This is a genomic window from Roseococcus sp. SDR, assembly GCF_019083995.1.
In the GTDB taxonomy this organism is placed as follows: Bacteria; Pseudomonadota; Alphaproteobacteria; order Acetobacterales; family Acetobacteraceae; genus Roseococcus.
This window is the reverse complement of the sequence record NZ_JAHRCU010000029.1, coordinates 1-43,804: the sequence shown is the minus strand read 5'-3', so window position 1 is coordinate 43,804 and position 43,804 is coordinate 1. Positions and strand designations below refer to the sequence as shown.

At 70.5% G+C, this 43,804-nt stretch carries 40 protein-coding genes and 1 tRNA gene; 18 read left to right on the top strand and 23 right to left on the bottom strand.

Annotated features, from left to right (window positions below; genetic code table 11):
- Nucleotides 1-200: 200 nt before the first annotated feature.
- Genes KTR66_RS22525 through KTR66_RS22515 form a run of 3 tightly spaced genes read left to right on the top strand, consistent with a single transcriptional unit; the run spans nucleotide 201 to nucleotide 4,315 of the window.
- Nucleotides 201-1,328, top strand: a complete 1,128-nt coding sequence (locus KTR66_RS22525; protein WP_213616707.1) for a PQQ-dependent sugar dehydrogenase — start codon at nucleotides 201-203, stop codon at nucleotides 1,326-1,328.
- A 39-nt stretch (nucleotides 1,329-1,367) separates the two neighbouring features.
- Nucleotides 1,368-2,816: an amidase family protein gene (locus KTR66_RS22520; RefSeq protein ID WP_213616705.1), complete on the top strand. Its 1,449-nt coding sequence runs from the start codon at nucleotides 1,368-1,370 to the stop codon at nucleotides 2,814-2,816.
- A 2-nt stretch (nucleotides 2,817-2,818) separates the two neighbouring features.
- Nucleotides 2,819-4,315 carry a M81 family metallopeptidase gene (locus tag KTR66_RS22515; RefSeq protein WP_213616703.1) on the top strand — a complete coding sequence of 499 codons (1,497 nt, stop codon included), beginning with the start codon at nucleotides 2,819-2,821 and terminating at the stop codon, nucleotides 4,313-4,315.
- Here the strand turns inward: KTR66_RS22515 and KTR66_RS22510 are convergent.
- Nucleotides 4,288-5,877, bottom strand: a complete 1,590-nt coding sequence (locus KTR66_RS22510; protein WP_249732362.1) for an ABC transporter substrate-binding protein — start codon at nucleotides 5,875-5,877, stop codon at nucleotides 4,288-4,290. The genes KTR66_RS22515 and KTR66_RS22510 overlap by 28 nt on opposite strands.
- Nucleotides 5,878-5,999: 122 nt before the next feature.
- On the opposite strand from KTR66_RS22510, the gene KTR66_RS22505 reads away from it, so the two are divergent.
- Complete coding sequence (locus KTR66_RS22505) at nucleotides 6,000-7,241, top strand: FAD-binding oxidoreductase (protein WP_213616701.1); 1,242 nt, start codon at nucleotides 6,000-6,002, stop codon at nucleotides 7,239-7,241.
- On the opposite strand, the gene KTR66_RS22500 is transcribed toward KTR66_RS22505, so the two are convergent.
- Nucleotides 7,242-9,296, bottom strand: coding sequence for a glycosyltransferase family 2 protein (locus KTR66_RS22500; protein WP_213616699.1), 2,055 nt, complete (start codon nucleotides 9,294-9,296; stop codon nucleotides 7,242-7,244).
- A gap of 3 nt (nucleotides 9,297-9,299) precedes the next feature.
- The gene (locus tag KTR66_RS22495; protein WP_213616697.1) at nucleotides 9,300-10,283 is read right to left on the bottom strand and encodes a glycosyltransferase; all 984 of its coding nucleotides are present in this window, start codon (nucleotides 10,281-10,283) and stop codon (nucleotides 9,300-9,302) included.
- A gap of 252 nt (nucleotides 10,284-10,535) precedes the next feature.
- On the opposite strand from KTR66_RS22495, the gene KTR66_RS22490 reads away from it, so the two are divergent.
- Complete coding sequence (locus tag KTR66_RS22490) at nucleotides 10,536-12,497, top strand: glycosyltransferase family 2 protein (RefSeq protein ID WP_213616695.1); 1,962 nt, start codon at nucleotides 10,536-10,538, stop codon at nucleotides 12,495-12,497.
- Between the two features lie 2 nt (nucleotides 12,498-12,499).
- Nucleotides 12,500-13,567, top strand: coding sequence for a glycosyltransferase family 4 protein (locus KTR66_RS22485; protein WP_213616693.1), 1,068 nt, complete (start codon nucleotides 12,500-12,502; stop codon nucleotides 13,565-13,567).
- An 82-nt stretch (nucleotides 13,568-13,649) separates the two neighbouring features.
- Here the strand turns inward: KTR66_RS22485 and KTR66_RS22480 are convergent, their stop codons facing one another.
- The 5 genes from KTR66_RS22480 to KTR66_RS22460 all read right to left on the bottom strand — a co-directional run bounded on the left by KTR66_RS22480 (nucleotide 13,650) and on the right by KTR66_RS22460 (nucleotide 17,837).
- The gene (locus KTR66_RS22480) at nucleotides 13,650-14,168 is read right to left on the bottom strand and encodes a GNAT family N-acetyltransferase (RefSeq protein ID WP_213616691.1); all 519 of its coding nucleotides are present in this window, start codon (nucleotides 14,166-14,168) and stop codon (nucleotides 13,650-13,652) included.
- A complete protein-coding gene (locus KTR66_RS22475; RefSeq protein ID WP_213616689.1) occupies nucleotides 14,165-15,367 on the bottom strand; it encodes an amidase in 1,203 nt (400 codons plus the stop codon). The genes KTR66_RS22480 and KTR66_RS22475 overlap by 4 nt, the downstream gene beginning before the upstream one ends.
- A 66-nt stretch (nucleotides 15,368-15,433) precedes the next feature.
- Nucleotides 15,434-16,813, bottom strand: a complete 1,380-nt coding sequence (locus tag KTR66_RS22470; protein ID WP_213616687.1) for an esterase-like activity of phytase family protein — start codon at nucleotides 16,811-16,813, stop codon at nucleotides 15,434-15,436.
- A 91-nt stretch (nucleotides 16,814-16,904) separates the two neighbouring features.
- On the bottom strand, nucleotides 16,905-17,063 hold the full coding sequence (locus KTR66_RS22465) for a hypothetical protein (RefSeq protein ID WP_213616685.1): 159 nt from the start codon (nucleotides 17,061-17,063) through the stop codon (nucleotides 16,905-16,907).
- A gap of 63 nt (nucleotides 17,064-17,126) precedes the next feature.
- Nucleotides 17,127-17,837, bottom strand: coding sequence for a GNAT family N-acetyltransferase (locus KTR66_RS22460; protein ID WP_213616683.1), 711 nt, complete (start codon nucleotides 17,835-17,837; stop codon nucleotides 17,127-17,129).
- 54 nt (nucleotides 17,838-17,891) lie between these two features.
- Between KTR66_RS22460 and KTR66_RS22455 the strand changes: the two genes are divergently transcribed.
- From KTR66_RS22455 to KTR66_RS22445, 3 genes are all read left to right on the top strand, one after another.
- Complete coding sequence (locus tag KTR66_RS22455) at nucleotides 17,892-18,698, top strand: ferredoxin--NADP reductase (protein WP_213616681.1); 807 nt, start codon at nucleotides 17,892-17,894, stop codon at nucleotides 18,696-18,698.
- A gap of 338 nt (nucleotides 18,699-19,036) precedes the next feature.
- Nucleotides 19,037-19,360: an NIPSNAP family protein gene (locus tag KTR66_RS22450; RefSeq protein WP_213616679.1), complete on the top strand. Its 324-nt coding sequence runs from the start codon at nucleotides 19,037-19,039 to the stop codon at nucleotides 19,358-19,360.
- Between the two features lie 17 nt (nucleotides 19,361-19,377).
- A complete protein-coding gene (locus KTR66_RS22445; protein ID WP_213616677.1) occupies nucleotides 19,378-19,917 on the top strand; it encodes a dihydrofolate reductase family protein in 540 nt (179 codons plus the stop codon).
- 142 nt (nucleotides 19,918-20,059) lie between these two features.
- On the opposite strand, the gene KTR66_RS22440 is transcribed toward KTR66_RS22445, so the two are convergent.
- The 5 genes from KTR66_RS22440 to KTR66_RS22420 form a co-directional block, all read right to left on the bottom strand.
- On the bottom strand, nucleotides 20,060-21,361 hold the full coding sequence (locus KTR66_RS22440; RefSeq protein WP_213616675.1) for a TRAP transporter large permease: 1,302 nt from the start codon (nucleotides 21,359-21,361) through the stop codon (nucleotides 20,060-20,062).
- Nucleotides 21,362-21,363: 2 nt separating this feature from the next.
- Nucleotides 21,364-21,906 (bottom strand): TRAP transporter small permease, encoded by a 543-nt coding sequence (locus tag KTR66_RS22435; protein WP_213616673.1) that lies wholly within the window; start codon nucleotides 21,904-21,906, stop codon nucleotides 21,364-21,366.
- A gap of 162 nt (nucleotides 21,907-22,068) precedes the next feature.
- Nucleotides 22,069-23,046 carry a TRAP transporter substrate-binding protein gene (locus tag KTR66_RS22430; RefSeq protein WP_213616671.1) on the bottom strand — a complete coding sequence of 326 codons (978 nt, stop codon included), beginning with the start codon at nucleotides 23,044-23,046 and terminating at the stop codon, nucleotides 22,069-22,071.
- Nucleotides 23,047-23,135: 89 nt separating this feature from the next.
- Nucleotides 23,136-23,735, bottom strand: coding sequence for a 2-hydroxychromene-2-carboxylate isomerase (locus KTR66_RS22425; protein ID WP_213616669.1), 600 nt, complete (start codon nucleotides 23,733-23,735; stop codon nucleotides 23,136-23,138).
- Nucleotides 23,732-25,294, bottom strand: a complete 1,563-nt coding sequence (locus tag KTR66_RS22420) for an AMP-binding protein (protein WP_213616667.1) — start codon at nucleotides 25,292-25,294, stop codon at nucleotides 23,732-23,734. The genes KTR66_RS22425 and KTR66_RS22420 overlap by 4 nt, the downstream gene beginning before the upstream one ends.
- A gap of 164 nt (nucleotides 25,295-25,458) precedes the next feature.
- Here KTR66_RS22420 and KTR66_RS22415 point away from each other — a divergent pair, with 164 nt between their 5' ends.
- From KTR66_RS22415 to KTR66_RS22400, 4 genes are read left to right on the top strand one after another with little or no spacing between them, the layout of a single operon-like run.
- Nucleotides 25,459-26,454, top strand: coding sequence for an ABC transporter substrate-binding protein (locus tag KTR66_RS22415; protein ID WP_213616665.1), 996 nt, complete (start codon nucleotides 25,459-25,461; stop codon nucleotides 26,452-26,454).
- A complete protein-coding gene (locus KTR66_RS22410; RefSeq protein ID WP_213616663.1) occupies nucleotides 26,451-27,221 on the top strand; it encodes an ABC transporter permease in 771 nt (256 codons plus the stop codon). Before KTR66_RS22415 ends, KTR66_RS22410 begins: the two co-directional genes overlap by 4 nt.
- Complete coding sequence (locus KTR66_RS22405; RefSeq protein WP_213616661.1) at nucleotides 27,218-27,991, top strand: ABC transporter ATP-binding protein; 774 nt, start codon at nucleotides 27,218-27,220, stop codon at nucleotides 27,989-27,991. The genes KTR66_RS22410 and KTR66_RS22405 overlap by 4 nt, the downstream gene beginning before the upstream one ends.
- Nucleotides 27,992-28,029: 38 nt before the next feature.
- Nucleotides 28,030-29,292: a leucine-rich repeat-containing protein kinase family protein gene (locus KTR66_RS22400; protein WP_213616660.1), complete on the top strand. Its 1,263-nt coding sequence runs from the start codon at nucleotides 28,030-28,032 to the stop codon at nucleotides 29,290-29,292.
- Between the two features lie 4 nt (nucleotides 29,293-29,296).
- On the opposite strand, the gene KTR66_RS22395 is transcribed toward KTR66_RS22400, so the two are convergent.
- Nucleotides 29,297-30,265 (bottom strand): tripartite tricarboxylate transporter substrate binding protein, encoded by a 969-nt coding sequence (locus KTR66_RS22395; protein ID WP_213616658.1) that lies wholly within the window; start codon nucleotides 30,263-30,265, stop codon nucleotides 29,297-29,299.
- A 163-nt stretch (nucleotides 30,266-30,428) separates the two neighbouring features.
- On the opposite strand from KTR66_RS22395, the gene KTR66_RS22390 reads away from it, so the two are divergent.
- Entirely contained in the window at nucleotides 30,429-31,358 is a 930-nt protein-coding gene (locus tag KTR66_RS22390) for an NAD(P)-dependent oxidoreductase (protein ID WP_249732361.1), read from the top strand.
- Nucleotides 31,359-31,360: 2 nt separating this feature from the next.
- Here KTR66_RS22390 and KTR66_RS22385 read toward each other — a convergent pair.
- From KTR66_RS22385 to KTR66_RS22345, 9 genes are all read right to left on the bottom strand, one after another.
- A tRNA-Glu gene (locus tag KTR66_RS22385) sits at nucleotides 31,361-31,436 on the bottom strand.
- A 64-nt stretch (nucleotides 31,437-31,500) separates the two neighbouring features.
- Nucleotides 31,501-32,265 (bottom strand): short-chain dehydrogenase/reductase, encoded by a 765-nt coding sequence (locus tag KTR66_RS22380; RefSeq protein ID WP_213616654.1) that lies wholly within the window; start codon nucleotides 32,263-32,265, stop codon nucleotides 31,501-31,503.
- Nucleotides 32,266-32,329: 64 nt separating this feature from the next.
- Nucleotides 32,330-32,947: an FMN-binding negative transcriptional regulator gene (locus KTR66_RS22375; RefSeq protein ID WP_213616652.1), complete on the bottom strand. Its 618-nt coding sequence runs from the start codon at nucleotides 32,945-32,947 to the stop codon at nucleotides 32,330-32,332.
- Nucleotides 32,948-33,027: 80 nt separating this feature from the next.
- Nucleotides 33,028-34,263 (bottom strand): argininosuccinate synthase, encoded by a 1,236-nt coding sequence (locus KTR66_RS22370; protein ID WP_213616650.1) that lies wholly within the window; start codon nucleotides 34,261-34,263, stop codon nucleotides 33,028-33,030.
- A gap of 94 nt (nucleotides 34,264-34,357) precedes the next feature.
- The gene (locus KTR66_RS22365; protein ID WP_213616648.1) at nucleotides 34,358-35,233 is read right to left on the bottom strand and encodes a hypothetical protein; all 876 of its coding nucleotides are present in this window, start codon (nucleotides 35,231-35,233) and stop codon (nucleotides 34,358-34,360) included.
- A gap of 58 nt (nucleotides 35,234-35,291) precedes the next feature.
- On the bottom strand, nucleotides 35,292-36,455 hold the full coding sequence (locus tag KTR66_RS22360; RefSeq protein WP_213616646.1) for an MFS transporter: 1,164 nt from the start codon (nucleotides 36,453-36,455) through the stop codon (nucleotides 35,292-35,294).
- Complete coding sequence (rlmN, locus tag KTR66_RS22355; protein ID WP_213616709.1) at nucleotides 36,452-37,657, bottom strand: 23S rRNA (adenine(2503)-C(2))-methyltransferase RlmN; 1,206 nt, start codon at nucleotides 37,655-37,657, stop codon at nucleotides 36,452-36,454. The genes KTR66_RS22360 and rlmN overlap by 4 nt, the downstream gene beginning before the upstream one ends.
- Nucleotides 37,654-38,196, bottom strand: a complete 543-nt coding sequence (locus tag KTR66_RS22350; protein WP_213616644.1) for an invasion associated locus B family protein — start codon at nucleotides 38,194-38,196, stop codon at nucleotides 37,654-37,656. The genes rlmN and KTR66_RS22350 overlap by 4 nt, the downstream gene beginning before the upstream one ends.
- Before the next feature lie 82 nt (nucleotides 38,197-38,278).
- Entirely contained in the window at nucleotides 38,279-38,605 is a 327-nt protein-coding gene (locus tag KTR66_RS22345) for a TIGR02300 family protein (protein ID WP_213616642.1), read from the bottom strand.
- Nucleotides 38,606-38,691: 86 nt separating this feature from the next.
- On the opposite strand from KTR66_RS22345, the gene aroA reads away from it, so the two are divergent.
- The 4 genes from aroA to KTR66_RS22325 all read left to right on the top strand — a co-directional run bounded on the left by aroA (nucleotide 38,692) and on the right by KTR66_RS22325 (nucleotide 43,682).
- Nucleotides 38,692-40,041, top strand: coding sequence for a 3-phosphoshikimate 1-carboxyvinyltransferase (aroA, locus tag KTR66_RS22340; RefSeq protein WP_213616640.1), 1,350 nt, complete (start codon nucleotides 38,692-38,694; stop codon nucleotides 40,039-40,041).
- Nucleotides 40,038-40,673 carry a (d)CMP kinase gene (gene cmk, locus KTR66_RS22335; RefSeq protein WP_213616638.1) on the top strand — a complete coding sequence of 212 codons (636 nt, stop codon included), beginning with the start codon at nucleotides 40,038-40,040 and terminating at the stop codon, nucleotides 40,671-40,673. Before aroA ends, cmk begins: the two co-directional genes overlap by 4 nt.
- A 229-nt stretch (nucleotides 40,674-40,902) precedes the next feature.
- Nucleotides 40,903-42,621 carry a 30S ribosomal protein S1 gene (gene rpsA / locus KTR66_RS22330; protein WP_213616636.1) on the top strand — a complete coding sequence of 573 codons (1,719 nt, stop codon included), beginning with the start codon at nucleotides 40,903-40,905 and terminating at the stop codon, nucleotides 42,619-42,621.
- Between the two features lie 332 nt (nucleotides 42,622-42,953).
- Nucleotides 42,954-43,682 (top strand): response regulator transcription factor, encoded by a 729-nt coding sequence (locus KTR66_RS22325; RefSeq protein WP_213616634.1) that lies wholly within the window; start codon nucleotides 42,954-42,956, stop codon nucleotides 43,680-43,682.
- Nucleotides 43,683-43,804 lie beyond the last annotated feature (122 nt).

Sequence of the window (43,804 nt, the reverse complement as noted above, 5' to 3'; positions counted from 1 at the left end):
GGCTGCGGCTCCCGGCGCGTGGCCACGCGCCGCCGCGCGCCGAAGCGCGTGCGGGCACGCAGGCGGGGTGGTGTCGTGTTCGCGCGCGTCACGCAGCAGTGCCGGACATGCGCCCCCGCTTAAACCATGAGGCCCGTGTCGGGAAACGCTGGCACGTCACAAATCATCCCCATCTGTAACGCAACCCCGTTGGAGCTCCCATGACGCTGCCTCGCCGCCCCCTCTTCGCCGCGCTGCTGGCCGCGCCCGGCATCGCTCACGCCCAGGCCGAGACCGAACGCAGCGAGCGCGGCGCCTTCCGCTGGCGCGTCCTCGCTGCCGGCCTCGAGAACCCCTGGGGCGGCGGCTTCCTGCCCGATGGCCGCCTGCTGCTGAGCGAGCGCGCCGGCCGCGCCCGGATCATGGCGCCCGACGGCACGCTCTCGCCGCCGCTGGCCGGCCTGCCGGATGTGGTGGCCGAGGGCCAGGGCGGCCTGCTCGACATGCAGCCCGCGCCCGATTTCGCGACCACGTCGGACGTCTTCTTCACCTCCGCGACCCTCGTGGAAGGCGGCGTCCTCACCCGCCTCTCCCGCGCGCGACTCACAGCCCAGGGCTTCGAGGCGGTGCGCCCGGTGCTGGACGCGACCCCCGCGCAGGAGCGCGGCCGCCTGCATTACGGCGGCCGCCTCGCCTTCTCGCCCGATGGCGCGCATCTCTTCCTGACGACGGGCGAGCGCAACAACAGCCGCGAGCGCGCGCAGAAGCTGAATGACCTGGCCGGCAAGGTGATCCGCCTCACCCGCCAGGGCGAGATCCCGCGTGACAATCCCTTCGTCGGCCAGGCGGGGCTGCGCGGCGAGATCTTCACCTATGGCCACCGCAACCCGCAGGGCATCGCCTTCAACCCGGCGACGGGCAGCCTCTTCGTCGCCGAATTCGGCCCGCGCGGCGGGGATGAGCTGAACCTCATCCAGCCCGGCCGCAATTTCGGCTGGCCCGATGTCTCCTATGGCCGCGAGTATTCCGGCCGGCAGATCGCCGGTGGCCGCACCTCCGGCCCCGGCCTGACCGAGCCCGTGCGGCATTGGGTGCCCTCCGTCAGCCCCTCCGGCATCAACTTCGCCCCCGCCCATGCCCAGCCGCTCTGGCGCGGCGCGCTCTACATCGCCTGCCTGAACACGCCCGGCCTGCTGCGCCTGCAGATGGAGGGGGATTCGGTGGTGGCGGAGGAGCGCCTGCTCTGGGGCCGCGCCCGCATGCGCCAGGTGCTCTTCGCGCCCGATGGCGGCCTGCTGCTGCTCACCGATGAATCGCGCGGGCGGGTGCTGCGGCTGGACGCCGCCTGAATTGGTGCGAAGCTGGCGGGCCACCACCGAGGCCCGCCCGTGTCAGACCTGCTCTTCCTGCCCGCCCATCGTGCCGCCGCGCTGATCCGAACGAAGCGCCTCTCGCCCGTCGAATATCTCGACGCCGTGCTGGCGGCGGTGGAGCGCCAGCAGCCGCGCCTCAACTGCTTCGTCACCGTGATGGCGGAGGAAGCCCGCGCGGCGGCCAAGGCGGCCGAGGCGGCGGTGATGGCGGGCGCGCCCCTCGGCCCGCTGCATGGCATCCCGATCGGCGTGAAGGACCTGCTGGATGTGCAGGGCGCGCCGACACGCATGGGCAGCCGCATCTTCGACGACGCCACGCCCGCGAAATCCGATGCGGTTCCCGTGGCCCGCCTGCGCGCCGCCGGCGCCATCCTCTTCGGCAAGACCACCACGCCCGAATATGGCGTGAAGGGCCTGACCGACGGCCCGGCCTTCGGCATCACCCGCAACCCGTGGAATCTCGATCGCACCTCCGGCGGCTCCTCCGGCGGGAGTGCCGCCGCCGTCGCGGCGGGGCTCGGCCCCATGGCGCTCGGCACGGATGGCGCGGGCTCCATCCGCGGCCCGGCCGCCTGCTGTGGTCTGGTCGGCCTCAAGCCCACGCTCGGCGCCATTCCGCTGGAGGGCGCGCGGGACGGCTTCTCCAACAACTCCTATTCCGGCCCGATGACGCGCAGCGTGACCGACGCCGCGCTGATGTATCGCGTGCTGCGCGGCCCGCCTGAGGCCGACACCCTCTCGCGCGACCCGTGGTCGGCGGGCGCGGGGCCGGACCTTCCGCTTTCGCCGGGGCTGACCGGCGCTGATCTCGGTGGCCTGCGCATCGGCTATGTGATGCGCTGCGCGAACCCCCGCACCTCGGCGGAGGTGGAGGCCGGCACGCGCGCCGCCCTCGCCGCCTATGCCGATCTCGGCGCGGAGGTGGAGGAGATCACCGACGCCATCGACTGGATCGAGCTGGAAGGCCGCATCCTCTACCAGGCGAATTTCACCGTCCTTCTCGCGGCCCAGCTCCCCCGCTTCCAGAACGTGATGGACCCCGTCACGCTGGAATTCATGCGCCGCGGCGAGGGCTTCACCCTGGCCCAGTTCCGCGAGGCGCAATTCGCCCGCACGCGCCTCTTCCGCCAGATCCAGGCGCTGCTCGAGCGCCATGACGTGCTGATGATGCCCACCATGTCCCGCACCGCCTTGCCGGCGGTGTTCGACGCCGCGAATGAGGAGGTGGAGGTGGATGGCGTGAAGACCGGCATCACCCGCCAGGGTTGGACCTCGCCGCAATACCCCTTCAACCTGACCGGCCATCCGGCGCTGACCGTGCCCTCGGGCTTCGGCGCGGATGGGCTGCCCTTCGGCCTGCAGATCGTGGGCCGCTGGCGGGCGGAGGCGGATGTGCTGCGCCTCGGCGCCATCCTGGAGCAGGCGCGCCCCTGGGCGCAGCATCGCCCGCCGGGGCTCGGCTGAGCATGGCGCGCCGGCGCATCCTGGCTGGGGGCATCTCCCAGGAATCTCACAGCTTCACGCCCGTGCGGACGGGGCGGGACAGCTTCACCATCACCAGCGGCGCCGATGCGCTGGCCAAGGCGCGTGGCACCAATTCGACCCTGGGCGGGATCATCGCGGCGGCGGATGCGGCCGGCGCGGAAGTCCTCGTCCCCACCCTGTTCCGCGCCCAATCCGGCGGCCCGGTGGAAGACGGCGTCTTCGAGGAGGTGCTCGGCCTGATGTGCGATGCGGCCCGGCGCGGCGATTTCGACGCCATCGCCCTGCCGCTGCATGGCGGCATGCTGACGCCATCGCTGCATGACCCGGAAGGCGTCCTCATCACCGCGCTGCGCGGGATCGTCGGCCCCGATATGCCCATCACGGCCGCCTTCGACCTGCATGCGCATGTGACGCCCGAGATCCTGCGCGATTGCGACCTGCTGGCGGGTTACCTGACCAACCCGCATGCCGACCAGGGTGCGACGGGCGAACGCGCCGGCCGCGCCGCGCTGGCCATGCTGGAGGGCCGCCTCCAGCCCGTGCTGGCGCATGCCCATCTGCCCATGCTGACGCTCGGCCGCGACCGCACGGATGAGCCGCCGCTGATCGGCCTGCACGCCCGCGCGGCGGCGGCGGTGGCCTCCGGCGCGGTGGTGGACGCCTCGATCTTCAACGCGCAGCAATTCCTCGATGTGCCGGGCCTGGGTCAGATCGTCATGGCCTATGGCAATGGCGAGGCCGAGGCCGCCCGCGCCTTGGTGCAGGAACTCGCCGAAGCGCTCTGGGCCGCCCGCGCCGAGACCATCATCCAATATCCGAGTCTGGAGGAGACGCTGGCGCGCGCCGCCCCCGGCCGCGCGCTGATCCTGGGCGACCAGGGCGACCGCGTGGCCGCCGGCGCGCCGGGCGACAGCACGGTGATCCTGCATGCCCTGCTGGCCGATGGGCGTGACCTGCCCGCCATCCTGCCGCTGACCGATCCCGAGGCGGTTGCCACCTGCCGCGCGGCCGGCGTCGGCGCGACCATCACGCTGAACGTCGGCGGCCGCATCTCCACCATGATGCCGCCGGTCAATGTGACGGGTGAGGTGGTGGCCGCGGCGGAAGGCGCCTCGCTCATCTATGCCGGCCCCGCCGAGAAGGGCCAGCGCGCGCTGATCGGCCCCTACGCCGTGCTGCGCGTGGGCCAGCTGCATCTGGTGCTGACCGCCTTCCCCTACTCTTACATCGACCCCGAGTATTTCCGCGCCATGGGGCTGGAGCCCGCCGACCATGCCGTGGTGGTGGTGCGCTCCGGCTATCACTTCACGCTGAACTTCGCGTCCATCGGTGAATGCGTGACGGTGGATACGCCCGGCCTCTCCTCCTACCGCGTGGCCGAGATGCCCTTCACCGTCGCGCGCCCCTTCTACCCGGTGGACGACATCGCCTTCACGCCGAAGGCCGTGATTCACCCCCGCCGCACATTCCACGGGTAGCGCACCGAACCGCCCAGCACCCCTGTCAGCTCGGCGCGATAGGCGGTCTTGGGGTAGTAGATGCCGAGCGGCACGGTCGGCACCTCGCGCAGCGCCAGCGCGTGGATTTCGCCCATCAGCCGCGCCTGCTGCGCGGGGTCCGTCGCGTCCAGCCATTGGCTGGTCAGCTGCTCCATCTCCGCGCTCTCGAACCAGCCCGGCCAGCCGGTCGCGCCCTCGCCGCGCACCGTCGTGTTCAGCACGGGGTTGGCGATGGCGATGCTGGGCCAGGTGGTGTGGAAGAGGCTCCAGCCGCCGCGCTCCACCGGCCCACGATTGTTGCGCCGTTGCAGCAGCGTGCCCCAATCCATGTCGAGCAGTTCGACATTGAGCCCCGCGCGCCGCAGCAGCTCCGCCGTGATGGGGCCGAGCGGCGCGAGCGTGGCGTTATCCGCCGGGTTGAGGATGACGACCTTCTCGCCCCTGTAGCCCGTGGCGCGCAGCGCCTCCGCCATGGCCGGCCCACCGGCGGCCAGCCGGCCGAAGGTCTCGCGGCCGATCTCCTGCACGCCCGGGATGGTGCAGGGGAACATCGCCCGGCATTCCTGGAAGGCGCCCGCATCCGTGCCGGCCACGGTGGCGAGGTAATCCGTCTGCCGCGCCACCATGAGCACGAAGCGCCGCAGCGCCGCATTGTCGAAGGGCGGCACCAGATGGTTGAAGCGCATGACGACGACGGAGCCGAGCGGATCGGCATTCTGCGTGCGGATGCGGCGGTTGCGCGCCACCAGCGGCTGCAGGTCATGCGGGACGGATTCCATCCAATCCACCTCGCCCTGGATCAGCGCCGCGACGGCGGTGGATTTGTCGGCGATGACACGCCACTCCACGCGCTCGAAATGCGCGACCTTCCCGCCCGAGGTCCATTCCGGCGCCTCGCTGCGCGGCCGGTAGCCGTCGAAGCGCCCATAGGCGATGAGATGGCCGGAGGACCACTCCTCTCGCAGGAAGCGATAGGGGCCGGAGCCCACCACCTCCGTGATCGGCGAGTCGGCGGCCGTGCGGATGATGCGCTCGGGCATGATGAAGGCCGGCTGCGAATGCGGCTTGGCGATGGCGTCCAGCAGCAGCGGGAAGGGGCGCTTCAGGCGGATCACCAGCGTGCGGTCATCCGGCGTCTCATAGGCCTCCACCGCCGTCGCATAGACGCGGCCGAAGGTGTCGCGCCGCGCCCAGCGCGCGAGGCTCGCCGCGCAATCGCTCGCGCGCACCGGCTCGCCATCATGGAAGCGCAGCCCCTCGCGCAGGCGGATGGTCCAGACGCGGCCATCGGCGCTGACCTGATGGCCTTCCGCCATCTGCGGCTGCGCGCGCATCTGCCCATCCACGCCATAGAGGGTGTCGAAGACGTGATAGCCGTGCTGCACCGCGACCAGCGCCGTCGAGATCACCGGATCGAGCGAGACGAGGTCGGTCGAGGGCACGAGGCGCAGCGTGCGCGCGCGCATGTCCTGCGCGAGCGCGGGCGCGGCCAGCGTCAGGGCGGGTGGCAGAAGCAGCGCGTCGCGGCGGCTGAGGGTCATGGCGTTCTCCAAAGTGTTGGCGTGAGCCTAGTCCGGATCTTGCTGCCAAGTCATCCGGACATCCATGGACGCAGGCCCGCTTCCTCGGCCATCCTGGGGCGCGTGATGCGAATGGGGATGGCATGGCGGCTTCGGTGATCGTGCTCGGCGCGGGGATGGTGGGGGTCTCGGTCGCGCTGCACCTGCAGAAGCGTGGCCGCGCCGTGACCCTGCTCGATCGCGAGGGCCCGGGCGAGGGCGCCTCCTTTGGCAATGGCGGGCTGATCCAGCGCGAGGCGGTACACCCGCATCCCTTCCCGCGCAGCTTCTCGGAGCTGCGCCGCATCGCCGGCAACACAGCGCTGGACGTGCATTACCACCCGATGGCGCTGCCCGGCTTCGCCTCACCCCTGCTGCAGTATTGGTGGAACTCCGAACCCCGCCGCTACGAGCACGCGGCCCGCGCCTTCGCCGCGCTCATCACCACCTGCCTCGACGAGCACCGCGCGCTGGCGGAAGGCACCGAGGCCATGGCGCTGCTGCGCCCGATCGGCTGGATGAAGCTCTACAGCGACCAGGCCACCTTCGACGCCGCGCTGGCCCAGGCGCGAGTGGCGCATGCGCATCACGGCGTGAACTTCAACGTGCTCGACACCGCCGCGCTGGCCGCGGCCGAGCCGCATCTGCTGGTCAGCCGCCTCGGCGCCATCCACTTCACCGATCCCTATTCCGTCAGCGATCCGCATGCGCTGACGCTGAGCTACGCGCGGCAGTTCGAGGAAGCGGGCGGCCGCCTCCTGCGCGGCGATGCGATGAGCCTCACGCGCGCGGGCCAAGGCTGGCGCGTGCAGGCCGCGGAAGGTGCGATCGAGGCCGAGGAGGTGGTGGTGGCACTGGGCGCCGCCGCCGCGAACCTCACCCGGCGCTTCGGCTATGCGCCGCCCACCTTCGGCAAGCGCGGCTATCACATGCATTACCGCATGCGCGGCAACGCCACGTTGAACCGCCCGATGCTCGACACCGAAAGCCGCTTCCTGCTCGCCCCCATGCGGGCCGGCGTGCGGCTGACCACCGGCGCCGAATTCGCCGCCAACGACGCGCCGCCCACGCCCATCCAGCTCGAACGCGCCGAGCCCGTGGCGCGCAGCCTGCTGCCGCTCGCCGATCGCGTGGAGGACACGCCCTGGATGGGCATCCGCCCCTGCACGCCGGACATGCTGCCCATCATCGGCCCCCTGCCCGGGCAGAAAGGCGCCTGGTGCGCCTTCGGCCACGCGCATCAGGGCCTCACGCTGGGCCCCACCACCGGCCGCCTGCTGGCCGAAATGATGTGCGGCGAAAGCCCCTTCCTCGACCCCGCGCCCTACCGCGCCGAACGCTTCTGATCAGCCGCGCTTCCATTTGTGATTGTAGGTCCAGGCGTTGAGCAGCGTCAGGTTCCAGCGCCCCGCCTGCTCATCGGCGCGGCCCTGGGATTGCCGCTCGAGATGCACCAGCGTCGCCGTATCCACCATCACGCGCCGCAGCCCGGCCTCCGCCAGCCGCGCCGAGAGATCCGCATCCTCGAAATCGCCGATCACGTAATCCTCGTCGAAGCCGCCGAAGCGCTCCGCCACCTCCCGCCGCAGCGCGAGGCAGGCGCCGGTCAGCGCCTCCACGTCGCGCAGCCCATGCGCGGCTTCCGGCGGGCGTAGGCCCTTGCCCGGATGCTCGGGGAAGAACCAGCCGCCAGGGCCGCGCTCCAGCACCATCCCGCCATGCTGAAGGCTGCCATCCGGATAGAGCAGCCGTGCCCCGGCCGCGCCGACGGAAGGTTCGGCCACGGCCTCGACCAGCCGGTCCAGCCAGTCCGTACCCTGCGGAAAGGCGTCGGCATTGAGGAACACCACCACCTCGCCCTTCGCGTGCCGCATCCCGAGATTGCTGGCCGGGCCGAAGCCCCTCGCCTCGCCGGGCAGGATCAGCCGCAGCGGCATCCCGAAGCGGTCGAAGGCGGATTGCGCGAGACCCAGCGCCGCCGCGCGCCGGGGCGGGTCGTCCAGGACGAAGATCACCTCGTCCCGTTCCATCCGGCAGGCGGTGAAGAGCGCCATCTGGGCCGCCATCATGTCCAGCCGCCCATGCAGCGGGATGACGAGGCTCGCGCGCGGCGCGGCGGGCGGTGAGCCGAAGGCGTGCTGCTCCACCGCCATCTCGCGCGCCAGCCGCTGGCGGTTCAGCGCCACCAGCGGCTGGCCCAGCACGCTGCCGAAGGCGTGGTCCAGCGCCGCATCGGGAATGGCACCGGCTTCAGCCAGGATGGCGCGCAGCGCGGGCAGCTCGGCGCTTTCCGGCGCGGGCAGCGGCAGCGTGCCGCTCTCGCCACTCGCCAGCGTCACATCCAGCCAGGCCTCGCCCAGCCTCACCGGCACCGGGGCCCGCGCGAGAAAGCCGCGCCCGCCCTCGCCATCCCAGGCCATGGTGTCGAGCCAGGCGCCGGGCCTGAGCGGCCAGGCCTGCTCCCCCGCGCGCAGGCGGATGGTGCGGACCGCGCCCTGCGGATCATGCAGCCAGCCCTGCAGCACCAGCCCCTCGGGCGTGCGCAGCCCGCGCGCCACGCGCAGGCGCACCGGCGCCGAAAGCCAGGAGAGCGTCTCCCGCCCGGTGAAGCCACGCGCCAGCAGCCGCTCCATCTCGCGCTTGGCCGGCCCCTGGGCGGCGGCCAGGCGGTTCACGAATTCCGCCGGCATGGGCCGCGGCGCCTCGGCGAGGCCGCGCGCGGGCGAGAGGTGCAAAGGCGGCCGGCCCGGCGGCAGGAGCTCGGCGCCGGTGATCGCTGTCTCGCCCGGGCTCGGGATCGCGGCCAGCAGGCCGCCGCCCGGCAGGGCGCAGAACGACGCCGCCGCGGCGGTGCCGGGCCCCTTCGCATCGCGCAGCCGCATCGGTGTCGCGGCCTCGACCAGCGCCGCCTCCAGCCCCGCATCCGCCAGACGGATCACCAGCAGCCGGTGGCCGGTGCCGGGCAGGCCCGCCGCCGCCTCGATCACGCCATCCCCGGTGACGGGCGCGTCGGCGGTGCCGCTCTCCGCCGGCAAGGCGGCCGGCCCGACCGTCACGTCGGGCCCATGGCGCGGCAGCAGGGCCTGGGGTGGCGCATCGCCCGGCCGGAAGGCGACCGGCGCCTCGCCGAGGATCTGGACCAGGATGCCGCCGCCGGTGAAGGCGACCTCGACCCGGGGCGAAAGCGCCTCCTCCGGTGTGAGCGGCAGGCGCAGCTCCTCGCCCCATTGCCCGCCCAGGCAGTCATTCACGATGAGGCAGGGCCGCCCCTCATGGCCGCGCACCACCAGATGCAGGCGGATATCCTCTCCCTGGTGGTAATTGGCGCTTTCGGATCGCGCCACGGCGCGCGGACTGAAGCGCAGCGATTGCGCGAAGGGCGGGTGCAGCGTCTCCGGCATGGGTCAGATCCTCGCCGGCGGGGCGATGCGGGCGGGGTCCGCCGCCCAGGCGCGATAGCGCGCGAAGAAGGCGGCGGCTTCCGCATTCCGGTCGGGCGGCGGCAGCGCGGCGGCCATGGCGGCAACGCGCTCCGGCGCCTCGGTGAAGTCCAGCAGCAGATGCGCCAGCGCCGTCGGGTTCATCGCCACCTCCGCGGCCGTCAGCACCGGCCGGCCCATGGCGCGCGCCAGCCGCGCCACGCCCTCCGGATCGGCGCCGGGCAGCAGCGCCAGATGCGCGCCGGGCAGCGCGGCGGCGGCCTCCTCCGGCGAGCGGATGTCAAGGATGGGCGCGCGGGGGCACCCCGCCATCAGCGCCGCCGTCGCGGCCATCAAGGCGTGCCCGGCCGCATCGCCCGGGAAAGCGGCCACCACCAGGAAGCGCCCGGTGGGCGGCAGCGGGCAGGGCGCCGCCTCCGGCGGCAGGCCCGCCTCCAGCACCAGCCGCGAAGGATCGAGCCCGAAGGCGAGGCAGGGGGCCATGAGGCTTTCGCACGGCAGCAGCAGCGTCGCCTCGGCCAGGAAGCGGCGCAGCGGCGCCTGGTGCAGGAAGCCGCGCGGCGGCCCGAGGATGCCGATCCGCCCCGCCAGTTCGGGTGTCAGCGAGAGCAGCAGCCGCGCCCTGGGGCAGGTTCGGCGCAGGAGGCCGAGGAACTCCATCCCGAAGGGCGAGAGGTCGTGCAGGTGCACGATGTCGGGCGGCCAATCAGCCAGCCAGCGCGCGAGCCGGCGCAGCAGGTCGGAATCGTTCTGGCTCAGCTCCGCCGCGTCATGCCCGGGCTCGGCCTCCGCCAGGAACGTGCCATCCGCGAAGGGCTGGAACAGGCGAATGCCGGGTGGGGGTTCATGCCCGGCCGCGCCGCAGAGCAGCCGTGCTTCGAAGCCGGCCGCTTCGGCGGCGGCCCGGAGCCGCGCGGGAATGGAAGCGGGGTCGTGCCTGGCCGCCACCACCAGCAGGCGGAGCGGCGCGAGGCCGGCAGGCGCATCCTGGTCCAGGAGAACCCCCTCTCTTCGGCGATCAGTGATGTTTCCCGTGTATCCCTGCCCCGGATGCGGCTCAAGCGGCGCGGCGGCCCTGCGGACAACCCATGTGCAAGGCGGGGTCCTGCTTCCGTGGCCGCGGGCTCGATGCTATCCCCTCGCCGCGGGGGTACGCTAGCTTTCCCCATCACCGGGCGCGCTGACGTTTCAGGCGCCGACATGCACGCGGAGATGGCACCCAAGCGGATGGATGGCAGCGCCGAGACCCGAGAGGCCAACCCGGACATCATGCCCCCGGCCGGCGGCGAGGTCCGGCCGATGGCTGGCGATGCCGGCCTGATCGGCTGGGCCGAACCCGATCCGCTGTCGCCCGAGGCGCCACCCGAGATCGGCCTGGATGTCGAGGGCGGCTCGACCCGCATCGTCACCGCCGCGCCGCCACGCGATTCGCAAGGCCGCTTCCGCCTGAGCTGGTCCCTGCCGCACAGCCTGCGCGACGGCGTGACCCGCCGGGTCCGCGCCTTCCACATGATCTCCGGGCGGGAGCTCGATGGTTCGCCCGTCACCCTCGCCGCGCCCCCCCTGCCGGCCGCGCTGCCCGTGGAGGCGCCGGAGGAGGCGCCGGCCGTGGGGCTGCGCTGGCCCGACGGCCTGGCGGTCACCCGCGCCGCGACCGGCCTGCTGCCCATCGCCGAGGGCATGCTGGCCGAGGCCATGGCGCCCGCCGCCCATCTCCGCTCCGAGCTTCTGGCCGATCTGGCGGAAGGGCCCGATGCGCTGCGCCGGGGCGTGCGCCTCCTCGCGGATGTGGTGGCACCTGCCATCCGGCTGTATCTCCGCCTCGACGCCGCCGATGGCCCGGTCCCCGCCGGCCATCACATGGAGCGCGAGGTGACCGCCTGGCTGCCCGAAGCCACGGAAGCCCATGTGAAGGCGCGCTTCGACGTCACCCTGGAGCGGCGGGAAGGGCCGGCGTTCCACACGCTGCGGCGGTTGCGGCGGGGCACGCTGTTTCGCCGCCCCACCGATCACCCGGTCAGCTTCGAGCTGACGGCGGAGGAGGCCGCGCTGCTGGCCGAGGGGAATCTCTGGCTCGGCCTCGCCGCGCTTTCCGCCAAGGGTCTTTCCGCCCGGCTGCCCGGCCCCGCCCCCGACCCCCTGGCGCAGCCGGCCCGCTTCGAGGATGCGCGGCTGGACGGCGCCTTCGCCCATGCCGTGGGCTTCGTGCGCGTGCATGGCGAGGCCCGGCGCGAGGCGCACCCGCTGCTGCCCGGCCTGTGGCAGGCGCCGCCGCCCCTTGCCCAGGCAGCGCGGCCGGCGGCCCAGGCGCATCCCTTCACCCAGGTGATCCTGCCCGTCTACAACGGCCATGACGAGGTGCGCGCCTGCCTGCACGCGCTGCGCGCCGCCGCCACCGGCCCCATGCAGGTGGTGATGGTGGATGACGGCAGCCGCGACTTCACGGCCGAGATGCTGCGCGCCGAGGCGGCGGCCGATCCGCGCTTCATCCTGCACCGCCGGGACATCAACCGTGGCTATACCAAATCCATCAACGAGGGCGTGCTGCTGACCGGCGCCGACTGGGTGGTGGTGCTGAACTCCGACACGCTGGTCTCGAAGGGCTGGCTCGACCGGCTGCACGCCGCCGCCCAGGCGCGGCCGGGCACCGGCATGGTGGGCCCGCTCTCCAACGCCGCCACCTGGCAGAGCATCCCGGCCGCCAAGCGGCCGGATGGCGCCTGGTCCACCAACGCCCTGATCGAGCCCCGCCACCTGGAGCGCCTGCAGGCCATCCTCGACGAGGTCTCGGAGCGCGCCTATCCGGAATTCCCGGTGCTGAACGGCTTCTGCACGCTGATCGCGCGCGCGGTCTTCGATCGCGTGGGCCTCTATGACGAGGACGCCTTCCCCACCGGCTATGGCGAGGAGACCGACCTCTGCCTGCGCGCGCGCCAGGCGGGCTTCCGGCTGACCCTGGCGGATGACTGCTTCGTCTTCCACCACAAGAGCGTCACCTTCGGCCAGGTCGAGCGCACACGCCTCTCCCGCCAGGGCGGGCTCGAGATGACGAACAAGCATTCCGGCGTCATCGTGCCGGCGCTGGAGCGCATCATGCAGGATTGCGCGCCGCTGGGGCGCCTGCGTGCCCGGCTGAGCAACCTCGCGGCGGAGCTGAATTGAAGATGGCGGGCGTTTCCTTCGTTCTTCCGGTGGGTGGCGGCGGCGGCGGCGCGCATTCCGTGGTGCAGGAGGTGGATGCCATGCGCGACCTCGGCGTCGAGGCGCGCATCCTGGTCAACCAGGCCAATGCCCCGTATTTCCGCGCCGCCTATGACCGCTTCCCCTGGGTGGAAGACGGCGGCGTGGCAAGCTTCGACGGCGCCCGCGAACTGGCGGCGCTGCTGGCCGAGACCGACGTGGCGGTGGCGACCACCAACACCTCGGCCCATGCCATCGCGGACGCGCACAAGACGACGCGCGGCCTCGGCTTCCGCCACGCCTATTACGTCCAGGACTACGAGCCGCTCTTCTACCGCGCCGGCAGCACCGAGCATGCGCTGGCCATCGCCAGCTATGCGGTGCTGCGCGACTGCACCCATTTCGCCAAGACGCGCTGGCTGGCCGGCATGGTCGAGGCGGCGCACGGCCACGCGGCGGCGCTGGTGGTGCCGAGTGTGGATCACGGCATCTACCGCCCGGTGCGCCGCGCCCCCGCACCCGCCCGGCACGTCGTCGCCATGGTACGCCCCGCCACGCCCCGCCGCGCGCCGCGCCGCACCCTGCGCATGCTGGCGCGCCTCGCCGCCGGCGAATTCGGCCCCGTGGCGCTGACCGCCTTCGGCTGCGAGGCGGAGGAACTGGCGGCGCATGACCTCGCCTTGCCCGATGGCGTGAAACTGGCCGGCCGCCTCAAGCAGACCGAGGTGGCCGAACTGCTGCGCGCCACCGACATCTTCCTCGACCTCTCCGACTACCAGGGCTTCGGCCGCACCGCCGCCGAGGCGATGGCCTGCGGCGCCGTCGTTCTCGCCCCCGCGCTCGGCGGTGCGGTGGACTTCATCGCCGATGGCGAGAGCGGCTTCCTGGCCGACACCACGGATGACGCTGCGGTGGCCAATGCGATCCGCCGCATGCTCTCCCTCTCGGAGGCCGAATACCGCCGGATGCGCCTCGCCGCGCTGGAGGCCGTCTCCGGCTTCACGCCGGTGCGGGCCGCGATCTCGGAATTGCGCGCGCTCGGCCTCGGCTGAGCACGGGCCGCCTCCGCGGATCATGCGTGCCTGGCTTCGAGGATGATTCACCGCTTCGGCGTGCCGCCTCCGCGGATCATGCTCAATCTGGCAACGTCCGTTCGCCCTCGCCGAGCGCGCGCTGCATCGTCACCACATCGACCCATTGGCCGAATTTGAGGCCGACGGCCTTCATCGTGCCGACCTGTCGGAAGCCGAGCGAGGAATGCAGCCCGATGGAGCCGACATTCTCGCTGTCGCCGATCACCGCGATCATCTGGCGGAAGCCGCGCGCGGTGGCGTGCTCGATCAGCGCCTGCACCAGCGCCTTGCCCACACCCATGCCGCGCACGTCGTCGCGCACATAGATGCTGTCCTCCGCCGTGAAGCGATAGGCGCTGCGGTCGCGGATCTGGGCGTAGTAGCCATAGCCCACGATCCAGCCCTCATTCTCCGCCACCAGCCAGGCGCAGCCCGCAGCCTGCACCTTCGCCATGCGCTGGCCGAGCTCGGCCGCATCGGGCGGCGTCTCCTCGAAGGTGCCGGTGCCGGTCCGCACATGATGCGCGTAGATCGCCGTGATGGCGTCGAGATCGGCCGCGGTCGCGTCGCGAATGATCATGCGAGGCCAAGCTCCGCCGAGACCCGCACCGCGAGGTCGAGCAGCGCGCGGTCCCGCCCTGGCGCGGCCACCAGCGAGAGGCCGACCGGCGCGCCATCCACGCGGCCCGCCGGGATGGTCACCTCGCAGAGGCCCGCGAGGCCGGAGAGGGCGGTGACGCCCATGCTGCGCTCGCGCACCGCGTTCTGCTCCGCCTGGGAGGCGGTGAGACGCGGCGCGGGGAAGGGCGAGGTCGGGAAGGCGAAGACCGCGCCGCCCGCGAGCAGAGAGCGGATGCGCACCGAGAAGCGCTTGCGGAAGGCGCGGCCGGCGGCGGCCTTGGCGGGGTCCATGTCGCGCGCCGCCTCGAAGCGTTCCTTCACGCCGGGGCCGAATTGCGGATCGGTCGCGACGATCCAGCTGCCCAGCGTGGCCCAGGCCTCCTGCGCCTGGGCGCAGCGGAAATTCTCATAGGTCATGGCCAGGATGTTGGTCGGCCCCTCGACGCGCACCGCCGTGCCCGTACCGGTCACGCGCTCCACCGCCTCCAGCGCCGGCAGGAGCGCATTCGCCGTGGCGGGGTCCGCGTTCATCCAGACGCTTTGCGGCTTCAGCAGCGGCGCCAGCTGCGCGACATTGGGCAGCGTGTCCTCGGGCAGCAGCGCATCGCCCACCGCCTGCAGCACGCTCGCCTTCCGCGCGAACCAGCCGCAGGTGTCGAAGCTCGGTCCCAGGCCGCAGGCGCCAGCGAGCGACACCGCCCCCCAGCTCGGCCGGATGCCGAAGACGCCGCAATAGCTGGCCGGAATGCGCACGCTGCCGCCCGTATCCGAACCCAGCGCGAAATCCACGAGGCCGGCACCCACGGCGGCGGCCGAGCCGCAGGAGGAACCGCCCGGGAAGCGATCCGGCGCGTTCGGGTTGATCGGCGTGCCATGCCAGACATTCTCGCCCGTCAGGCCATAGGCGAGCTCGACCGTCTTGGTCTTGCCGACGAGCCGCCCGCCCGCCTCGAGCAGCGCCATGACGGCCGGCGCCGTGGCGGCTGCGACGGGATGCGTGCGGCCCCAATCCGGATTGCCATAGGTGGTGACGGACCCCGCCACGTCGAACAGGTCCTTCACGGCGAAGGTGAGGCCATCCAGCACGCCGGAGCCGAGCGGCGCGTGAGTGACGCGCTCGCCCGGAATGAAGGCCTTCACATCATCGGAGATCGTCATGGCGGAACCCCTGGCAGGACCCGGCCATGCTAGATGCGCGGCCGGGGCGCGCCAAGTGAGGGCGCCTCAGCGTGCCCGCAGCAGCTCCGGCACATGCAGCAGGATCAGCTCATTGTCGTCCGCGCGCGTCAGGTGGCGGCCGGCCGAGAAGGGCAGGTTGTTGTCATTGCCGACGATGATGTGGTCGGCATCCACCATCGCCACGTTCTCGATGGTGAAGAAGGGGAAGGTGAAGACCGTGTCGCTGGCGCCGGCCGCCCGGTCGCCCCGCTGGCGCGCGACACGCTCGGGGTCCTGGATCGCCATCAGGTCCACATGGCCGATCTTGCGGACGAAGCCCTCGGCATCCGGCGCGCCGAAATCCACCAGGTAGATCCGCTTGAGGCGGGCCGGCATGGCGAAGCAGGGGGCGGCATGCGTGCTCTCGACGCCCTGGGCGCAGGCGCGGCCCGGATCACCCTCGCCATTGTCGCGCTCGATCACGAGCGCCCGGCGCGCGTCGATGAAGTTGATGTCGCCGATCGCGGTCGCCCCCGGCTCCAGCCGGTAGCGCAGGGTGCGGCCGGTCCAGTCCATGCGCGCCACGTCGAACTCGAGCAGGCGGAGGAACTGGCCTTCCGGCTGATTGCTGTTCGGCGCGAAGAGCGGCTGCTCCATCATCGCCCAGAGGGTGCGGCCATCCGGCGTCAGCGCCATGCCCTCATAGCCGCCCGAGCGGCGCACCCGGTGCGGGACGCCGGCCGTCGGGTTCGCGGGGATCAGATTGGCGTGATGGTCCGGCGTGCGCAGCACCTCGCCCTCCATCCGCGTCTCGATCACGCGCAGCAGGCGGCCCTGGGCGTCGAAATGCAGCAGATAGGGGCCGAATTCGTCGCCGATCATGATGGTGCCGTCGGGGAGCGGCTGGATGCTCTCCACGTCGAAATCGGCGCCGGTGAGGTAGCGCGTCGGCGTCGCCTCGTTCTGGATGACGAAGCTGGTGACGCGGTTGGGGTCGGAGAGGAAGATGGTGTTCTCGACCGCGACGGCCCCGCTCTGCCAGTTCGGCCGCACGCGATGGATCATCAGCAGGGCGTCGGGGCTGTTGCGGCGGTTGCCGAAGCCGTTGTCGCCCGTCACCCAATAGCTGCCATCGCCCACCGGCTTGATGCCGGAAAAGCCCTGCAGCGGCTGGCCGGGGAAGGGCATGGCGAGGCCGGTCGGGCGCGGCCCATAGCCCGGAAGCGTCACGCCCGGGATGCTGCCGGCCAGCTCATTGCGGGCGTTGCCCGCGCCGGTGAAGCGGCCGGAGAGGCGGAAATACTCAGGCGCATCGGCCGGAGGGGCGAGGAAGGTGGCGGCGGGCAGGATGGCCTGGCCGGCGAGGCGCGCCTCGAAGCGCGTATCGGCGGCGGCGGGCAGGGCGAGGCCCAGGACAGCGGTGGTGGCGAGCAGAAGACGGCGCATGCGGGAACCCTCCGGAATGGAGGCCCCCGCCTAGCAACCCTCGATGACGCGTCCGCGACGGATTTGTTGCGGCCGCGTCAACAATGCGGCCTTACACGAAGCCGACCAGCGCGCCCTTGGTGACCATGGCGGCCAGCGCCGCGGCGGCCAGGGCCGGGCCCAGCGACATACGGCGCCCGGTCACCGCCCAGGCGGCCGCCGCCGCGATCAGGGCCCAGGCCAGCACGTCGCCCGAATCAATTCCCGTCATCTGACGTCTCCCGTGTGACGTTGCGATGACGCAATCTAGAACGAATGTTGCCTCTCCGCCAGTTTATTCGGCGGCCATGAGGGAGGCTTTGGGCCGGCCCGCCGCATCCCAGTTGGAATCATCCAGCCAGGCCTGAATGGCCGCCGCCCGCGCCGGCCATTCCTCGGCCAGGATGGAGAACCAGGCGGTGTCCCGCCGGCGGCCCTTCACCGTCAGCACCGCGCGCAGCGTGCCCTCATAGGTGAAGCCGAGGCGCTTGGCCGCCCGGCGCGAGGGCGCGTTCAGCGCATTGCACTTCCAGGTGAGGCGCCGGTAACCCAGATCCTCCATGGCGTGGCGCATCAGCAGGAACATCGCCTCCGTCGCCGCGCGGGTGCGCTGCATGCGGGGGCTGAACCAGATGTTGCCGAGCTCGATATGCGCGTGGGCCGGCTGGATCTCCATCAGCGTCAGCCAGCCATCCACCGTGCCGGTCCGGTGCGGCCGCACCGCCCAGGCGATCGGGTCATGCGTCGTGGCAAAGCCGCCGATGAAGCTGCCCAGCGCCGCCTCCGAAGCGAAGGGGCCATAGCCCATATAGGCCCAGCTGGCCCCCGTCGCGTCGCTCTGCGCGGCCTGCCAGAGGTCCGGCACGTGGCGCATGTGCAGCACCTCGAGGTCCACGCTGCGGCCCTTGTGCGGGATGCGCGCGGGGAGCGGCCGCGGCGTGGTGTCCACGCGGGGACCCACGGGCGGGTCGGTCTCGGGGTCATGCGGGGGGATGAAATCAGCCATGTCCCCATCATTCCCCGCTTGCGCCCGCCTGTCACGGGCCGCAAAACGCCCCGCATGGACCTCGATCACGACCCCATCCTCGCAGCACCCCCGGGCTTCTTCGCCGAAGAGGTCACCTGGGTGCACCACTGGACCGACAGCCTGTTCAGCTTCAAATGCACGCGCGACGCGACGCTGCGCTTCACTTCCGGCCAATTCGCCATGATCGGGCTGATGGTGGGCGGCAAGCCGCTGACCCGCGCCTATTCCATGGTGAGCCCCGCCTGGGAGGATCACCTGGAGTTCCTCTCCATCAAGGTGCAGAACGGCCCCCTCACCTCCCGGCTGCAGCACATCCAGGTGGGTGAGCGCGTGCTGATCGGCCGCAAGCCCGTCGGCACCCTGATCCCGGACAACCTGCTGCCCGGCCGCAACCTCTGGTTCCTCGCCACCGGCACGGGGCTCGCCCCTTTCATGTCCCTGATGCGGGACCCTGAAGTCTATGACCGCTACGAGCGGATCATCGTGGCCCACACGGTGCGCGAGGTGAAGGAACTCGCCTATCGCGACTACATCACGGGCGAGCTGCGCGAGCATGAGCTGCTGGGCGAGATGGTGCAGGAGAAGCTGATCTACCTGCCCGCCGTGACGCGCGAGCCCTTCCCCGTGCAGGGCCGCATCACCACGCGCCTGGAGACCGGCGAGGCGGAGAAGCAGGCCGGCGTCGCGGCGCTCGACCCCGCGCATGACCGCGTGATGATCTGCGGCAGCGAGGCGATGAACGCCGATTGCAAGACGCTGCTGGAAGCCCGCGGCTTCATCGAGGGCACCAACAATGCCCCCGGCACCTACGTCGTCGAGAAGGCCTTCGTGACCAAGTAATCCCCACGAACCCGCCTTCGGCGTCTTCGCGGGGGCCCCACTGAGTTCCCCAAAAAAACGCCGAAGCGGCGTTTTTCCGGGGGCCCCGGTTTGGGGCTGATCCTGTGGGGTGGGCTCATCCTGTCGTGGCGAAGCCACGACAGGGCACCGGGGGGCGGCCAGTGGGCGAGGCTGGACACACCGGGCAGCAAGCGCGACGTTGCGAAGCGGAGTGACGCGCATCGAGTATCCGGCCGCATAGCGGCCGGCGCGCCGCGACCGCCCCACCAACCAGCGCCACATCCCTGCGGCGCGAAGCCAAGGCGGCGGAGCCGCCGCCGGCGTTTGAGGAAACAACAATGTTCGTCGAAGAGCGCATCTACACCATGCACCCGGGCAAGATCGGGGATTACATCAAGGCCTATGCGGCCGAGGGCCTGGCGATCCAGAAGCCCATCCTGGGCCGCCTCGTCGGCTACTACTCCACCGAATTCGGCCCGCTGAACCAGGTGATCCACATGTGGGGCTATGAGAGCCTGGCCGAGCGCGCCGAGCGCCGCACCAAGCTCTTCGCCAACCAGGACTGGCTGAACTACCTGGCCAAGGTGCGCCCCTTCATCGCCAGCCAGGAAAGCAAGCTGCTGATCCCCGCCCCCTTCATGCAGGTGAAGTGGCAGGACTGATCCGCCAGGTGGGCCGCATGCCCGGCCGCGTCGCCTATATCGCGGCGAGCCTGGACGGCTTCATCGCCGCCGAAGATGGCTCCGTCGCCTGGCTCGAAGCCTTCCAGGCGACGGATTACGGCTATGCCGAGTTCTTCGCCGGCATCGGCACGCTGGTCATGGGGCGTTCCACCTATGACCAGCTGCTGCATTTCGGCGCCTGGCCCTATGCCGGCAAGCGCTGCCTCGTGCTGAGCCGCCGCGGCATCGCCCATCCGCCCGAGGGCGTGGAAGCCTGGAAGGGCGACCTCGCCTCGCTCGCCGCGCATCTCTGCGCGGCGAAGGAGCGCGTCTGGGTGGTGGGCGGCGGCAAGCTCATCGCGGGGCTTCTGGCCGAGGGCGCGCTGACCGAGCTGGACCTCTTCATGATGCCGGTGCTGCTGGGCCGCGGCATCCCCCTTTTCGCCGGCGGCCACCCGCCCACGCAGGCGCTGACCCTGCTGGACACCCAGACCTGGCCCAATGGCGTGGTCCGCCTGCGCTACGCGATCGCCGACGCGACACCCGCCAAGGCATAGCGCCTCGCGTGAAGAATCCGGCCGCAACGCGGCCGGCGGCCACTCGATGGGCTCACAGCCAGCGCACCATGTCTGAGGGCCGCAAGCCAAGCCGCCGGAGGCGGCGCCCGGCGTTTGAGGGCAGTAAAAACATCTTCTCCGCCTATTGGCGGAGAAGATAATCCGGCAGCCAGGTGACGATCTCGGGAAACACCGTGATCAGCACCACCGTCAGCACCAGCATCATGAAGAAGGGCAGCGAGGCCCAGGCCACCTCGGTCTGCTCCTTGCCCGTCATCGTCTGCATGACGAAGAGGTTGAATCCCAGTGGTGGCGAGATCTCCGCGATCTCCACCAGCAGGATGATGAAGATGCCGAACCACACCAGGTCGAACCCCGCATGCTGCACCATCGGCACGACGACCGAGGTGGTGAGCACGATCATCGAGACGCCATCCAGCGCCGTGCCGAGGATGAGATAGACCACCGTCAGGATGGCGATGATCGCGTAGGGCCCAAGGTCGGCGGCGGCGACGGCGGCGGCCAGCGCCGCGGGAATGCCGGTCAGCGCCATCGCCTTGGTCAGGAAGGCGGCGCCGGCCAGGATGAACATGATCATGCAGGAGAGGCGCGTCGCCCCCGCCAGGCTCTCGAAGAAGCTGCGCCAGGTGAGGCAGCGCGTGACGGCGGCGAGGAAGAGGCTGCCGAAGACGCCGAAGGCCGCGGCCTCCGTCGCCGTCGCCCAGCCCACGAACATCGTCCCGATCACGCCGATGATGAGCAGCGCGCAGGGAATGAGCTGCGCGGACTGGCGCAGCTTCTCCATCATGCTCAGGCGCGGCCCCGCTTCGGGCTGCTTCTTCGGGTTCAGGATGGCCCAGATGATGATGTAGAGGCTGAACAGCCCCATCACGATGGCGCCCGGGATCATGCCCGCGATGAAGACGCGCACGATCGAGACCTCGGCCGCCACGGCATAGACCACCATGATGATCGAGGGCGGGATCAGGATGCCGAGCGTGCCCGCGGTGGCAAGGCTGCCGATGGCCACCCCCTCGTCATAGCCGCGCCGCTTCAACTCCGGCAGCGCGATCTTGCTGACCGTGGCGCAGGTGGCGGCGGAAGAGCCCGAGACGCTGCCGAAGATGCCGCAGGCCAGGATGTTCACATGCAGCAGGCGCCCGGGGATGCGCCGCACCCAGGGGGCCAGGCCGTTGAACAGCTCCTCGGAGAGTTTCGTGCGGAACAGGATCTCGCCCATCCAGATGAACATGGGCAGCGCGGCCAGCGTCCAGGAGCCGGTGCTCTCCCAATAGGCCGAGGCGAGGAAGAGACCCGGCGTCGGGTTCACCAGCGACATCGCGACATAGCCGGTGCCGGCCAGCGCCAGCGCGATCCAGAGCCCGCTGCCCAGCAGCAGGCAGAGCAGGACGAGAAGGAGGAGGGCGATCTGCAGGAGTTCCATGCTCAGACCTCCGCCGAGAAATCGCCGCGCGCGGCGCGCTCTTCCGCGGCACGGACGTAGCTGGGCTTCTCGCCGCGCAGAACGATCACCAGCTCATCCAGGATGGCGATGAGCAGGATGCCCGAGCCCGCCGGGATGGCCAGCTTCGGGATCCAGATGAGGAAGGGCACGCTGCCTTGCGCCACCTCCTCGATCTCCAGCGAGAACATGGCGTCCGACCAGGTCCAATAGACGATGTAGGCGACCAGCGCGGCGGCGAGCGCCAGCACCGCCATCTCGATCAAGCGCCGCAGCCCCGGCCCCGCCTTGTCGATGAAGAGGCCGACGCGGATCAGCTCGCCGCGCTTGAAGGTGTAGGCCAGTGCGAAGAAGGTGGTGGCCACGCAGAGATAGGCGGTGAAGTCATCCGCGCCGGGCAGCTGGATATTGCCCTGGCGGAGGAAGACCTGCGCCATCATCACGACGAAGATGCCGAAGAGGGACAGCGCGGCGAGCCCGGCACTGACCAGATAAAGTCCGTCGAGCGCGCGGCGCAGGATCGTCATGGGCGGGGTGCCTCAGGCCGTGATGTCACAGGATGTTCGTGCCGCGCGCAGCCCTGGCGCAAGCGCCTTCGGCACGCGGCAAGCCCGGTGCGCGGCGGCGCTGCACGCCGCTTGCGCAACCGGGTCATGCATCTGGGCAGCGCTTGGGCGCTGCACCCTCACTCAGCCGCGATAGGCTGCGATGACGCGCGCGCCATCCTCACCCGCGCGGGCCACCCATTCGCGCGTCATCTCCTGGCCGATGCGGTCCAGCGCTTCCAGCAGCGCGGGCGTGGGCCGCGCGACCGTCATGCCGCGCTGCGCCAGCGTCGCCTCATTGGCGGCGATCGCTTCCTCGGCCAGGCGCCAGCCGGCCACTTCGGCCGCGGCGGCGGCGGTGCGGATCGCCGCCTGGTCGGCTGCCGAGAGCGCCTCGAAGGCGCGGCGGTTCACGAAGACGGCGTTGCGCGTGTGGGTGAAGCCGACCGGCGTGTAGATGCGGCTGAAATCCCAGGCGCTGCTGTCCACGCCGGTCGCGGCACTGGTCACCATCGCGTTCACCACGCCGGTGGCGAAGGCCTGCGGCACTTCGGCCGCCTGGATCAGCGCGGGGTTCGCGCCGATCAGCGTCGCGAAGCGGTTGGTCATCACGCTGAAGGTGCGGAAGCGGCTGCCGCGCAGCGCCTCCAGCGTGTCCACCGGCGTGTTGGTGTAGAAGCCGGAATTGGGCCAGGCGACGGAATAGAGCAGCGAGAGCCCCTGCCGCTGGAAGCGCGCCTCGATATAGGGGCGCGTCAGTTCGTTCAGGCGGCGCGCCTGGGCGATGGTCGGCGCCAGCATCGGCACGCCGTCGATCTCGAAGAAGGGATCCTCATTGCCATAGGCGCTGAGCAGGATCTCGCCCAGCTGCACCTGGCCCTGCTGCACGCCGCGCTTGATCTGCGCCATGGGCAGCAGCGAGGCGTTGGAATGCATCTGCACCTGCACGCGGCCGGAGGTGGCGTTCTGCACCGCCTCGAGGAAGGCGCGGTTGTTGCGGGTGTGGAAGTTCCCGTCCGGATAGGGGGTCGCCATCTGCCAGCGGGCCTGGGCGCTTGCCAGGGTCGGCATCAGGGGCGCGGCGGCGCCGGCGGCCAGCAGGGTGCGGCGGGTCACGGTCATGGGCGGGATTCTCCGGAAGGTGTCTCTCTGGATGGGATCATCAGCCCGGCCATGCATTTGGCGCAAGCCCGGCATTTGTTGCTGGCGGGTCAGGATCGCAGCGTCCCGCCCAGGAAGCGGTCCAGCAGATCCAGCCGGTCATTGCCGAAGAAGAGCTTTCCGTCCGCCGTCACCATCGGCAGGCCGAAGACGCCGGCGCTGATCGCCTCCTCCGTGTTGGCGGCGAGCTGGTTCTTCCAGCGCTCGTCGCTCGTGGCGGCGATGACCGCCTGCGGGTCGAGCCCGGCCTCGGCGCCCAGGCGGCCCAGCAGCGCCAGATCCTCGATGTCGCCCGCCTCGCTCCAATAGGCGCGCAACACCGCGCGGGCGAAGGCACCGCCCTTCCCCTCGGCGCTGGCGAAGCAGGCGGCGCGCAGCGCGCGGGCCGGGCGCAGCGGATAGCGCGGATGGTAGCGCAGCGTGACGCCGCCGAGCGCGGCCCAATCCTGCAGGTCCTGCCGGTACCAGGCGAGGAAGGCGGCATTGGCCTCCAAGGGCCGCCGCCCGTCGATCGCGTCGATCAGCCGCGCCAGATAGACCGGCCGCCACTCCACGGCGCGCCCGTGCCGGGCCGCGATGCCCTCGATGCGCAGTGCCGCCAGATAACACCAGGGGCTGTGGACATCGTAGCGGAAGATGAGGGGCGTCATGCGAAGCGCTCCAGCCGCCCCGCCTCAGCCATGGCGCGCAACTCCGTCTTGCGGATCTTGCCCGAGGCGGTGAGCGGATAGGCGGTGACGGTGAACCAGGCGGCGGGCACCTTGAAGCGGGCGATGCGCGCGGCGCAGAAGGCGGCGAGCTCAGCGCTCGGCACCGCATGGCGCAGGCGCAGCGCGGCCGCCGGGATCTCGCCGTAATAGGCATCCGCGATGCCGAAGACCGCGATCTCTGCGACCGCCGGATGCTGCGCCAGCACCGCCTCGATCTCGACCGGATAGATGTTCTCTCCACCGCGGATCAGCATGTCCCGCAGGCGCCCGCCCGCCATGCGGATGCGGCCCGTCGGTGTCACGCAACCCAGGTCCCCGCTGCGCAGCCAGCCCTCTTCCGTGATCGTCTCGGCATTGGCCTCGGGCCGCTCGAAATAGCCGAGCATGACCATGGGCCCGCGCGCCTGGATCTCGCCGATCGCACCGGGCGGCAGCACGGCGCCGGATTGCGGGTCCACGATGCGCACCTCCATGCCCGGCAGCGGCGCGCCCGCCGTCTCCAGCCGCTCGGGGTCTTCGCAATCGGCGCAGGCGATGAGCGTGCTCGCCTCGGTCTGGCCATAGACCTGCACGAGGCCGGGGATGGGAAAATCCCGCACGCAATCGGCGAGGATGTCCGGGTTCGCATCGGCGCCGCCGCAGGTGCCGGTGCGCAGGCTCGTCAGGTCATATCTGCTGCGCGCCGGCAGGTCCCGCATGGCGAGCCAGGAGGTGGGCACGCCGGAGAGCGCGGTGCAGCGCTCCGCCTCGATCACGCGGCACATCTCCTCCGCGTCGAAGGCCGGCACGCCGACATAGGCCGCACCCGATTGCAGGCAGGCCAGGATGCCCATGATGCAGCCCGCGCAGTGAAACAGCGGGATGATGGAGGTGAGGCGGTCCCGCTCCGTCAGCCGCAGGCGCTGCGCCGTGCCCCAGGCATTCATCAGCATGCCCTGATGCGTCAGCAGCGCGCCTTTCGGGATGCCTGTGGTGCCGGAGGTGAATTGCAGGCTGGCCGGTGCGCGGGGCGCGACCTCCGGCAGCGCGATCCCCTGGGCGCGGACGGCGCTGATATGCGTCTCGCCCGCTTCTTCATCCAGCAGGATCAGGTGGCGCAGCGCGGGCAGGCCCGGGCGCAGCGCGCGCGCCATGTCGAGATAGGCATTGCTGCGGAAGCGCGCGCTGAGCAGGAGCGCCTCGGCCCGGCTGGTGGCCAGCGCCGCGCCCAGATCCTCCGCGCGGTAATGCGTGTTGAGAGGCACCAGCACCATGCCGGCGGCGGCGATGGCAAGCTGTGCGATGGGCCATTCGATGCGGTTCTCGGCCAGCAGGGCCACATGCGTGCCGGGCTTGAGGCCGAGGGCCAACAGCCCGCGCGCCAGCGCCTCCGCCTCCGTCAGCCACTCGCAAAAACTCAGGCGGCGATCCTGATGCGGGAAGACCAGCGCCTCGCGCGCGCCATGGGTGGCGGCGGCGGCGCGCAACGCATCGAGCGGCGTGGCGAAGGGCGTCGTCATCATCTCCATGCCCCGGCGTGGCACATGAATTGTTAGGTGCCAAGACCATGACACGCTGGATAAGCTCCGGCGCGCGGCCCGCATCTCCCGCTGCCCAGACGGGCGGCAGAGCGGCACGCGCGCTGCCTGTTTCCTCAACACCTGACGCCCGACCGGAGATCCGCATGCCCCTGCTTCCGCGCCGCACCCTTCTGGCGGCCCCGCTCGCCGCCCCCGTCACGCTGCGGGCCCAGGGCTCGGGCACGCCGATCACCATCGTCACCGCGCTCCGCCTCGCCAATTGGACGCCGGCCTTCGTGGCGCAGCGGCGCGGCCTTTTCGCCAAGCATGGGCTGCGCGTGGAAATCCAGCCGGCCGGCTCCATCGCCGAGCCCGTTGCCGTGCTCAATGCCCGCCGCGCGCAGATCGCGCTGACCGGCACGGGCATGAGTGTCAACGCGACGGTGGAGGGCGCCAGCATCAAGGTGATCGGCCTGCTCGCCGGCGCCATCGGGCTGTGGTTCATCCACAAGCCGGGTGTGACGCTGAACAGCCTGGCGGATCTGCGCGGCAAGAGCATCGCTTCGCTGCGCTTCCCCTCCAACACCGTCTCCTCCCCCACCTATGCCATGCGCTCCCGCGCCAATATGGACCCCGCGGCGGCCGGCGTGCGCTTCGTGGAGGGCCCGCCCGGCTCGATCATCGCCGCCGTGCGCGATGGCCGCGCCGATCTCGGCTGCGTCTTCGAATGGGATGCCTCCATCGCGGAATCGCAGGGCCTCGTCGCGTCGCTGCCGCTCGCACCCGTCATCGGCCCCATCGCCTTCAGCACGGCCATGGTGCGCGAGGACTGGCTCACCTCCAACCGCAGCCAGGCGCAGGCCTTCAGCCATGCGCTGGCCGAGGCGCTGCGCCTGATCCGCACCGATGCTTCCGTCTATGAGGAAGTCAGCCGTGAGGAATTCGCGCAGGTCCCGCCCGAGGCGGTGCGCGCGGGTTCGGCGCGGCTCCTCTCCACGGCCGGAATCGTCCCCGTCTCGCCCGTCGTCACGCGCGAGCAGTGGGATGCGATCATCGCGCATGAGCTGGGTGCGGGCACCATGCGCCAGGCGCTGCCCTATGAGCGCATCGTGGACAATTCCCTGGCCGAGGCGGCGGCGCGCGCGGCCGGCATCGCGTGACGCCCAGTCGCAAATGGGGCGGCTTCAGCCCGGCCCTGCTGGCGAAGCAGGTCCTGCTGGTGGCGGGCATCCTCGCCGCCTGGGAATGGGGTGTGCGCTCAGGCGTGATGGCCGCCTATATCTACGGCCAACCCAGCGGCATCTATGCCAAGGCCCGGGGCCTCATCGCCTCGGGCGAATTGCTGACCCACACCTGGGTCACGGCGCAGGAGGCGGTGGCCGGCTTCCTCATCGGCTCCACCCTGGGCAGCCTCTGCGGGCTGCTGCTCTGGCTCTCGCCCGGCTTTGCCGCGGTGGTGCGGCCGGTGATGATCGCGATCAACGGCGTGCCGAAGATCGCGCTCGCCCCGCTCATCATCGTGTGGTTCGGCATCGGGATGGAGGCGAAGATCGCGATTGCCGCCATCCTCACCTTCATCGTCAGCCTCATCGCCACCTTCGCCGGCACGCGTGAGGTGGACCAGGATCTGATCCGCCTGATGCGCAGCCTCGGCGCCTCCCGCTTCCAGACCTGGCGCAAGGTGGTCGCACCCGCGACGCTGCCCTGGATCGTCTCCGCGCTCCGGCTCAACGTGGGCTTCGCGCTGATCGGCGCCGTGGTGGGCGAATACATTTCGGCGAAGGAGGGGTTGGGCTACCTCGTCTATTTCTCCGGCACGCTCTACGACCTCAATGCCGTCTGGACGGGCATCTTCGCCCTGATGGCGCTGGCCCTGGTGCTGGACCGCTGCGTCACCTTCATCGAGCAGAAGGCGCGCTGGGCATGAAGGATGTGGTTCTCCGCGCCGAGGGGCTCTCGCTCAGCTTCCCTGGTGTCCTCGCCTTCAGGGCCATTTCCTTCGCGCTGCACCGGCGTGAGGTGCTGGCCATCGTCGGCCCCTCGGGCTGCGGCAAATCCTCCCTCTTCAACGTCATCGCAGGCCTCCAGGCGCCGAGCGAAGGCCGCGTCGAGGTGCTGGGCCAGCCGGTGGCCGGCGCCACCGGCCATGTCGGCTACATGCTGCAGAAGGACCTTCTGCTGCCCTGGCGCAGCGTGCTCGACAATGTGCTGCTCGGCCTCGAGATCCGCGGCGTGAAGCGCGCCGAGGCCGAGGCGCGGGCCCGCGCGCTGATCGAGGCCTATGGGCTGAAGGGCTTCGAGGCGGCGAAGCCCGGCACTCTCTCGGGCGGCATGCGCCAGCGCGTCGCCTTCATGCGGACCCTGGCGCCCGACCCCGAGGTGGTGCTGCTGGACGAACCCTTCTCCGCGCTCGACTTCCAGACGAAATTGCTCCTGCAGCGCGAGGTGCAGTCCATCATCCGCGAGCGTGCGAAGAGCGCCATCCTCGTCACGCATGACATCGGCGAGGCGATCGTCATGGCGGATCGCGTGCTGGTCCTGAGCCGCCGTCCCGGCACCATCAAGTCCACCCATGTCATCGCGCTCCCCGATGCCGTGCGCGACCCGGTGGAGGCGCGGCGCACGCCGGAATTCCAGGCGCATTTCGACGCGATCTGGAGCGATCTGGACCAGCCCGTGGAAGCCGCGCCGCGCTGAGGCGTGGCGCGGCCCCCGTTCTCCGCTATGCGCTGCCCATGAGCCAAGCGACCCTTGATGCCCTCCGCCGTGGTGACCTGGCCGGCGCGCGAGAATTGCGCCTGCCCCATTGCGGCCTCACGGAATTTCCCCGTGAAATCTTCGGCCTCGCCGAGACGCTGGAGGTGCTCGATCTCGGTGGAAATGCGCTGTCGCACCTGCCGGCTGATTTCGGGAACCTCCGGCGCCTGCGCGTGCTTTTCGGCTCGAACAACCGCTTCGCCCGCCTGCCGCCCGCGCTGGGCGATTGCGCCGAACTCAGCCAGGTGGGCTTTCGTGCGACCCGGATGCGTGAGGTGCCGGCCGAGGCGCTGCCACCCAAGCTGCGCTGGCTGACGCTGACCGACAACCACATCGCCAGCCTGCCGGCGGCGCTGGGCGGGCGGCCCGCGCTGCAGAAGCTCATGCTCGCCGGGAATGAACTCAACGCCCTGCCCGAGAGCCTGGCCGAGGCGCCCGCGCTGGAATTGCTGCGCATCGGCGCCAACCGCTTCGAGGCGCTGCCCGGCTGGCTGGCCGAGCACCCCACGCTGGCCTGGCTCGGCCTTGCGGGTAACCCGGCGCTGGAAGGCACCGCACCCGCCCCGCGGCCGGTGCCCTGGACATCCCTCACGCCCGGCACGCTGCTGGGCGAGGGCGCCTCGGGCCGCGTGTATCATGCGCTCTGGCGCGAGGACGAGGTCGCGCTCAAGCTCTTCAAGGGCGCGATGACCAGCGACGGCCTGCCGCGCCACGAAATGGCCGCGAGCCTCGCCGCCGGGGCGCATCCGAACCTGATGGGCGCGCTGGGCGAGGTGCGGGACCATCCCGAGGGCCTGGCCGCGCTGGTCATGCCGCTCATCCCTTCGCATTGGCGCGCGCTGGCCGGCCCGCCCAGCCTCGAGAGCTGCACGCGTGATGTTTATGCGCCTGGCCTATGCCTTGAGGCCGAGGCCGCGCTGACCCTTGCGCGCGGCCTGGCGGCGGCCCTTGCGCATCTGCACGGCGCGGGCGTGCTGCATGGGGATTTCTATGCGCACAACATCCTGTGGGACGGCGTGACGGGCGCGGCCGTCCTGGGCGATTTCGGCGCGGCGGCCCTGCTGCGTCCCGGCGATGCGGCCCTGACGCAGATCGAGACCCGCGCCTTCGGCATCCTGCTGGCGGAGCTGCTCGCGCTGGCCCCCGCGGCCAGCTCGCTTCGCGCCATCGCGCAGCGCTGCCTCGCGCCACGCCCCGCCGATCGGCCTTCCCTCGCGGAGGTCGCCGCCGCGCTTGGGTAGCGCCCTATTCCGGCTGCACCCCCGCCGCGCGCAGAAGGGCCACGCTGCGCTCCATCTGCGCACGCACATAGCCCATCACCTGCTCCGACGTCGTGAAGCCCGGGCGCACCTGCACGGCCAGTTCCGTCAGCCGCCGCTTGTTCTGCTCGATGGCAGTCTGGAACGCGGCGCTGAGCGCGGCGACGACGGCCGGCGGCGTGCGCGCAGGCGCGAGGACCGGGAACCAGATCTCCGCGATGAAGTTGGGCAAGCCCGCCTCGGCCGAGGTGGGCACATCGGGCATCGCCGGGCTGCGCTCGGGTGCCGCGATGACGAGCGGCCGGGCCGAACCCGCGCGCACCACGGCGGTGGCGGCCGGAATGTCCGGGGTGCTCATCTGCGCCTCATTGCTCAGCACCGCCAGCATGGAGGGGCCGCCGCCGCGGTACTGGACGATCTGGAAATCCACCTGCGCGCTCGCGCGCAGGATCTCGCCCGCCAGATGGATGGCGCTGCCGATGCCGCCCGAGGCCAGGTTGTAGCGCCCCGGATGGGCGCGCAGCAGCGCCAGCAATTCCTGGAAGGTTCGCGCCGGCAGCTGGGGGTTCACCACCACCACATGCGGCGCGAAGCCGATGATGCCGATGCCCGCGAAGTCGTTCACCGCGTCATAGGGCATGCGTGAGACAAGCGCGGGCGTGATCGCCTGCGCGCTGCTGTTGACCAGGATGGTGTAGCCATCCGGCGCCGCCTTCGCGACAAGGTCCGTGCCCACCAGCCCCGCCGCGCCGCCGGTGCGGTTCTCGATGACGAGCGGTTGCCCCAGCGCCGTGCCCACCGCTTCGGCCAGCACGCGCGTCACCACATCCGTCCCGCCGCCCGGCGCATGCGGAATGATGACGCGGATGGGCCGGTCTGGCCGCCACGTCGCCTGGGCGAGGGCGGGCATGGCCAGGGCAAGCGGAGCGGCCAGCGCCGCGCGGCGGTTCAGCATGGATCGTTTCTCCCTGCGGGGTGGCGTCTCATCCGCGCCACGCTCTCGCGCGCGGAGCTTAGGGCAGCGCCTTGGCCCCGCACCATGTTTTTCCAACGCGTGATGGCGCCCGGCGCGGTGGGCCGGCATGCTGTGCCCAACCAGAACAGGGAGGAGCAGCATCATGAAAGTCGGGTTCATCGGCCTTGGCACCATGGGGGCCTTCATGGCCGCCAATCTTCAGCGGGCGGGCTATCAGCTCGTGATCCATGACGTGCGGCGCGAGGCGGGCGCCAACCGCATCGCCGCCGGCGCCATCTGGGCCGACACGCCGCAAAGCGTGGCCGAACAATGCGAGGTGATCTTCACCTCCCTCCCCGGTCCGAAGGAGGTGGAGGCGGTGGTCTTCGGCCCACAGGGCCTGCTCGCCGGCATCCAGCCCGGCGCTGCCTATTTCGACCTCTCGACCAATGCGCAGTCGCTCATGCGCCGCGTGGGCGAGGCGATGGCCGAGAAGGGCGCCCATGGCTTCGACGCGCCGGTCAGCGGCGGGCCCAAGGGCGCGGAGACCGGCCAACTCGCCATCTGGGTGGGCGGCGACAAGGCGGTGTACGAACGCTGCAAGCCGGTGCTGGACGCGATCGGCGACCAGGCGGCGCATCTCGGCCCGATCGGCAGCGCCACCGTCGCCAAGCTCGTCCACAACATGGCGGGCTATGCGATCCAGACCGTGATGGCCGAGGTGTTCTCCATGGGCGTGAAGGGCGGCATGGACCCGCTCGACCTCTGGGCCGCCGTGCGCCAGGGCGCCTATGGGCGCCGCCGCGCCTTCGACCGCCTGGCCGACCAGTTCCTGATCGACCAGTACGAGCCGCCGGCCTTCGCGCTGAAGCTCGCGCACAAGGATGTGACTTTGGCGGTGAACATGGCGCGCGAATTGGGCGTGCCCATGCGCTTCTGCCAGCTGACGCTGGAGGAAATGAACGAGGCGCTGAATCGCGGCTGGGGCGAGCTGGACAGCCGCGCGCCGATGCGGCTGCAGGTCGAACGCGCGGGTGTGCAGATCAAATGCGACCCGGCGGCGATCCAGGCGGTTCTGGAGAGGGATGGGTGAACTGGCGTCCCGTACGGGATTCGAACCCGTGCTGCCAACGTGAAAGGCTGGTGTCCTAGGCCTCTAGACGAACGGGACAGTCAGTGGCGCGGGAATAGGGGCGAAGCGCGTGCAGGTCAATCCTGCCGCGCCGTCCGAATTCTCACCCCTTGAACTGCCCGGCGCCGTCAATGTCGATCACCGTGCCGTTCAGGTAGCCGCCGCGCGGCGAGGCGCCGAAGACCGCCATCTCCGCGATCTCGCGCGGCTCGATCGGGCGGTCGAAGGGCAGGCCCTTCACCATTTCGGGCCAGCGGTTGGGGTCGCCCAGCGCCTGCTCGGCCCGCCAGCGCGCCTGGGTCTCCATGCGCTCCGTCCGCGTCACCGCCGGGTTGATGCCGAAGACGCGCACGCCATCCTTCTGCGCGTCAAAACCAACGGCCGAGGTGAAGGCGATCAGCGCCGCATTGCCCGCCGTGCCGGCGATATAGGCCGGTTTCCAGGCCCGCCCCGCCATGCCGATGATGTTCACGATCACGCCCGATTTCCGCGCGCACATGCTGCCCATATAGAGCTGCGTCAGGTGGAAATAGCCGAAGACCTTGAGCTGCCAGGCCGCGGCCCATGTCTCCATCGAGATGTCATGGATGCCGCCCGAGGGGATGGCGCCCGCATTGTTCACCAGGATGTCGGCCTCGGGCACCGCCGCGTGCAGGCTCACGCGGTCCTCGGCGCGCGAGAGATCGGCCGTGATCGCCTCCACCCGCACCTGGTACTTCGCCCGCAGCGCGGCGGCCGCCGCATCCGGCTGGCGCGCGGCGAGGACGATGTCGCACCCCTCCGCCGCGAAGGCCTCGGCGCAGGCATAGCCGATGCCCTTGGACGCGCCGGTGACGACGACGCGCTTGCCCGCGAGTTGCATGTCCATCTGAAAATCTCCCGCTGCGCGACTGATTCACCGCTCCGGCGATGCCGCCTTCGCGGATCAGGCGCTAGTTCCCTTCCCGTGCCGCGCGCATCGCATCAGCCAGCGCGGCGTTGTCCTGGCTCACATCCTCCAGCGCGCCGTCACGATCCGCGGCCGGCCGGTTCTGCGAGAGCTTCCGCTTGCCGATCAAAGCTTCGATGGTCAGCACCACGCCGACAATCCCCTTGAGCTGCCCCGCGATGAAATCCGCCGGCGCGTCGGAAACGGCCCAGCGCGCCGCGCGCGGCGTCTCGTGATGATCCGTCAGCGTCGAGACGATCTCATGCAGCCGGCCTGCATCCTCGACGATCTCAACGCTGCCATGCGCATGCACGGCCTCGTAGTTCCAGGTCGGGACGACGCGGTGATGCTCGGCCTTGGAGGCGTAGCTGGAGGGCGAGATATACCCCTCCGGCCCCGGGAAGATGGCGATGGCGCGCCCCGCCTCGCGCAGCGCCTTCCAATGCGGGTTGGCGCGCGCCAGGTGGCCGACGATGCGCGTGCCATCGGTCAGCAGCGGGAGGTGGGTGACATCGGGCAGGCCGTTCGCGCCATTGCTGACCAGCAGCGGCAGGCGCGAACTCTGCATCAGGCGAAGCAGGACCTCGGGGCGGTCCTCGCGGAAGGCGGGGGGCGTGTACATGCCCCCCAGCCTAGAGCCTGATCCGCTGAGGTGGAATCACCGAAGCGGTGAATCAGCCTCTCAGCGATGTTGCGGAAGGCTTAAAGCCCGCCGCCCTTGCGGCCCGCCATGGCGCCCAGGCGCAGGCGCAGCGCGTTCAGCTTGATGAAGCCCTGGGCGTCGAACTGGTCATAGGCGCCCTGGTCATCCTCGAAGGTCACATGCTTCATCGAGTAGAGGCTGTGCGGCGACTGGCGGCCGGTGACGATGACATTGCCCTTGTAGAGCTTCATCCGCACCGTGCCCTCGACATGCGCCTGCGAGGTGTCGATCAGCGCCTGCAGCATCCGCCGCTCCGGGCTGAACCAGAAGCCGTTGTAGATGCACTCGGCATAGCGCGGCATCAGGCTGTCCTTCAGGTGGGCGGCCTCGCGGTCGAGCGTGATGCTCTCGATCGCGCGATGCGCCTGCCAGAGGATGGTGCCGCCCGGCGTCTCGTAGCAGCCGCGGGACTTCATGCCGACGAAGCGGTTCTCCACCAGGTCGAGGCGGCCGATGCCGTTCGCCTTGCCCAGCGCGTTCAGCCTGGTCAGCAGCGTGGCGGGGCTCATCGCCTCGCCATTGATCGCCACCGGGTCGCCATTCTTGAACTCGATGGTGATCTCGGTCGCCACGTCGGGCGCATCCATCGGGCTGAGCGTGCGCTGCCAGACCATCTCATCCGGCGCGTCCCAAGGCTCCTCCAGGATCTTCCCTTCGGAGCTGCTGTGCAGGAGGTTGGCGTCCACGCTGAAGGGCGACTCGCCGCGCTTGTCCTTGGCGATGGGGATCTGGTGCTGTTCGGCGAAGGCGATCAGCGCGGTGCGGCTGGTCAGCTCCCATTCGCGCCAGGGGGCGATGATCTTGATGTCGGGCTTCAGCGAATAATAGCTGATCTCGAAGCGCACCTGGTCATTGCCCTTGCCCGTCGCGCCATGGGCCACGGCATCGGCGCCGACGGCCTCCGCGATCTCGATCTGCCGCTGGGAAATCAGCGGGCGGGCGATGGAGGTGCCGAGCAGATACTGCCCCTCATAAAGGGCATTGGCGCGGAACATCGGGAAGACGAAATCCTTCACGAAGGTCTCGCGCAGGTCGTCGATGTAGATGTTCTCGGGCTTGATACCGAGCATCAGCGCCTTGTCCCGCGCCGGCCCCAGCTCCTCGCCCTGGCCGAGATCGGCCGTGAAGGTCACGACCTCGCAGTTATAGGTGGTCTGGAGCCACTTCAGGATCACGCTGGTGTCGAGCCCGCCGGAATAGGCGAGCACGACTTTCTTGACGTCCTTGACGCGCATGGGAGGGCAACCTTCTCGCGGAACGAAATTGTGCGGAGGTGGATGCCAGGGGATGGCGGGCGGGGCAAGGTGGGCGCCAGGCGCCGCGTGGGAATCAGCGCCCCGCCAGATACCCCCACGCCCGCAGATACGGCCCGAACATCTCCGTCAGCCGCTCCCTCTGCCCGGGGTCCAGCTCATCGCGATGCCGGTTCGGCGCGGCCTTGTTGCGCTGCGTATAGGCCAGCCGGAGGGCGTAGTGCCGCACCAGGTCGCTCCGGCATTCCACGCCCAGATCGGCCTTCAGGCAGTCGATCGCCGCATCCGTCTGGAAGGCGCAGGTCTCGTAGCGCAAGTGCAGCACGCCGGGCATGCCGTTCCAGCGCGCAGCCTCCGCCAGATAGCGCTGTACGCCGCAAGCCGCCGCCTCCAGCGTGGCGAACTCGACGAATTCCGGCGTCCCGCGCTCGCGGGAGATCCGCGCCGCATCCACCAGCGCCAGGCAGACATCCCGGGGGTCCCGATGGTTCACATGCACCCGGGCCAGCCCCTGGGCCGCGAAGCCACGATAGGCCGCGAGCCATTCCTCCGAGGGTGCGGCATGCGTCTTGATGAGCAGGATGCCCTGGCCCGCGGCCTCGACCAGGCGGGGCAGCACCGCGGGGTCCAGCGTCTGCACGAAGGGAACCCCATGGTTCGAGGCATCCCACTCGGGCGCGAGGACCGCAGGCCCATGGCCCCGCCGCGCGGCGCGACGCGCTGCCCATTGGAGCTGGAACGTCAGCAGCCGATCGCGCACCGTCTGCGATGGGGCCGGGCCCTTCGGGAAGTCCTTGGTGAAGGGAATGGCCGCCGCGATCGGCAGGCCCGGGCGCCGCAGGGCAGGGTCGAGCTTGGGCTGCCAATGGCCGCCGAGCAGCGAGATGCCCGTTGCCAAATGGAAGGCCAGGGTGCTGCCGGATTTGGGGATACCGTAGGAAAACACGAGCATGGCGCATCTTGTCCAAGGCATGGGGCGGCGCAAAGGCCGATCCTCGCCGTCGCAGGGCTCAGGGAACGCGCCGCACCCACACCGCGAACACCGCCATCCCCGCCGCCGCGATCGCAAAGGCCCCCGCATAGCCCGCCGCCGCGATCACGCCGGCGAAGATCAGGCTGCCGCTCGTCTGCCCCATGAACAGCGCCATGGCGAAGGCGGAGACGGCCGTGCCGCGCGCTTCGGGCATGGCTTCCGTCGCGCGGGCCTGGAGCACGCCGTGGAAGCTGTAGAAGCAGAAGCCCAGCAGCAGTTGCAGCGCCAGCACCACGCCCCAGCCCGGCGCCGCCGCCGTCAGCGCCAGCCCGGCCGCGAGCCCCAGCCCGCCCCCGAGCAGCAGCCCCCGCTCGCCGAAGCGCCGCACCATCCGCCGCGCGATCTGGGTATAGGCCAGCGCCCCCAGCCCGAAGCCCGCCACGATCAGCCCCGCCTCGCCGGCGGAGAGGAAGAAATCCTCGATGAGGAAGGAGGCGATGAAGGGAAAGGCGCCGCCGAAGAGCAGCGCCCCATCCAGATAGGCCGCCAGCAGCAGGCGCCGCGCATTCGGGTTCCGGAGCAGCCGCGCATAGGCCATCAGCCCCGATTGCCCGCGCGGCCCATCCGGCTTGCCGCGCCACATCTGCGGCCCGAGCCGTGCCGCCAGCAGCAGCCCGATGGAGGCGGTGAAGCAGCCGAACACCAGGAAGCTCGTCTGCCAGCCGAAATGCTGGCCCAAAATGCCCGAGACCGGCCCCGTGAGCATCTGCGCCATGACATTGCCGATCAGGAACTGCCCGATCACCGCCTGGCGTTCGTGATAGGGCACCGTGTCGCCGATATGCGCCAGCAGCAGGGGGATGACGGCGCCCGCCACCAGCCCGCCCAGGCCGCGCAGGATGGTGAGCTGCGTCAGGCTCGTCGCGAATTCCGCCAGCACGGTGAAGCTGCCGAAGAGCATCAGCGCCACCGCCGCCACGCGCAGCTTGCCCAGCCGATCCCCCAGCGGCCCCACGGCCACCTGCCCGCCGCCATAGGTCAGCATGAAGGCCGCGATCAGCACGGCCGTGCCCGAGACGGTGACGCCGAAATCACCGGCCACCAGCGGCAGCAGCGGGTCCATGATCCGCATGCCCGAGCCCGAGGCGAAGCCTGCCAGCGCCACCAGCCAGATCGAGACCTGCGGCGCCGGGGCGGTCACGCGCCGCGCTTCGCCCGTTCGGATTCGGTCTTGAGCTGCCCGCAGGCGGCCAGGATGTCCCGCCCGCGCGGCCGGCGGATCGGGCTGGAATAGCCGGCGTCATTCACGATGGCCGCGAATTTCCGCAACGCCTCCGGCGTGGAGGTCTGGTAGGGCGAGCCGGGCCAGGGGTTGAACGGGATCAGGTTCACCTTGGCCGGAATGCCGCGCAGCAGCCGCACCAGCTCATGCGCCTCGGCCTCACTGTCATTCACGCCGCGCAGCATGACGTATTCGAAGGTGATGCGCCGCGCATTGGACGCGCCGGGATAGCGCCGGCAGGCATCCAGCAGCTCGGCGATGGGGTATTTGCGGTTCAGCGGCACGATCACGTCGCGCAGCTCGTCGCGCACCGCATGCAGCGAGACGGCCAGGTTCACCCCCAGCTCCGCGCCGCACTTGTCCATCATCGGCACCACGCCCGAGGTGCTGAGCGTGATGCGCCGGCGGGAGAGCGCGACGCCCTCGTGATCCATCAGGATGGTCAGGGCGCGGGCGATGTTCTCGTAATTGTAGAGCGGCTCGCCCATGCCCATGACGACGATGTTGGAGAGGCGCCGCCCCTCCTCGCCCTTGGGTGTGGGCCATTCGCCATAGGAATCGCGCGCCGCGAGGAACTGGCCGACGATCTCGGCCGCGCCCAGGTTGCGCACCAGCTTCTGCGTGCCGGTGTGGCAGAAGGTGCAGCTCAGCGTGCAGCCCACCTGCGTCGAGATGCAGACCGAGCCGCGGTCGCTCTCCGGGATATAGACGGTCTCGACCTGCTGCCCGTCGCGCCACTGGAACAGCCATTTCCGCGTGCCGTCCGTGCTGGTCTGCTCGGCGGTGATGCCCGGCCGGCCGATGACGAAGCGCTCCGCCAGCTTGGCCTGCAGCGGCTTCGCGATGCTGTTCATCTGCGCGAAATCGCGCACGCCCTGATGGTAGATCCAGTGCCAGAGCTGCTTGGCGCGGAAGGGCTTCTCGCCGATTGCGGCCATTTCCTCGGCCAGTTCCTCGCGCGTCAGCCCCACCAGCTCCCGCCTTCCGTCGGCGTCCTGCATGGGCGGCGGCGCGAAGAGCGCGGCCTTGGCGAGGATGCGGTCCCGCTCCGCCTCGGTCAGCCCGTCGCTGGTGGCGACGCGGGAATGGGGCGGGAAGGCCTTGCTGGCGATCTGGTTCATCGCCGCGCCGGCGCTGGCGGCGGGCATTCCCGGCCGATCGCCTCATAGGCCTGGGTGAAACCGGCCAGCGCGAAGGTATCGGTCGCCTGCCCGCGGCCATTGGGGCCCGGGCCGCGGTGCACCGCCTCTCGCCCGCCCCGCAGCGCGGCGACGACGGCGCGGCCGTCGCGCGCGAAGGAGGTATCGCCATTGGTGAAGAACGCGAGCTCGCCTTGGCCCACGAAGAGCTTGGTCTCGGCCCCGCGCGGGAAGTTGTAGCCGGCGCGCACGGCCACCTGGTCCCGCCCGCCGGGGCGGTGCGTCACCAGAAGCATCACGTTCTCGGCATTCCGTCCGGCGACGCCCTCTGAGCTGCGGGCACGTGTGAAGGCGTAGCACACCTTCTGCCCGCTCTCGGTGTGCGCGGCGGCGGTCCAGGACTGATAGTCGCCCAGGCGTGACGGGCGCGGTGCGGCGGGCGCGGCGCGGTTGGCCTGCTGCGCCTCAACCATCGGCGCGGCGAGCATCAGCAGGGCAACGGGCAGGAGAAGTCGGCGCATGGCGCTCCTTACGAGCCGGGGGCGCGCATCGCAACGGCGAAGCGCGCAACCCTGCTCATAGATCCAGCTCCATTGGGGGCGATCAGCCCTCTTCCTCGCGGTCGGATTCGACTTCGATCTCGGCATCGATCGCGTCGTCCTCGTCCTCGAGCTCGTCCGCATCCTCGACGCCGGCATCCGCCTCCACGTCGTCCAGCTCCACCTCGTCGGTGTCCACCTCGGAGGCCGCCGCCGCACGCTTCTTGAGCTTGTCATCAGGGGCGATATTGGCCGAGCGGCGCAGGCGCGGCTGTTCGGCCGGCTGCTCGGTGCCGCATTTGGGGCACACGGCGGGAACCCGCGTCATGTCGTAGAACTTGGCGCCGCAGGAGACGCAGACGCGCTTCAAACCGAGATCAGGCTTTGCCATGGAGCCCTCTGTTCCTTGTGCCCTCGCCCCGACGGGCGGGCGGGGCGCATTGCCACGGGCCGCGCATCGGTGTCAAACCCGCTCTCATGTCCCACGGTTCCGACCCCACCCCGCTGCGCTCCCTCCCGGCCCGAGAGGGCCTCTCCGGGCGGATCTCCGTCCCGGGTGACAAGTCCATCAGCCACCGCGCGCTGATGTTCGGCGCGCTGGCCATCGGCACCACCGAGATCGAGGGCCTGCTGGAGGGCGAGGACGTGCTGCGCACCGCCGCCGCCATGCGCCTGCTGGGGGCCGAGGTCGAGCATCTCAGCCCCGGCCGCTGGCGCGTGGCCGGCCGCGGCATCGGCGGCCTCACCGAGCCGGCCGATGTGCTGGACATGGGCAATTCCGGCACCGCTGCGCGGCTGATCGCGGGCCTTCTGGCGGGGCATCCCATTTTCGCGGTGATGACGGGCGATGCGAGCCTGCGCCGCCGTCCGATGAAGCGGGTGACCGATCCGCTGGCCGCCACCGGCGCCCGCTTCTGGAGCCGCGAGGGCGGCCGCCTGCCGCTCGCGATCCAGGGCGCGCGCGAGCCGCTGCCGCTCGATTACACGCTCCCCGTTGCCTCCGCCCAGGTGAAGAGCGCCTGCCTGCTGGCCGGGCTCTGCGCGCCGGGTACGACCCGCGTGGTGGAGCCGGAGGCCACGCGCGACCATAGCGAAAATATGCTGCGGCATTTCGGCGCGACCGTGCGGGTGACGGTGCAGGGCCATGGCCGCCTGATCGAGCTGGACGGCCAACCCGAGCTGCGCGCCGCCCCTGTGAATGTGCCGGGTGACCCCTCCTCGGCCGCCTTCTTCGCCGTCGCTGCGCTGATCGTGCCCGGCTCGAAGCTCGTGATCGGGAATGTGGGCCTGAACCCGCTGCGCACCGGCCTGTTCCAGTCCCTGCGCGAGATGGGCGCGGTGCTGGAGGTGGGCGCGCCGCGCCTGGAAGGCGGCGAGCCGGTGGGCGACCTGACCGTGAGCGCGACGAGCCTCAAGGCCGTGGACGTGCCGCCCGAGCGCGCGCCCAGCATGATCGACGAATACCCCATCCTCGCCGTGGCTGCCGCCTGCGCGACCGGTACCAGCCGCTTCCGGGGCCTCTCCGAGCTCAAGGTGAAGGAAAGCGACCGCCTGACCGGCACGGCCGACTTGCTGCGCGCCGCCGGGGTGGACTGCGCGATCGAGGGCGATGACCTGCTGGTGCAGGGCTGCGGCGGCCCGCCCCCCGGCGGTGGGCTGGTCGCTACCCAGATGGACCACCGGCTGGCGATGAGCGCGCTGGTGCTGGGCCTGGCCTGCCGGGACCCCATGCGGGTGGATGATGGCGCCTTCATCGCGACCAGCTTCCCGAACTTTATCCCGCTGATGAACCAGGCGGCCGGCGCCGAGGCCATCGCCGCCGCATGAGCCGGCCGCTGATCATCGCGGTGGACGGCCCCGCGGCGGCCGGCAAGGGCACGTTGGCCCGCCGGCTCGCGGCCCATCTCGGCCTGCCCTATCTCGACACCGGCCTGCTCTATCGCGCCACCGGCCGCCGCGTGCTGGATGCGGGCGGCGACCCCGCCAATCCGGCCGACGCCACCGCCGCCGCCGAAGCGTTGCAACCCGCCGACCTGGATCGCGGCGACCTGCGCGGCCCGCCGGCGGACGCCGCCGCCAGCAAGGTCGCCGCCATTCCCGGCGTCCGGGCCGCGCTGCTCGATTTCCAGCGCCGCTTCGGCCAGGCGCATGGCGCGGTGCTGGACGGGCGGGACATCGGCACCGTCGTTTTCCCCCAGGCCCCTGTGAAGCTCTTCGTCACCGCGAGCCCGGAGGAGCGCGCCCGCCGCCGCCATGCCGAACTGGCCGCCCGCGGTGCGGCACCCCCGCTGGAGCAGGTCGCGGCCGAGATGGCGGCGCGCGACGCCCGGGATTCCGCCCGGGACGTGGCGCCGCTGCGCCCGGCCGCGGATGCGGTCACGCTCGACACCAGCGCGCTGGACGCCGATGCCGCCTTCGCCGCCGCCTTGCGAATCGTGGAATCCTTGGGTTTTCGGTGAATTTCGCTTGACGCTCCGCCCAACTCGGCGGATGTAGCGCCTGTCATGGCTGATCCAGCCCTGGCCGGATTGGGGTGGACCGTCACGCGCCCCGGAACCGGCGGTCGCCCACCCCCCTGATGATCAGGACTTGGCGCCGCAAGCCGTGATGCACCGCCATGGGCGGGGCGTGGCGCAAGACCGGCATGCGGGGCCAAGCCCCGCACAAGACCCAGGACACAAACTCTACATGGCAAGTGCCAACAGCCCCGCCTCGCGCGCGGCTTCCGAAGATTTCGCCTCGCTCCTCGATGAGATGCTGGGCGCCAACACCGGCTTCGCCGGCTCCGTCGTCACCGGCAAGATCATCCGCATCGATGATGACTTCGCCGTGGTCGATGTCGGCCTGAAGAGCGAAGGCCGCGTTCCCCTCAAGGAATTCGCGCCCCAGGGCATGAAGCCCGAGGTGAAGCCCGGCGACGTGGTGGACCTGTTCGTCGAGCGCTACGAGGACAAGGACGGCTCGATCGTCCTCTCCCGTGAGAAGGCGCGCCGCGAGGAGTCCTGGACCAACCTCGAGAAGGCCTTCGCCGCCAACCAGCGCGTGAACGGCGTGCTGTTCGGCCGCGTGAAGGGTGGCTTCACCGTGGATCTCGGCGGCGCGGTCGCGTTCCTGCCCGGCTCCCAGGTGGATATCCGCCCGGTGCGCGATGTCGGCCCGCTGATGGGCCAGTCGCAGCCCTTCCAGATCCTGAAGATGGACCGCGCCCGCGGCAACATCGTCGTCTCCCGCCGCGCCGTGCTGGAAGAGACCCGCGCCGAGCAGCGCGCCGAGCTCGTCCAGGGCCTGAAGGAAGGCATGGTGCTGGATGGCGTGGTGAAGAACATCACCGATTACGGCGCCTTCGTGGACCTGGGCGGCGTGGACGGCCTGCTGCACGTCACCGACATCGCCTGGCGCCGCATCAACCACCCGAGCGAGGCGCTGACCATCGGCCAGCCCGTGAAGGTGCAGGTGATCCGCTTCAACAGCGACACGCAGCGCATCAGCCTCGGCATGAAGCAGCTGATGTCCGATCCGTGGGATGGCGTGGCCATCAAGTATCCGGTGAACGGCAAGTTCTCCGGCCGCGTGACGAACATCACCGACTACGGCGCCTTCGTGGAGCTGGAGGCGGGCGTCGAGGGCCTCGTGCACGTGAGCGAGATGTCCTGGACCAAGAAGAACGTCCATCCGGGCAAGATCGTCTCGACCTCCGAGCAGGTGGACGTGCTGATCCTCGATGTGGATGAGCCGAAGCGCCGCATCTCGCTCGGCCTCAAGCAGGCCCAGGGCAATCCGTGGGAGCTCTTCCTGCAGAGCCACCCGCTGGGCAGCGAGATCGAGGGTGAGATCCGCAACATCACCGAGTTCGGCCTGTTCATCGGCGTGGGCCCGGATGTGGACGGCATGGTCCACCTCTCCGACCTGAGCTGGGACGTGCCTGGTGAGACCGCCATCGCCGGCTACAAGAAGGGCGATGTGGTGAAGGCCAAGGTTCTCGACGTGGACGTCGAGAAGGAGCGCATCTCGCTCGGCATCAAGCAGCTCGCCGCCGACCCGGCGGCCGAGGTCCTGGACAAGGTGAAGAAGGGCGACATCGTCACCTGCACCGTGACCAAGATCGAGGCCAATGGCATCGAGGTGAAGATCGACGAAGTGCTGACCGGCTTCATCCGCCGTGCGGAACTGGCGCGCGATCGCCAGGACCAGCGCCCCGACAAGTTCGCCGTGGGCGAGAAGGTCGATGCGAAGATCACCGCCGTGGACCGCGCCGCCCGCCGCCTCTCCCTGACCGTGAAGGGCAAGGAGATCGAGGAGGAGCGCGAGGCCGTGAAGGAATTCGGCACGGCGGACAGCGGTGCGTCGCTGGGCGACATCCTGGGCGCGGCGATCCGCCGCCGCCGCGAGATGGCCGGCGAGGAGTGATCCCGCGCAGCTCCGGCTGCACGGAAACGGGAAGGGGCGCCCCGCGAGGGGCGCCCCTTTTTCGTTGCGCCTCCATATGAAAATGTCCCGAAAGACGGGATGTCTGACGTGATTTCGCGACGAAGCTGCGATTTTCAGCAAATTCATTAACGTTCTTCACGGTGGGGACGATCCTGACTCAGCCACTCAGGATTTTTGCGGGAAATGCGGCACCGGAGCCCATTTCATGAAGTTTATCTTTTTAAATACACACCAAAAGCTGAATTCCCCTTGGCGGCCTCGCGTCATGGTGGTAATTCTCCACACGCAAAACGTGTGGAGATGACCCGGAAATGCGTATCCTTCTTGTCGAAGACGACCGCTCCGCCGCCCGCGGGATCACCTTCCAGCTCCAGCAGCACCGGATGGTGGTGGACGTGGCCGATTGCGGGGCCGAAGCGCTCGAACTCGCCCGCCTCTACGACTACGACGCCGTCGTGGTGGATCTGATGCTCCCCGACATGGAGGGGTATGACGTCGTCACGAAGCTTCGCGCCTCCCGCATCGAGGCGCCGGTGCTCATGCTCTCCGCCGTGGCGCGGACCCAGGCCAAGGTGCGCGGCCTTTCCGTCGGCGCCGATGACTATTTGGCCAAGCCCTTCGAGCCGGAGGAGCTGGTGGCCCGCCTGCAGGCGATGATCCGCCGCTCGAAGGGCTTCAGCCAGCCCCGCATCCAGATGGGCCCCCTCTCGCTCGACCTCGGCGCGAAGGAGGTCGCGGTCCAGGGCCGCACCGTCCATCTCACCGGGAAGGAATACGCCATCCTGGAGCTGCTGCTGATGCGGCGCGGCACCGTCCTCTCCAAGGAGAATTTCCTCGACCACCTCTATGGCGGCATGGATGAGCCGGACAGCAAGATCATTGACGTCTTCGTCTGCAAGCTGCGCAAGAAGCTGCAGACGGCCGGCGCCAACAACGTGATCGGCACGGTCTGGGGCCGCGGCTACATCATTCGCGACGCCGGGGCCGGCACTGCCGCCGCGCGGGCCAGCCTGGGCGAAAGCCGGCTCGCCCCCGTCTAGGCTCCAAACCCAATCAGTTCTAGGCGCGACGCGGCGGGGTGTGATTCAAGCTGCTGGGTAGCGGAGCTTGGGTCATGGCGGGTGAGTTCTGGCTTTCGGACCGGCAATGGGCGGCGATTGCG

Excerpts from the sequence above, each read along its gene's own strand:
- KTR66_RS22480 (WP_213616691.1), bottom strand. The coding sequence starts at position 14,168 with ATGATCATTCGCGACGCGACCGCGGCCGATCTCGACGCCATCACGGCG.
- KTR66_RS22375 (WP_213616652.1), bottom strand. The coding sequence starts at position 32,947 with ATGTACACGCCCCCCGCCTTCCGCGAGGACCGCCCCGAGGTCCTGCTT.
- cmk (WP_213616638.1), top strand. The coding sequence starts at position 40,038 with ATGAGCCGGCCGCTGATCATCGCGGTGGACGGCCCCGCGGCGGCCGGC.
- KTR66_RS22345 (WP_213616642.1), bottom strand. The coding sequence starts at position 38,605 with ATGGCAAAGCCTGATCTCGGTTTGAAGCGCGTCTGCGTCTCCTGCGGC.
- KTR66_RS22440 (WP_213616675.1), bottom strand. The coding sequence starts at position 21,361 with ATGGAACTCCTGCAGATCGCCCTCCTCCTTCTCGTCCTGCTCTGCCTG.
- KTR66_RS22350 (WP_213616644.1), bottom strand. The coding sequence starts at position 38,196 with ATGCGCCGACTTCTCCTGCCCGTTGCCCTGCTGATGCTCGCCGCGCCG.
- aroA (WP_213616640.1), top strand. The coding sequence starts at position 38,692 with ATGTCCCACGGTTCCGACCCCACCCCGCTGCGCTCCCTCCCGGCCCGA.
- KTR66_RS22430 (WP_213616671.1), bottom strand. The coding sequence starts at position 23,046 with ATGACCGTGACCCGCCGCACCCTGCTGGCCGCCGGCGCCGCCGCGCCC.
- KTR66_RS22415 (WP_213616665.1), top strand. The coding sequence starts at position 25,459 with ATGCCCCTGCTTCCGCGCCGCACCCTTCTGGCGGCCCCGCTCGCCGCC.
- KTR66_RS22380 (WP_213616654.1), bottom strand. The coding sequence starts at position 32,265 with ATGGACATGCAACTCGCGGGCAAGCGCGTCGTCGTCACCGGCGCGTCC.
- KTR66_RS22465 (WP_213616685.1), bottom strand. The coding sequence starts at position 17,063 with ATGACGGGAATTGATTCGGGCGACGTGCTGGCCTGGGCCCTGATCGCG.
- KTR66_RS22390 (WP_249732361.1), top strand. The coding sequence starts at position 30,429 with ATGAAAGTCGGGTTCATCGGCCTTGGCACCATGGGGGCCTTCATGGCC.
- KTR66_RS22365 (WP_213616648.1), bottom strand. The coding sequence starts at position 35,233 with ATGCTCGTGTTTTCCTACGGTATCCCCAAATCCGGCAGCACCCTGGCC.
- KTR66_RS22510 (WP_249732362.1), bottom strand. The coding sequence starts at position 5,877 with ATGACCCTCAGCCGCCGCGACGCGCTGCTTCTGCCACCCGCCCTGACG.
- rlmN (WP_213616709.1), bottom strand. The coding sequence starts at position 37,657 with ATGAACCAGATCGCCAGCAAGGCCTTCCCGCCCCATTCCCGCGTCGCC.
- KTR66_RS22425 (WP_213616669.1), bottom strand. The coding sequence starts at position 23,735 with ATGACGCCCCTCATCTTCCGCTACGATGTCCACAGCCCCTGGTGTTAT.
- KTR66_RS22445 (WP_213616677.1), top strand. The coding sequence starts at position 19,378 with ATGCCCGGCCGCGTCGCCTATATCGCGGCGAGCCTGGACGGCTTCATC.
- KTR66_RS22420 (WP_213616667.1), bottom strand. The coding sequence starts at position 25,294 with ATGACGACGCCCTTCGCCACGCCGCTCGATGCGTTGCGCGCCGCCGCC.
- KTR66_RS22470 (WP_213616687.1), bottom strand. The coding sequence starts at position 16,813 with ATGCGCCGTCTTCTGCTCGCCACCACCGCTGTCCTGGGCCTCGCCCTG.
- KTR66_RS22450 (WP_213616679.1), top strand. The coding sequence starts at position 19,037 with ATGTTCGTCGAAGAGCGCATCTACACCATGCACCCGGGCAAGATCGGG.
- KTR66_RS22490 (WP_213616695.1), top strand. The coding sequence starts at position 10,536 with ATGCACGCGGAGATGGCACCCAAGCGGATGGATGGCAGCGCCGAGACC.
- KTR66_RS22455 (WP_213616681.1), top strand. The coding sequence starts at position 17,892 with ATGGACCTCGATCACGACCCCATCCTCGCAGCACCCCCGGGCTTCTTC.
- KTR66_RS22405 (WP_213616661.1), top strand. The coding sequence starts at position 27,218 with ATGAAGGATGTGGTTCTCCGCGCCGAGGGGCTCTCGCTCAGCTTCCCT.
- KTR66_RS22475 (WP_213616689.1), bottom strand. The coding sequence starts at position 15,367 with ATGACGATCTCCGATGATGTGAAGGCCTTCATTCCGGGCGAGCGCGTC.
- KTR66_RS22505 (WP_213616701.1), top strand. The coding sequence starts at position 6,000 with ATGGCGGCTTCGGTGATCGTGCTCGGCGCGGGGATGGTGGGGGTCTCG.
- KTR66_RS22370 (WP_213616650.1), bottom strand. The coding sequence starts at position 34,263 with ATGCGCGTCAAGGACGTCAAGAAAGTCGTGCTCGCCTATTCCGGCGGG.
- KTR66_RS22435 (WP_213616673.1), bottom strand. The coding sequence starts at position 21,906 with ATGACGATCCTGCGCCGCGCGCTCGACGGACTTTATCTGGTCAGTGCC.
- KTR66_RS22395 (WP_213616658.1), bottom strand. The coding sequence starts at position 30,265 with ATGCTGAACCGCCGCGCGGCGCTGGCCGCTCCGCTTGCCCTGGCCATG.
- KTR66_RS22325 (WP_213616634.1), top strand. The coding sequence starts at position 42,954 with ATGCGTATCCTTCTTGTCGAAGACGACCGCTCCGCCGCCCGCGGGATC.
- KTR66_RS22400 (WP_213616660.1), top strand. The coding sequence starts at position 28,030 with ATGAGCCAAGCGACCCTTGATGCCCTCCGCCGTGGTGACCTGGCCGGC.
- KTR66_RS22485 (WP_213616693.1), top strand. The coding sequence starts at position 12,500 with ATGGCGGGCGTTTCCTTCGTTCTTCCGGTGGGTGGCGGCGGCGGCGGC.
- KTR66_RS22500 (WP_213616699.1), bottom strand. The coding sequence starts at position 9,296 with ATGCCGGAGACGCTGCACCCGCCCTTCGCGCAATCGCTGCGCTTCAGT.
- KTR66_RS22525 (WP_213616707.1), top strand. The coding sequence starts at position 201 with ATGACGCTGCCTCGCCGCCCCCTCTTCGCCGCGCTGCTGGCCGCGCCC.
- rpsA (WP_213616636.1), top strand. The coding sequence starts at position 40,903 with ATGGCAAGTGCCAACAGCCCCGCCTCGCGCGCGGCTTCCGAAGATTTC.
- KTR66_RS22460 (WP_213616683.1), bottom strand. The coding sequence starts at position 17,837 with ATGGCTGATTTCATCCCCCCGCATGACCCCGAGACCGACCCGCCCGTG.
- KTR66_RS22515 (WP_213616703.1), top strand. The coding sequence starts at position 2,819 with ATGGCGCGCCGGCGCATCCTGGCTGGGGGCATCTCCCAGGAATCTCAC.